The 56565-nt window shown below is 72.8% G+C and carries 49 protein-coding genes, 1 tRNA gene and 1 pseudogene (1 of these 51 only partly in view); 14 read left to right on the top strand and 37 right to left on the bottom strand.

Features of this window, described 5'->3' with window-relative positions; all coding sequences use genetic code 11:
• Positions 1-113: 113 nt before the first annotated feature.
• From ACZ4VL_RS12775 to ACZ4VL_RS12805, 7 genes are all read right to left on the bottom strand, one after another.
• Positions 114-1415 carry a M50 family metallopeptidase gene (locus tag ACZ4VL_RS12775; protein WP_468199048.1) on the bottom strand — a complete coding sequence of 434 codons (1302 nt, stop codon included), beginning with the start codon at positions 1413-1415 and terminating at the stop codon, positions 114-116.
• The gene (gene dxr, locus ACZ4VL_RS12780) at positions 1412-2665 is read right to left on the bottom strand and encodes a 1-deoxy-D-xylulose-5-phosphate reductoisomerase (protein WP_468199050.1); all 1254 of its coding nucleotides are present in this window, start codon (positions 2663-2665) and stop codon (positions 1412-1414) included. The genes ACZ4VL_RS12775 and dxr overlap by 4 nt, the downstream gene beginning before the upstream one ends.
• A gap of 20 nt (positions 2666-2685) precedes the next feature.
• On the bottom strand, positions 2686-4038 hold the full coding sequence (locus tag ACZ4VL_RS12785; RefSeq protein ID WP_468199053.1) for a hypothetical protein: 1353 nt from the start codon (positions 4036-4038) through the stop codon (positions 2686-2688).
• Positions 4039-4101: 63 nt separating this feature from the next.
• A complete protein-coding gene (locus ACZ4VL_RS12790) occupies positions 4102-6045 on the bottom strand; it encodes an acyl-CoA dehydrogenase family protein (RefSeq protein ID WP_404242023.1) in 1944 nt (647 codons plus the stop codon).
• 200 nt (positions 6046-6245) lie between these two features.
• On the bottom strand, positions 6246-7691 hold the full coding sequence (locus ACZ4VL_RS12795; RefSeq protein WP_361095380.1) for an aldehyde dehydrogenase family protein: 1446 nt from the start codon (positions 7689-7691) through the stop codon (positions 6246-6248).
• Between the two features lie 173 nt (positions 7692-7864).
• A complete protein-coding gene (locus ACZ4VL_RS12800) occupies positions 7865-9445 on the bottom strand; it encodes a PucR family transcriptional regulator (protein ID WP_468199056.1) in 1581 nt (526 codons plus the stop codon).
• 121 nt (positions 9446-9566) lie between these two features.
• On the bottom strand, positions 9567-11837 hold the full coding sequence (locus ACZ4VL_RS12805; protein WP_468199059.1) for an ATP-binding protein: 2271 nt from the start codon (positions 11835-11837) through the stop codon (positions 9567-9569).
• 246 nt (positions 11838-12083) lie between these two features.
• Here ACZ4VL_RS12805 and gabT point away from each other — a divergent pair, with 246 nt between their 5' ends.
• On the top strand, positions 12084-13418 hold the full coding sequence (gene gabT / locus ACZ4VL_RS12810) for a 4-aminobutyrate--2-oxoglutarate transaminase (protein ID WP_361095371.1): 1335 nt from the start codon (positions 12084-12086) through the stop codon (positions 13416-13418).
• 394 nt (positions 13419-13812) lie between these two features.
• Entirely contained in the window at positions 13813-14358 is a 546-nt protein-coding gene (locus tag ACZ4VL_RS12815) for a phosphatase PAP2 family protein (RefSeq protein WP_468199062.1), read from the top strand.
• 63 nt (positions 14359-14421) lie between these two features.
• Here the strand turns inward: ACZ4VL_RS12815 and ACZ4VL_RS12820 are convergent, their stop codons facing one another.
• The 7 genes from ACZ4VL_RS12820 to ACZ4VL_RS12850 all read right to left on the bottom strand — a co-directional run bounded on the left by ACZ4VL_RS12820 (position 14422) and on the right by ACZ4VL_RS12850 (position 22263).
• The gene (locus ACZ4VL_RS12820; protein ID WP_468199064.1) at positions 14422-14922 is read right to left on the bottom strand and encodes a hypothetical protein; all 501 of its coding nucleotides are present in this window, start codon (positions 14920-14922) and stop codon (positions 14422-14424) included.
• Between the two features lie 150 nt (positions 14923-15072).
• Positions 15073-16491: an NAD(P)/FAD-dependent oxidoreductase gene (locus ACZ4VL_RS12825; protein WP_468199066.1), complete on the bottom strand. Its 1419-nt coding sequence runs from the start codon at positions 16489-16491 to the stop codon at positions 15073-15075.
• A 21-nt stretch (positions 16492-16512) separates the two neighbouring features.
• Positions 16513-17307, bottom strand: a complete 795-nt coding sequence (locus ACZ4VL_RS12830; protein ID WP_468199068.1) for an ABC transporter permease — start codon at positions 17305-17307, stop codon at positions 16513-16515.
• Positions 17307-18236, bottom strand: a complete 930-nt coding sequence (locus ACZ4VL_RS12835; RefSeq protein ID WP_468199070.1) for an ABC transporter permease — start codon at positions 18234-18236, stop codon at positions 17307-17309. Before ACZ4VL_RS12835 ends, ACZ4VL_RS12830 begins: the two co-directional genes overlap by 1 nt.
• Complete coding sequence (locus ACZ4VL_RS12840; RefSeq protein ID WP_468199073.1) at positions 18233-19384, bottom strand: ABC transporter ATP-binding protein; 1152 nt, start codon at positions 19382-19384, stop codon at positions 18233-18235. The genes ACZ4VL_RS12835 and ACZ4VL_RS12840 overlap by 4 nt, the downstream gene beginning before the upstream one ends.
• A gap of 67 nt (positions 19385-19451) precedes the next feature.
• A complete protein-coding gene (locus ACZ4VL_RS12845; protein WP_468199075.1) occupies positions 19452-20699 on the bottom strand; it encodes a polyamine ABC transporter substrate-binding protein in 1248 nt (415 codons plus the stop codon).
• Between the two features lie 52 nt (positions 20700-20751).
• Entirely contained in the window at positions 20752-22263 is a 1512-nt protein-coding gene (locus tag ACZ4VL_RS12850) for a gamma-aminobutyraldehyde dehydrogenase (RefSeq protein WP_468199077.1), read from the bottom strand.
• A 181-nt stretch (positions 22264-22444) separates the two neighbouring features.
• Here ACZ4VL_RS12850 and ACZ4VL_RS12855 point away from each other — a divergent pair, with 181 nt between their 5' ends.
• From ACZ4VL_RS12855 to ACZ4VL_RS12865, 3 genes are all read left to right on the top strand, one after another.
• Positions 22445-23005 carry an NADAR family protein gene (locus ACZ4VL_RS12855; protein ID WP_468199080.1) on the top strand — a complete coding sequence of 187 codons (561 nt, stop codon included), beginning with the start codon at positions 22445-22447 and terminating at the stop codon, positions 23003-23005.
• Positions 23006-23086: 81 nt separating this feature from the next.
• Positions 23087-23164: transfer RNA gene (locus ACZ4VL_RS12860), tRNA-Lys, on the top strand.
• A gap of 343 nt (positions 23165-23507) precedes the next feature.
• Positions 23508-25115 (top strand): TROVE domain-containing protein, encoded by a 1608-nt coding sequence (locus ACZ4VL_RS12865; protein ID WP_468199082.1) that lies wholly within the window; start codon positions 23508-23510, stop codon positions 25113-25115.
• A gap of 37 nt (positions 25116-25152) precedes the next feature.
• On the opposite strand, the gene ACZ4VL_RS12870 is transcribed toward ACZ4VL_RS12865, so the two are convergent.
• A complete protein-coding gene (locus ACZ4VL_RS12870) occupies positions 25153-25884 on the bottom strand; it encodes a DUF4190 domain-containing protein (protein ID WP_468199084.1) in 732 nt (243 codons plus the stop codon).
• 109 nt (positions 25885-25993) lie between these two features.
• On the opposite strand from ACZ4VL_RS12870, the gene ACZ4VL_RS12875 reads away from it, so the two are divergent.
• Together ACZ4VL_RS12875 and ACZ4VL_RS12880 are read left to right on the top strand one after the other, a co-directional pair.
• Complete coding sequence (locus ACZ4VL_RS12875) at positions 25994-27019, top strand: adenosine deaminase (protein ID WP_468199086.1); 1026 nt, start codon at positions 25994-25996, stop codon at positions 27017-27019.
• Positions 27020-27040: 21 nt separating this feature from the next.
• Positions 27041-27730: a glycerophosphodiester phosphodiesterase gene (locus ACZ4VL_RS12880; RefSeq protein ID WP_468199088.1), complete on the top strand. Its 690-nt coding sequence runs from the start codon at positions 27041-27043 to the stop codon at positions 27728-27730.
• Between the two features lie 6 nt (positions 27731-27736).
• Here the strand turns inward: ACZ4VL_RS12880 and ACZ4VL_RS12885 are convergent, their stop codons facing one another.
• The 3 genes from ACZ4VL_RS12885 to ACZ4VL_RS12895 all read right to left on the bottom strand — a co-directional run bounded on the left by ACZ4VL_RS12885 (position 27737) and on the right by ACZ4VL_RS12895 (position 31024).
• On the bottom strand, positions 27737-28207 hold the full coding sequence (locus ACZ4VL_RS12885) for a hypothetical protein (RefSeq protein WP_468199090.1): 471 nt from the start codon (positions 28205-28207) through the stop codon (positions 27737-27739).
• A 71-nt stretch (positions 28208-28278) separates the two neighbouring features.
• Positions 28279-29457, bottom strand: a complete 1179-nt coding sequence (locus tag ACZ4VL_RS12890; protein WP_468199092.1) for a polyamine ABC transporter substrate-binding protein — start codon at positions 29455-29457, stop codon at positions 28279-28281.
• Positions 29458-29584: 127 nt separating this feature from the next.
• Positions 29585-31024: a gamma-aminobutyraldehyde dehydrogenase gene (locus ACZ4VL_RS12895; RefSeq protein ID WP_468199094.1), complete on the bottom strand. Its 1440-nt coding sequence runs from the start codon at positions 31022-31024 to the stop codon at positions 29585-29587.
• 185 nt (positions 31025-31209) lie between these two features.
• Here ACZ4VL_RS12895 and ACZ4VL_RS12900 point away from each other — a divergent pair, with 185 nt between their 5' ends.
• The 6 genes from ACZ4VL_RS12900 to ACZ4VL_RS12925 all read left to right on the top strand — a co-directional run bounded on the left by ACZ4VL_RS12900 (position 31210) and on the right by ACZ4VL_RS12925 (position 37065).
• Positions 31210-31698 carry an Lrp/AsnC family transcriptional regulator gene (locus ACZ4VL_RS12900; protein ID WP_468199222.1) on the top strand — a complete coding sequence of 163 codons (489 nt, stop codon included), beginning with the start codon at positions 31210-31212 and terminating at the stop codon, positions 31696-31698.
• Between the two features lie 2 nt (positions 31699-31700).
• Complete coding sequence (locus tag ACZ4VL_RS12905) at positions 31701-33062, top strand: aspartate aminotransferase family protein (protein ID WP_468199096.1); 1362 nt, start codon at positions 31701-31703, stop codon at positions 33060-33062.
• A gap of 159 nt (positions 33063-33221) precedes the next feature.
• Entirely contained in the window at positions 33222-33977 is a 756-nt protein-coding gene (locus ACZ4VL_RS12910) for an ABC transporter ATP-binding protein (RefSeq protein ID WP_468199098.1), read from the top strand.
• Entirely contained in the window at positions 33959-35035 is a 1077-nt protein-coding gene (locus tag ACZ4VL_RS12915; RefSeq protein WP_468199100.1) for a hypothetical protein, read from the top strand. Before ACZ4VL_RS12910 ends, ACZ4VL_RS12915 begins: the two co-directional genes overlap by 19 nt.
• 116 nt (positions 35036-35151) lie before the next feature.
• Positions 35152-36069, top strand: coding sequence for a DMT family protein (locus tag ACZ4VL_RS12920; RefSeq protein ID WP_468199102.1), 918 nt, complete (start codon positions 35152-35154; stop codon positions 36067-36069).
• Between the two features lie 69 nt (positions 36070-36138).
• On the top strand, positions 36139-37065 hold the full coding sequence (locus ACZ4VL_RS12925) for a DMT family transporter (RefSeq protein ID WP_468199104.1): 927 nt from the start codon (positions 36139-36141) through the stop codon (positions 37063-37065).
• On the opposite strand, the gene ACZ4VL_RS12930 is transcribed toward ACZ4VL_RS12925, so the two are convergent.
• The 9 genes from ACZ4VL_RS12930 to rpsB all read right to left on the bottom strand — a co-directional run bounded on the left by ACZ4VL_RS12930 (position 37028) and on the right by rpsB (position 46955).
• Positions 37028-38101, bottom strand: a complete 1074-nt coding sequence (locus tag ACZ4VL_RS12930; RefSeq protein WP_468199106.1) for an ABC transporter ATP-binding protein — start codon at positions 38099-38101, stop codon at positions 37028-37030. The two genes, ACZ4VL_RS12925 and ACZ4VL_RS12930, sit on opposite strands and share 38 nt — an antisense overlap.
• Positions 38101-39717: an ABC transporter permease gene (locus ACZ4VL_RS12935; protein WP_468199108.1), complete on the bottom strand. Its 1617-nt coding sequence runs from the start codon at positions 39715-39717 to the stop codon at positions 38101-38103. Before ACZ4VL_RS12935 ends, ACZ4VL_RS12930 begins: the two co-directional genes overlap by 1 nt.
• A 44-nt stretch (positions 39718-39761) precedes the next feature.
• Entirely contained in the window at positions 39762-40865 is a 1104-nt protein-coding gene (locus ACZ4VL_RS12940) for a thiamine ABC transporter substrate-binding protein (protein ID WP_468199110.1), read from the bottom strand.
• A 254-nt stretch (positions 40866-41119) separates the two neighbouring features.
• Positions 41120-42235, bottom strand: a complete 1116-nt coding sequence (rlmN, locus tag ACZ4VL_RS12945) for a dual-specificity RNA methyltransferase RlmN (protein WP_468199112.1) — start codon at positions 42233-42235, stop codon at positions 41120-41122.
• 222 nt (positions 42236-42457) lie between these two features.
• Positions 42458-43531 (bottom strand): phosphatidate cytidylyltransferase, encoded by a 1074-nt coding sequence (locus tag ACZ4VL_RS12950; RefSeq protein WP_468199114.1) that lies wholly within the window; start codon positions 43529-43531, stop codon positions 42458-42460.
• Positions 43531-44088, bottom strand: coding sequence for a ribosome recycling factor (gene frr / locus ACZ4VL_RS12955; RefSeq protein ID WP_468199116.1), 558 nt, complete (start codon positions 44086-44088; stop codon positions 43531-43533). The genes ACZ4VL_RS12950 and frr overlap by 1 nt, the downstream gene beginning before the upstream one ends.
• Before the next feature lie 85 nt (positions 44089-44173).
• Positions 44174-44953: a UMP kinase gene (gene pyrH, locus ACZ4VL_RS12960; protein ID WP_179175889.1), complete on the bottom strand. Its 780-nt coding sequence runs from the start codon at positions 44951-44953 to the stop codon at positions 44174-44176.
• A 163-nt stretch (positions 44954-45116) separates the two neighbouring features.
• On the bottom strand, positions 45117-45953 hold the full coding sequence (gene tsf, locus ACZ4VL_RS12965; RefSeq protein ID WP_361095286.1) for a translation elongation factor Ts: 837 nt from the start codon (positions 45951-45953) through the stop codon (positions 45117-45119).
• 135 nt (positions 45954-46088) lie between these two features.
• Positions 46089-46955: a 30S ribosomal protein S2 gene (gene rpsB, locus ACZ4VL_RS12970; RefSeq protein WP_468199119.1), complete on the bottom strand. Its 867-nt coding sequence runs from the start codon at positions 46953-46955 to the stop codon at positions 46089-46091.
• 249 nt (positions 46956-47204) lie between these two features.
• Between rpsB and ACZ4VL_RS12975 the strand changes: the two are divergent.
• Positions 47205-47588: pseudogene (locus ACZ4VL_RS12975) on the top strand (peptidoglycan DD-metalloendopeptidase family protein); the annotation flags it as partial.
• A 187-nt stretch (positions 47589-47775) separates the two neighbouring features.
• On the opposite strand, the gene ACZ4VL_RS12980 reads toward ACZ4VL_RS12975, so the two are convergent.
• From ACZ4VL_RS12980 to lepB (ACZ4VL_RS13025), 10 genes are all read right to left on the bottom strand, one after another.
• Positions 47776-48333 carry a TetR/AcrR family transcriptional regulator gene (locus ACZ4VL_RS12980; RefSeq protein WP_468199225.1) on the bottom strand — a complete coding sequence of 186 codons (558 nt, stop codon included), beginning with the start codon at positions 48331-48333 and terminating at the stop codon, positions 47776-47778.
• Between the two features lie 52 nt (positions 48334-48385).
• The gene (whiG, locus tag ACZ4VL_RS12985; protein ID WP_361095282.1) at positions 48386-49222 is read right to left on the bottom strand and encodes an RNA polymerase sigma factor WhiG; all 837 of its coding nucleotides are present in this window, start codon (positions 49220-49222) and stop codon (positions 48386-48388) included.
• A gap of 266 nt (positions 49223-49488) precedes the next feature.
• Entirely contained in the window at positions 49489-50643 is a 1155-nt protein-coding gene (gene dprA / locus ACZ4VL_RS12990; RefSeq protein WP_468199228.1) for a DNA-processing protein DprA, read from the bottom strand.
• A gap of 83 nt (positions 50644-50726) precedes the next feature.
• Positions 50727-52367, bottom strand: coding sequence for a YifB family Mg chelatase-like AAA ATPase (locus ACZ4VL_RS12995; RefSeq protein WP_468199122.1), 1641 nt, complete (start codon positions 52365-52367; stop codon positions 50727-50729).
• Positions 52367-52738: a YraN family protein gene (locus ACZ4VL_RS13000; RefSeq protein ID WP_468199124.1), complete on the bottom strand. Its 372-nt coding sequence runs from the start codon at positions 52736-52738 to the stop codon at positions 52367-52369. The genes ACZ4VL_RS12995 and ACZ4VL_RS13000 overlap by 1 nt, the downstream gene beginning before the upstream one ends.
• Positions 52739-52845: 107 nt before the next feature.
• Complete coding sequence (locus ACZ4VL_RS13005; protein WP_179178094.1) at positions 52846-53154, bottom strand: DUF2469 domain-containing protein; 309 nt, start codon at positions 53152-53154, stop codon at positions 52846-52848.
• A 55-nt stretch (positions 53155-53209) separates the two neighbouring features.
• Positions 53210-53713, bottom strand: coding sequence for an NUDIX hydrolase (locus tag ACZ4VL_RS13010; RefSeq protein ID WP_468199126.1), 504 nt, complete (start codon positions 53711-53713; stop codon positions 53210-53212).
• Complete coding sequence (lepB, locus tag ACZ4VL_RS13015; protein ID WP_468199128.1) at positions 53703-54515, bottom strand: signal peptidase I; 813 nt, start codon at positions 54513-54515, stop codon at positions 53703-53705. The genes ACZ4VL_RS13010 and lepB (ACZ4VL_RS13015) overlap by 11 nt, the downstream gene beginning before the upstream one ends.
• Positions 54516-54557: 42 nt before the next feature.
• Positions 54558-55448, bottom strand: a complete 891-nt coding sequence (lepB, locus tag ACZ4VL_RS13020) for a signal peptidase I (protein ID WP_468199130.1) — start codon at positions 55446-55448, stop codon at positions 54558-54560.
• A 112-nt stretch (positions 55449-55560) separates the two neighbouring features.
• Positions 55561-56565: the 3' portion of a signal peptidase I gene (gene lepB, locus ACZ4VL_RS13025; protein ID WP_468199133.1), read on the bottom strand. 138 nt of this gene lie beyond the right edge of the window; the window shows 1005 of its 1143 coding nt (coding positions 139-1143); its start codon lies off the right edge, out of view — the gene reads right to left on this strand; the stop codon is at positions 55561-55563.

The following is a 56565-nucleotide window of genomic DNA, read 5'->3' on the forward strand; positions in this document are numbered from 1 at the left end:
CCCCCCCCCCCCCCCCCCCCCCCCCCCCCCCCCCCCCCCCCCCCCCCCCCCCCCCCCCCCCCCCCCCCCCCCCCCCCCCCCCCCCCCCCCCACCCGGCGCACATGCGGTCGAATCAGGTGATCTTGATCGGGTTCACCACGTCGGCCACGAGGACGAGCAGCGTGAAGCAGACGAAGACGCCGGCCACCACGTACGCGGCGGGCATCAGCCTGGCCACGTCGAACGGGCCGGGGTCGGGCCGCCGGAACACCTTGGCCACGGTGCGCCGCACCGACTCCCACAGGGCGCCCGCGATGTGCCCGCCGTCGAGCGGCAGCAGCGGGAGCATGTTGAACAGGAACAGGGAGAGGTTGAAGTAGCCGACGAGCTGGAGGAAGAACACCAGCCGGTCCGTGGCGGGGATGTCGAGGGTGGCGATCTCGCCGCTGATCCGGGCCGCGCCCACGATGCCCATCGGGGAGTCGGGTTCGCGCTCGGCGCCGTCGAAGGCGGCGTTCCACAGCCCCGGGATCTTGGCGGGCAGCTTGAGCAGCCCCTCCAGGCTCCGGTCGACCTCCTCGCCCATGTGGCTGACGGACTGGCCGAAGGTCAGGGGCGTGGTCTCGTTCTTCGGGCTGAAGCCGAGCCAGCCGGCCGTGACGTACTCGCCCTTGACGTAGCCGCCGTGGCCGTCGGTCCTGGCGACCCGGTTCTCGATCAGCGTGACGGGCAGGGTCAGGCGCTGCCCGTCCCGCTCGACGGTGACGGTGGCGGGGCCGACGGTGTCGCGGATGCGCTTCTGCAGGACGGACCAGTCGGAGACGGCGCGGCCGTTGAAGGCGACGATCCGGTCGTCCGCCCGCAGGCCGGCGGCCTTGGCGGGGGCGACGGGGTCGCCGTCCTTGCAGACCTCGCGCTTCTCGCTCTGCTGGATGACGCACGGCGAGACGCTGGCGATCTTCGTGGTGGTCTGGTTGACGCCGAAGGTCGTCCAGACGCCGAAGAAGACCGCGAGTGCCAGCACCAGGTTCATGAACGGGCCGGCGAACATCACGATGACGCGCTTCCACGGCTTGCGCGTGTAGAACAGCCGCGTCTCGTCGCCCGCCTGGAGCTCCTCGTACGCCGCCGAGCGGGCGTCCTCGATCATCGAGCGGAACGGGGACGTCGACCGGGCGGTGATCTTGCCGTCGTCGCCGGGCGGGAACATCCCGATCATGCGGATGTAGCCGCCCATCGGGATGGCCTTGATCCCGTACTCCGTCTCGCCCTTGTGCCGGGACCAGATGGTCGGGCCGAAGCCGACCATGTACTGGGGCACGCGGATGCCGAAGAGTTTGGCCGTGGAGAGGTGGCCCAGCTCGTGCCAGGCGATCGAGACGAGCAGCCCGAATACGAAGATGAGTATGCCGAGCACCGTCATGAGTGCTGTCATGCGCGCGCCTCCACGGCGGCTCGTGCCGCCATCTCCCGTGCCCGGGCCCTGGCCCAGGTCTCCGCTTCGAGGACGTCCTCCACGGTCAGGGAAGTTCCCGTGTCCGGCGTCCCGTGCTCATCGACCACGGCAGAGACCGTATCCATGATTGCTGTGAACGGCAGCCGACCGGCCAGGAACGCGTCCACGCACTCCTCGTTCGCCGCATTGAACACGGCGGGGGCGGTGGAGCCGAGCGTGCCCACGTGCCGGGCCAGGTCCACGGCCGGGAAGGCCTCGGTGTCGAGCGGGAAGAACTCCCACGTCGACGCCTTCGTCCAGTCGAAGGCGGGGGCGGCGTCCGGGACCCGCTGCGGCCAGCCGATGCCGATGGCGATCGGGCCGCGCATGTCCGGCGGGGTGGCCTGGGCGAGGGTGGAGCCGTCGGAGAACTCCACCATCGAGTGGACGTACGACTGGGGGTGGACGACGACCTCGATGCGGTCGAACGGGATGTCGTAGAGCAGGTGCGCCTCGATGACCTCCAGCCCCTTGTTGACCAGGGTCGCCGAGTTGACCGTGATGACCGGGCCCATGGCCCAGGTGGGGTGCGCGAGCGCGTCCTCGACGGTGACGGACTCCAGCTCGGCGCGGGTCCGGCCGCGGAACGGGCCGCCCGAGGCGGTGACGACGAGCTTGCGGACGTCGGCCCGGGTGCCGGCGGCGAGGGCCTGGAAGAGGGCGGCGTGCTCGGAGTCGACCGGGATGATCTGCCCGGGCTGCGCGAGCTCCTTGACCAGCGGACCGCCGACGATCAGCGACTCCTTGTTGGCCAGGGCGAGGGTCCGACCCGCCCGGAGCGCGGCGAGGGTCGGGGCGAGGCCGATGGAGCCGGTGATGCCGTTGAGGACGGTGTGGCACGCGGAGCCGGCCAGGTCGGTCGCGGCGTCCGGCCCGGCCAGGATCTCGGGCAGCGGCTCGGAGGCTCCGTAGGCGGCGCTCAGCGCCTCTTTCAGGGCCGGTACGGCGTCCTCGCGGGCCACGGCCACGGTGTCGACCCGCAGCTGCCGGGCCTGCTCGGCCAGCAGCCCCGGGCGCCCGCCGGCGGCGGAGAGCGCCGTCACCCGGAACCGGTCCGGGTTGCGCAGGGCCAGGTCGATGGCCTGGGTGCCGATCGACCCGGTGGAGCCGAGGACGACGACGTCCCGGCGGCCGGCCGCGGCGTCGAAGAGGAGGTGCGGATCGGCGAGGGGGGCTGGACTGTCGCTCATTCCCCCATTGTGGCGGCAACTCAGGAGCGCTCGGACACGGAGTCCCCACGGGCGTCCCCGCCCGGGTCCCCGCGCAGTACGTCGGCGAGCAGTTCGGGCAGGGTGCCGACGCAGTCGGGCAGGGCGAGGGCGGCGGCCCACCAGGCGCCGGCGTCGGTGCCGAGGGCGGCGTCGCACAACCGGTCGGCCTCGGCGCGGGCGGCGAGGACGGCCCCGGGCCGGTCGTGCCGGTCGGGGTGGTCGGTGTCGCCGAGCCAGTGGTCCTCGTCCAGGGCCCAGGCGGCGGGTGCCTTGTGGCGGACGACGTCGGTGCCGGTCAGCACGCCGCGGTCCAGGCAGGCGCGGACCCAGCGGACGTCCTCGCGCAGGTCGCCCATGGCGTTGGGCACCCCGAGGCTGGCGAGGGCCAGCTCGCGGTCGACGCCGTCGGCGGCCGGCCGTGCGGAGCCGGGGGCGAGGGCGTCGACGGCCTGCGCGAGGCCGGGTATCCCGCCCCCGGGGTACGGGCGGGGTGCGGCCCCGGCGGTCACCGCGGCGGCCAGCTCGGGCAGGGTGCCGCGGAATCCGGGGGCGTGGCGGCGGAGTTCGGCCCACAGCCGCGGGTCGTCCCCGAGCGCCGGGCGCAGCACCCGGGTCAGGGCGGAGCGCATTCCGGCCCGCTCGGCGAGGTTCCAGCCCAGGCTTCCGGCGGCGTGCTGCTGTCCGAGGAGCAGGGTGCGGTGGGCGGGTGCCACGGCGGCCGCGAGTTCGTCGAAGGTGAGGGTGCCGGCGCGGACGGCACGGACCGCGGGCCGGTGCCAGCCGGGTCCGTACGCGTCCTGCGCGCGGGTGTCGAGGAGGGCGAGGCAGGCCTGCCGGTCGAGCCCGCCGACCAGCAGCAGCGCCTCTGCGGATCCGGGCGGCAGTGGGGAGCGGGCGTGCTCGCGCAGCAGCAGGGCGGGGTCGAGCTCGTGTTCCAGGGCGAGGACGTCGAGCGGGATCCGCGGTCGGCGGCGGCCGTGCCGGCGCAGCAGGTCGATCACCTCGGCGCCGGTCAGCGGGGGCTGCGGCGCCCGTCCGAGCTCGGCGCCGAGGGTGGCGAGCAGGGCGGGCGGGGGGCCGGGGCGGGCGGCGTACCGGGCGGGGCCGGGCAGCCCGGGCAGCGGCCGGCCGAGCACGTGCGGGTTGCGGGCGACGGTGGCGCGGTCCTCGGCGCTGCCGTCCCGCAGCAGCAGGGTGACGACGGGTGCCGGGAGGTACTCGTCCCGGCACAGGTAGCGGCGGGTGGGGGCGTCGAGCCGCCCGAGGACCTCGGCGGCGACGGCGTCCGGTGCGTGGCGCAGCAGCAGCGCCACGCACCAGGCGAGCCGCCGGCTCTCCCTGTCCGCGTTCACATGCATCCGATTCCCCGTCGCCGGCCGTGTACGCCTCGACCGGCGCCCGGCGATGATCGCAGGTCAGCGGAAGGGACGGTGCACGTTTTCCCGGGTAGACGGGCCGGGGGTGGCGTCGGCGATCCACGCGCCGTCGCCGGAGGGGTCGAGGACGCCCTCTTCCAGCCAGGTGTAGCTGCCGGCGAGGACCCCGGCGACGACCTTGCGGTCCAGGTCGTCGGTGTTGCTCCAGAGCCGCCCGAAGAGCTCCTCGACGCGGATGCGGGACTGCCGGCAGAAGGCGTCGGCCAGCTGGTAGGCCTCGCGGCCGTGGTCGCCGGTGGCGCGCAGGTGCTCGGCGCGGACGCAGGCCGCGCTCATCGCGAAGAGCTCGGCGCCGATGTCGACGATCCGGCCGAGGAAGCCCTGTTTGGTCTCCATCCGGCCCTGCCAGCGGGACATGGCGTAGAACGTCGACCGGGCGAGCTTGCGGGCGCTGCGCTCCACGTGGCGCAGGTGGGCGGAGAGGTCGGGGTGGCCGGCGGGGTGGAACTCCCGGTAGCTGCCGGGGACCTGGCCGGGGCCGGTGGCGAGTTTGGGCAGCCAGCGGGCGTAGAACCCGGCGGCGCGGGCTCCGGCCCTGGCCTTGTCGCCGAGGTCCTTGTCGGGGTCGATGAGGTCGCCGGCGACCGACAGGTGGGCGTCGACGGCCTCGCGGGCGATCAGCAGGTGCATGATCTCCGTGGAGCCCTCGAAGATCCGGTTGATGCGCAGGTCGCGCAGCATCTGTTCGGCGGGGACGGCGCGCTCGCCGCGGGCGGCGAGGGACTCGGCCGTCTCGAAGCCGCGTCCGCCGCGGATCTGGACGAGCTCGTCGGCCATGAGCCAGGCCATCTCGGAGCCGTAGAGCTTGGCGAGGGCCGCCTCGATGCGGATGTCGTTGCGGTCCTCGTCGGCCATCTGGGAGGCGAGGTCGACGACGGATTCCAGCGCGAAGGTGGTGGCGGCGATGAAGGAGATCTTGGCGCCGACGGCTTCGTGGCGGGCGACCGGGCGGCCCCACTGCTCGCGGACTCCGGACCACTCGCGGGCGATCTTCAGGCACCACTTGCCGGCGCCGACGCACATGGCGGGCAGGGACAGCCGGCCGGTGTTGAGGGTGGTCAGCGCGATCTTCAGGCCGGCTCCCTCGGCGCCGATGCGCTGTGAGGCGGGGACGCGGACCCGGTGGAAGCGGGTGACGCCGTTCTCCAGGCCGCGCAGGCCCATGAAGGCGTTGCGGTGCTCGACGGTGATGCCGGGCGAGTCCGCCTCGACGACGAAGGCGGTGATCCCGCCGCGGTGGTTCTCCGAGGCGGGCACCCGGGCCATCACGACGAGGAGGTCCGCGACGACGCCGTTGGTGGTCCACAGCTTCACGCCGTCGAGGACGTACGCGTCGTCGCCGTCCGGGACGGCGGTGGTGGCCAGCCGGGCCGGGTCGGAGCCGACGTCCGGTTCGGTGAGCAGGAAGGCGCTGATGGCGGTGGTGGCGCAGCGCGGGAGGAAAGTTTCCTTCTGCTCCTGGGTGCCGAACATCTTCAGCGGCTGCGGGACGCCGATCGACTGGTGGGCGGAGAGCAGCGCGCCGATGGCGGGGCTGACCGAGCCGACGAGGGCCAGCGCCTTGTTGTAGTACACCTGGGTCAGGCCGAGGCCCCCGTACTTGGGGTCGATCTTCATGCCGAGGGCGCCGAGCTCCTTGAGCCCGCGCACGGTCTCGTCGGGGATCCGCGCCTCCCGCTCGATGCGGGGGCCGTCGACGGCGGTCTCGCAGAACTCCCTGAGCCGGGCGAGGAAGGCCTCGCCGCGCCGGACGTCCTCGTCGGAGGGCTGCGGGTGCGGGTGGATCAGGTCGAGGCGGAACCTGCCGAGGAAGAGTTCCTTGGCGAAGCTCGGTTTGTGCCAGTCCTGTTCCCTGGCCGCCTCCGCGACCTGCCGTGCGTCGCGCTCGGTCACCTTGGGCTGTGCGGGTTGTGTTGCGGACATGAGGGGGCTCACCTCGCCGCCGATTGGGGACGCTTCTGACTACCAGCGAGTGCTACCTGGGAGTCGTACCCCTTTCATCCGCCCGGGAAAAGCTTGGGTGGGCCGGGCGGGGGAACGCCGGGTGGGGGGCGGGGGCAAAAGGGGACGGCCGGAGCCCCCGCACAGTGGGCTCCGGCCGTCAGCCAGGTGGACGTACGAAATCAGATGTTCAGGCCGGTCAGGACCAGGACTCGCTCGTACGTGTAGTCGTCCATCGCGTAGCGGACGCCCTCGCGGCCGACACCCGACTGCTTGACGCCGCCGTAGGGCATCTGGTCGGCGCGGTAGGACGGCGCGTCACCGATGATCACGCCGCCGACCTCGAGCTCGCGGTGGGCGCGGAACGCGGTCTGGACGTCGTGGGTGAACACGCCGGTCTGCAGGCCGAACTTGGAGTCGTTGACCTTGGCGAAGGCCTCGTCCGTGTTCTCGACCCGGTGCAGGGTGAGGACCGGCCCGAAGACCTCCTCGCAGGCGAGGGTGACGCCGTCGGGCAGGTCGGCGAGGACGGTCGGCTCGTACGAGGCGCCCTCGCGCTTGCCGCCGGTGAGCAGCTTGGCGCCGGCGGAGACGGCCTCGTCGACCCAGGACTCGACGCGCTTGGCGGCGTCCTCGGAGACCAGCGGGCCGACGTCGGTGGCGTCGTCCGCGGGGTCGCCGGTGACCTGCGCCTGGACCTTCGCGACGACCTTCTCGACGAGGCGGTCGTAGACGGAGGCGTCGGCGATCACGCGCTGCACGGAGATGCAGGACTGGCCGGCCTGGTAGTTGGAGAAGGTCGCGATGCGGGTGGCGGCCCAGTCCAGGTCGGTCTCGGAGGACCAGTCGTCGAGGACGACGGCGGCGGCGTTGCCGCCGAGCTCCAGGGTGCAGTGCTTGTGCGGCACCGACTGCTGGATGGCGTAGCCGACCTTGTCGGAGCCGGTGAAGGAGATGACGGGCAGGCGGTCGTCCTGGACCAGGGCCGGCATCTTGTCGTTGGCGACCGGCAGGACCGACCAGGAGCCGGCCGGGAGGTCGGTCTCGGCGAGCAGTTCACCGAGGATGAGGCCGGAGAGCGGGGTGGCCGGGGCCGGCTTCAGGATGATCGGCGCGCCGACGGCGATGGCGGGGGCCACCTTGTGGGCGCACAGGTTCAGCGGGAAGTTGAACGGCGCGATGCCGAGGACCGGGCCCTTGACGAAGCGGCGGGTCAGGGCCAGGCGGCCGACGCCGCCGGCGTCGGTGTCCAGGCGCTGGGCCTCTCCGCCGTTGAAGCGGCGGGCTTCCTCGGCGGCGAAGCGGAACACGGACACGGCGCGGCCGACCTCGCCGCGGGCCCACTTGATGGGCTTGCCGTTCTCGGCGGAGATCACCTGGGCGATCTCCTCGGTGCGCTCGACGAGTCGCTTGGACACGTGGTCCAGGGCGGCGGCGCGGACGTGGGCGGGGGTCGCGGAGAACTCCGCCGTCACGGCGTGGGCCGCGGCCACGGCCTCTTCGACCTGGGCGTCGGTCGGCACGCTGACGGTGCCGACGAGACGGCCGTCCCACGGGTTGTGGACGTCGAAGCTGTCCTCGCCGGTGGCCGGGCGACCGGCGAGCCAGAAGGCGTGGGTGGAGGTCATGCGGGTCCCGGCCCTTCGGAAGTGCGGTACGGCGCGGCGCGCCGCCTGTCCCTCTCACGGTAGGGCGGCGCGCCCGCTCTGTGGCTTGTCCGTGGTGGAGAACCTCCGCGCCCGGCTTCGCCGGTTTGGCAGTGTTTTCCGCCGGAGCCCGCGCGTGGGGCCCCGTGCTGCGGCTACGACACCGGCGCGGACGCCTTGAGGGCGAGCCACAGTTCCATGCGGACGTCCGGGTCGTCCAGGGAGCGGCCCAGGATCTCCTCCACCCGCCGCATCCGGTAGCGCAGGGTGTGCCGGTGCACGCCGAGGTCGGCCGCCGCCGCGTCCCACTGGCCGTGCCGCGACAGCCAGGCCTTGAGGGAGGCCTCCAGGTCGCCGCGGCCCTTCTCGTCGTGCTCGCGCAGCGCCCGCAGCGTGCCGTCCGCGAAGGCCCGTACGGCCTCGTCGGCGAGCAGCGGGAGCACCGATCCGGCGGCCAGGTCCTCGTGCTCCACCATCGGGCGGCCGCGGCGCCGGGCCACGGCCAGCGCCTGGTCGGCCTGCTTGTGCGCCGCCGCCACGCCCGACGGGTCGGCGGGGCCGGACATCCCGATCACCAGTTCGTCCGGTTCCGGCCCGGTGGCCTCGCGGCCGCGCCGCGATTCGAGGGCCTCGGCGTGGTCCGCGCAGGCCTGGACCGCCGCTCCGCCGTCGGCGGCCAGCACCAGCAGCCGGCCCGCCTCGGGCACCACGAGCAGCGCCTCCCCGGCGCGGGCGGCGGCCGACTCCATGGTGTCGGTCAGCTGGGCGAAGCCCTGGGGCTGTGCGGTCCCCGGCAGCGCCGGCTCGGCCACGACCAACCGGAACGGTGCGTCCAGCAGGCTGCCGTAGAGGTCGCCGGCCACGGTCCGCGCGTGCTCGGCCTCCCCGGCCAGCAGCATCCGCAGCACCGCCGCCCCCAGCCGGGACTCGGCGTCGTGCAGCGACCGCGAGCGCTCGGTGGTCAGGGTGAGCAGGGCCACCGCGGAGTGGACGGCGTACCGCTCGGCGGTGCCGAGGGGCGCCCCGGTGCCCACGGCGAGGGCCCCGCGGGCCCGCCGGCCGGTGCCCAGCGACTGGAGCTCGACGCGGTCCTCGGCGCCGCCGACCACGGCGCTGGCCGGGGCCGGGCGCTCGCGCAGCCGCTCCACGTCCGGGGTGAGCCGGGCGGCCCGGCGTGCGGCCCACTCCGGGGCGGCGGCGACGACGGCGCCGGAGGTGTCGTAGAGGGCGGCCCAGCCGTGCACGTGCGCGGCCAGCCGGGCCAGCAGCTCGGCGGGCCCGTCGGCGGCGAGGGCGGCCCGGGTCAGCTCGCGCTGCGCCTCGAAGCCGGCGGTGACGGCCCGGTACTGGTCGGCGGCGAGGGCCGCGGAGACGGCCTTGCTGATGGCGAGGAACGGGGTTCGGCGGGGCACCTCCAGCAGCGGGAGGTCCTCCGCGCGGGCGGCGTCGACGAGCGCCTGCGGGATCTCCTCGTAGTTCACGCCGACGGCGAAGCCGATGCCGACGACGCCGGCCGCGGCGAGCCGGCGGACGTAGCGGCGCATCTCCTGCGGATCGTCGGCGTCCAGCTTCATCGCGGTGATGAGGAGGAGTTCCCCGCCTTCCATGTAGGGGACGGGGTCGGCGAGCTCGCTGACGTGGGCCCAGCGCACCGGGGTGTCCAGGCGGCCCTCCCCGGCCCGGACGCTGAGCTTGAGCGCCGAGTGCTGGACGAGTGAGGCGAGGGTGAGCGGCATCGGGTACCAGGGGCCTTAGACGGGGAGCGGGGGGAGCGGGGGAACGATCCGGTGATACCGGTGATTTTCGCCGTGCCGTACGAACGACTCTCCTCGATTCTGCCACCCCGTACGGGTTCGCTCAGCCGGTCCCGGCGAGCCGGACCAGCAGCGGGGCCGCCCGCTCCCCCTGCACCGAGGTCAGCGACAGCACCGCGTGCCCCGGCGGGACGGCGTGCGCGAGGTCGGAGGCCGACCAGCGTTCGCGCTCCACCTGCCGTACGGTCACCGCGTCCGTGGTGACGGCCTTGCCGGTGACGAGCTTGCGGAAGGCGTGCACGGCCCGGGTGAGGGGCTGGTCGGCGAAGACGGTCCGGTGGGTGACGTCGCGGGTCTCCACCCACTCGGTGCCCCACGCCTCCGCGAAGCGCTTGCCGTCCCAGGTGGTGACGCCGGAGAAGGCCATCCGGCAGCCGACCGCGCCGAGCAGCGGGGTGCGCAGCGCCTCGGGCACGTCGTCCAGGGTGCGCAGGGCGAGCAGGACGCCCGCGTGGGCCGAGCGCAGCCGCTGCAGGCCGCGGACGGTCTGCGGGGTGAGGGTGTGCGAGGCGTCGTCGAAGGCGAGGAAGGCGAACAGGGACCGGTCCGTGCGGGCGGCGGCGGAGGCGTTGAACTGTGCGAGGAGCAGCCGGGCCAGGATCCGGGAGGCGTCGGCGTGCCCGCGCTCGGGCAGGTCGATGCGGACCCGCAGCGGGTGTTCCAGGGTGCGCAGGGAGAAGGGTCGCCCCTGGCCGGTGGTGTCGAAGAAGCCGGCGAACGCGGGCCGGTCCAGCAGGGCCACCCGGTCGGCGAGGGCCGGTCCGGGGTCGCCGTGGGTGCCGTGCTGCCGGTCGCGGGCGGCGAGCTCGCGGAGCATGACGTGCTGCCCGGCGGCGTCGAGGTCGGCGCGCAGCCCGTCGAGGGCGCCGGGCACCCGGTCGAGGAGCTCGCGCAGTTCCGGCACGGCGGGGAAGCGGCCGTACGCGGTCCGGAACGGGCCGAGGAGCTGGGCCAGGGCGGTCGCGGCGCGCCGCACCTCGAGGCCGGGAACGTCGCCGACGAAGGCCTCGGCGAGCAGGGTCGCGGCCTCGTCGGGGTCGGTGGTGCCGCCGTAGAGGTCGAGGTCGTAGACGGAGTCGGGATCGCCGACGCGGACCACGACGTCGAAGCCGTCGTCGGGGCCGAGGCGGGTGCCGGCCGAGGCGACGGCGATGACGGCGGCCTGTCCGGCGAGGGCCTGGAGGGCGAGGGATTCGACGACGGGCCGGACGAGGCGGTCGGTCTTGCCCGCGCCGGAGGGGCCGACGGCGAGCAGCGAGGTGCCGAGCACGGAGGGGTCGAGGGCGAGGCGGGTGCCGCGGCGGCCGTACGGGTTGCGCTCGCCGGGGTCGACGGTGCCGAGCAGCACCTGCCGGGCCAGCAGGTCGTGCCGGGCGGCCCGGGCGGGCAGGTCGCGGGCGCCGGAGGGGTGGAGGCAGGCGGCGGCGCCCTTGTCCCGCACGGCTCCGGCGAAGGCCACGGCCCGCGAGGGATCGGCGCGCACGGAGTCCCAGGCGCGCCGGATGCGGGTGAAGTCCACGTCGTTCATCCGGCCCGAGGCGACCTCGTCGGCGAGCCGGTCGGCGAGGTCCGGGAGCCCGGCCTGCCGCAGCTGGGGCCAGCCGGCCGGGTCCTCCGGGCCGCCCGGCTCGGGCCGCTCGGGGGCGGTGTGCACGGTGGTGACGGCCTGGACGGGGCGGCTGCCGAGGACGCGGCGGGCCAGCTCGGGCCAGCGGCCGAGGCGGCCGAAGCCGACGGCGAGGGTGAGGCCGACGAGGCCGTACCAGATGTAGGCGGCGACGACGGACGGCATCGTCCCGGCCCAGGAGTCGGGCGTGAACATGTAGAGCGGCCAGAGCCAGAAGCCGCCCAGGTAGCCGTTCCACAGCAGGGACCACAACAGCAGCCCGGCGAGCAGGGCGATCAGGGCCCCGCTGACGAGCTGGCGGGTCGGGGTGCGCTCCGGCTCCTCGGCGGGGCGGGGCCGGTGCCCGTACGACCACGTGCCCGGCCCGTCGGGGACGCGGGGGGTGCGGAGCCAGTCGGCGAGGGAGGGCCCGGCGCCGGGGGCGCGGCCCGGCTTGGGCGGCAACCCGGGCGCGGACTGCGCGGGCACCGCCGCGGGCTGCGCCGCGGAGGGTGCCGCGAGTGGTGCGGCGGGCGGTGCAGAGGCCGCGGCGGGCGGTGCAGAGGTCGCGGCGGGCGGTGCGGTCGGCGGAGCCGCGGGGGCGGGCGGCACGGCGGGGACCGGCGGCGGGCCGGCGGGCCGCGGGACCTGTCCGCCGTGCGGCGGCCGCCTCTCGCCGGTGCCGTGCGGCGTGCCCTCGGTGTCCATGAAACCCTGCCCCCCTGCCCGTGCCTGCGCTGCGTCGCTCAATGTAGTTGGCCGGCGGCGGATCCGGGCCGGTACCGGCCGGTGTCGCCGCGCGACCGCGGGGCGTGCGCCGCGCCCTTCCTATGGCCGCCGCGGACAAGGACACGCGCAGACCACTCCCGAACGGAGCATGCCTTACCCCCTCCCCCGGGCCTAGCCTGCGGACAAAGACACAAGTGCGTCCGAAAACACCCCCAGGAGCCCTCCATGACTGCTGTCCCGCAGGAGCGCAAGCTCGTCACCGCGATCCCCGGTCCCAAGTCGCAGGAGCTGCAGGCCCGCCGCCTGGAGACGGTCGCCGGCGGCGTGGGCTCCGTACTGCCCGTCTTCACCGCGCGCCTGGACGGCGGCATCCTGGAGGACGTCGACGGCAACCGTCTGATCGACTTCGGCTCCGGCATCGCCGTGACCTCGGTCGGCGGCTCCGCCGAGGCCGTCGTGCGCCGCGCCACCGCGCAGCTCGCCGACTTCACCCACACCTGCTTCATGGTCACCCCGTACGAGGGCTACGTGGAGGTCTGCGAGGCGCTCGCCGAGCTGACCCCGGGCGACCACGCCAAGAAGTCGGCCCTGTTCAACTCCGGCGCCGAGGCCGTCGAGAACGCCGTCAAGATCGCCCGTGCGTACACCAAGCGCCAGGCCGTCGTCGTCTTCGACCACGGCTACCACGGCCGCACCAACCTCACCATGGCGCTGACGGCGAAGAACATGCCGTACAAGAACGGCTTCGGCCCGTTCGCCCCCGAGGTCTACCGCGTCCCGGTCGCCTACGGCTACCGCTGGCCCACCGGTGCCGAGAACTGCGGCCCCGAGGCCGCCGCCCAGGCGATCGACCAGATCACCAAGCAGATCGGCGCCGAGAACGTCGCCGCGATCATCATCGAGCCGGTGCTCGGCGAGGGCGGCTTCATCGAGCCGGCCAAGGGCTTCCTGCCGGCGATCGTGAAGTTCGCCAACGACAACGGCATCGTCTTCGTCGCGGACGAGATCCAGTCCGGCTTCTGCCGCACCGGCCAGTGGTTCGCGTGTGAGGACGAGGGCATCGTCCCGGACCTGATCACCACCGCCAAGGGCATCGCCGGCGGTCTGCCGCTGGCCGCCGTCACCGGCCGCGCCGAGATCATGGACGCCCCGCACGCGGGCGGCCTGGGCGGCACCTACGGCGGCAACCCTGTGGCCTGCGCCGGTGCGCTGGGCTCCATCGAGACCATGAAGGAACTCGACCTCAACGCCAAGGCGAAGAAGATCGAGTCCATCATGAAGTCGCGCCTGACCGCGATGCAGGAGAAGCACGAGATCATCGGCGACATCCGCGGCCGCGGCGCCATGATCGCCATCGAGCTGGTCAAGGACCCGGAGTCCAAGACCCCGAACCCGGAGGCCGCCGCCGCGCTGGCCAAGGCCTGCCACGCCGAGGGCGTGATCGTCCTCACCTGCGGCACCTACGGCAACGTGCTCCGCTTCCTGCCGCCGATCGTCATCGGCGAGGACCTCCTGAACGAGGGCCTGGACATCATCGAGGCCGCGTTCGCGGGCATCTGATCGGGCATCTGAGCGGACTTCCGAACACGCGTCCCAGCGGGTACCGCCGGTAACGGTCGGGCGCTGTGAAGAAGATGTGGGGGGCCGATGGCAGGACCGCGTTCCTGCTGTCGGTCCCCTTTCCGCTGCCGTACGGTTTCTGCAGATGAGTGAGACACCCCGCTCCCGGGAAACCGGGGGCGATCCCGGTATCGGGCATCCCCAGCGCCGTACTGGGCCTGCGTTCGCGCGCACTCCTCACCGATCGGACGGCCGTACGCCCCAAACCCCCCGGGGCGCACGGCAACCCGATCCGGCCGGCCGTCCCGGAACCATCCCCCCTGTTCCGGGACGGCCGGCCACCCTCCTCCTTCTCCTCCTGTGCCTGCCGGCCCTCGCCCTCGCGACCTGGCAGGTGCTGGTCTCGGGCCCGCTGCTCGCACCGGACGAGGCCCTCAGCCGGGCCGTGGTCCGGGGCCTGCCCGACTCCGTCACCGAGCGCCTCTCCGACCTCGGCAACGTCCAGGTCGCCGTACCGGTCCTGGCGCTGGCGATGGCGTACGCGGTCCGGCGCGGCAACCGCACCGGCGCGCTGGCGGCCGGCCTGGCCATGGCCCTGGTCCCGGCCCTGGTGGTCCCGCTGAAACTGTGGACCGCCCGCCCGGGCCCGCTGGAGCCGTGGGCCGCCGGCTACTTCCCCTCGGGCCACACCGCCACCGCGGCCGTCGCCTACCTCGGGGCGGCGCTGCTGCTGCGCCCGTACGTCCACGGCCCGTGGCCCGCGGCCGCGGCCCTCGTACTGACGGGCGCGACGGCCGTCGGCCTGGTCCTGCGCGGCTGGCACTGGCCCCTGGACGTGCTGGCCAGCCTGCTCCTGTGCGCCCCGCTCCTGCTCGGCGTCGCCCGTGCGGTCCGCCGCGGAGCGCGGGGCGGCGGGCCCGGCCGGCCGGCAGGGCCCTGAGCCGGGAGTCCGCCGGGCACCGGGGGTCCGCCGGGCATCGGGGGTCCGCCGGGCACGGGGGCGTCACGGACTGCGGTCCGGCTCCCGGGCCGCCGACTCCCCCGCCGCCCGCCGCCCCGCCGCCGCCAGCTCGGCCGCGGCCTCGTGCATCGCGAGTTCCAGCACCGCCGGGTCGGTGAGCGTGCCCCGGCCGTCCGGGACCACCAGCCAGCGGACGCCCGGCGCTGCCCGGCCGGGATGCGGGACGACGATCCAGGTCCCGCGCCCCGCGCCCCGTACGCCGGTGCCGATCCAGCCGGAGGCCGTGCCCGGCGGCACGAAGAAGCCCAACCGGGTACCGCCCGGGCCGGCCAGCACCGGGCCGGGCCGGCCGCGCAGCCGGCGCAGCACGGCGAGGGTCGGCCGCCCCAGCCGCCCGGGCAGGATCAGCACGTCCCACCGCCGGCCCGCCGGCAGCAGGGCGGTCCCCCGGGGGCTGCGCTCCCAGTCCCACCGGAAGGCGTCCGGATCCGGGGCCGCCGCCGCGAGCCAGTCCACCACGGTCTTGATCTCCGAGCCCTGCATCGCCCGGCCTCCGTTCCCTGTAGGTGAGGGGTCCTCACCGGGAGAGAGCGGGGCCGGGGGCGACGATGACGCGGGTTCGGTTCGTCCGAGGAGGTGAACCGGCTCACGCACCGAAGACGCGGATGCGCCGGTGCGCGCCCCCCGGGGCCGTCAGCTGTCGAAGCCGAGGCCGAACTTGTCCAGCGTCCTCAGCCACAGGTTGCGGCGGCCGCCGCGGGCGTCGGCCCGGGCCAGGGACCACTTGGTCAGGGTGATGCCGGTCCAGGCGAACGGCTCGGGCGGGAACGGCATCGGCTTGGACCTGACCATCTCCAGTGCGGTCCGCTCGGTGCGCAGGCCGTCCAACAGGTCGAGCATCACGTCCGCGCCGAAGCGGGTGGCGCCGACGCCGAGCCCGGTGTAGCCGGCGGCGTACGCGACCCGGCCGGAGTGGGCGGTGCCGAAGAAGGCGGAGAAGCGGGAGCAGGTGTCGATGGCCCCGCCCCAGGCGTGGCTGAAGTTCACGCCCTCCAGTTGCGGGAACGCGGTGAAGAAGTGCTGCGCCAGCTTCAGGTACGTCTCGGGGCGGTGGTCGTACTCGGAGTCGAGCCGGCCCTTGTAGGGGTAGACGGCGTCGTAGCCGCCCCACAGGATCCGGTTCTCCGGGGTGATGCGGAAGTAGTGGAACTGGTTGGCGCTGTCGCCCATGCCCTGGCGGCGCTGCCAGCCGATGGCCTTCAGCTGGTCGGCGGTCAGCGGCTCGGTCATCAGCGCGTAGTCGTAGACCGGGACGGTGAACGGGCGGATCCGCTTGACCAGGGAGGGGAAGATGTTGGTGCCGAGGGCCACCCGCCGGGCGAAGATCCGCCCGTACGGGGTGCGTACGGCCATCCCCGGGCCCGAGGAGGCCAGCGACAGGCCGCGGGTGTTCTCGTAGATGCGCACGCCGAGGCCGAGGCAGGCCCGCTTCAGGCCCCAGGCGAGCTTGGCGGGGTTGAGCATGGCCACGCCGTCGGTGTCCCACAGGCCGGCGAGGAAGGTCGGCGAGTCGACCTCGGCGCGCACCTCGTCGCGGTCCAGCCAGCGCGAGCCGGCCGCCAGGCCGAGCTTCTGCGCCTCCTCGTGGAGTGCGCGCAGCTCCTCGACCTGGTGGGGCTCGGTGGCCACGTCGATCTCGCCGGTGCGCTCGAAGTCGCAGTCGATGCCGTAGCGGGCGACCGCCGCCTCGATCTCGTCGAGGTTGCGGGCGCCCAGCTCCTCCAGCCGGGCGAGTTCGCCGGGCCACCGGGCCAGGCCGTTGGCCAGGCCGTGCGTGAGGGAGGCGGCGCAGAAGCCGCCGTTGCGGCCGGAGGCGGCCCAGCCCGCCTCCTTGGACTCGATCAGGACGACGTCCCGGGCGGGGTCGCGCTCCTTGGCGATCAGCGCGGTCCACAGGCCGCTGTACCCGCCGCCGATGACCAGCAGGTCGCAGGCCTCGTCGGAGGTCAGCGCCGGCTGTGCGGCGGGCTTGCCGGGGTCGTCCAGCCAGTACGAGACCGGCAGTGCTTCGGAAAGGGATTTCGCAACGCTTCGCATGGCGACTGGGGCCATGTCTTCCAACTCCCTACAGAGTTACTTGGGCTGTGCCTTCTTGCGGCGGTTGCCGACCGTCTGGGCGGCGAGGACCACCAGCACCGCGATGACGAACATCGCCGTGCCGATGACGTTGATCTGCACGGGCGTACCGCGTTGGGCCGATCCCCACACGAACATGGGGAAGGTGACGGTGTTGCCCGAGTTGAAATTGGTGATGATGAAGTCGTCGAAGGAGAGCGCGAAGGCCAGCAGTGCGCCGGCCGCGATGCCGGGCGCCGCGATCGGCAGGGTGACCCGTACGAAGGTCTGCACCGGGCCCGCGTAGAGGTCGCGGGCGGCCTCCTCCAGCCGCGGGTCCATCGACAGCACGCGCGCCTTGACGGCGGCGACGACGAAGCTGAGGCAGAACATGATGTGGGCGATGAGGATCGTCCAGAAGCCCAGCTGGATGCCCATGTTGAGGAACAGCGCGAGCAGCGAGGCGGCCATCACGATCTCGGGCATGGCCATCGGCATGAAGATCAGCGAGTTGACCGCGCCGCGCGCCCGGAACCGGTACCTGACCAGGGCGAACGCGATGGCGGTGCCCAGCAGGGTGGCGGCGAGGGTGGACCACAGGGCGATCTGGAGCGACAGGGACAGGGAGCCGCAGAGGTCGGCGACCCCGCACGGGTCCTTCCAGGCGTCGAGGGAGAACTCCTGCCAGGCGTAGTTGAACCGCCCGGCGGGGTTGTTGAAGGAGAACAGCGTCACGACGAGGTTCGGCAGCACCATGTAGGCGAGCGTGCCGAGACCGGCGATGACGACGAAGTTGCGGCGGAGCCACTGCATCAGACCAGGTCCTCCGTCCCCGCCCGGCGGATGTAGATGGTGACCATGACCAGCACGATGGCCATGAGGATGAACGAGAGCGCGGCCGCCGTCGGGTAGTCGAGGATGCGCAGGTACTGCGACTGGATGACGTTGCCGATCATGCGGGTGTCCGTGGAGCCGAGGAGCTCGGCGTTGACGTAGTCGCCGCTCGCCGGGATGAAGGTGAGCAGGGTCCCGGAGACCACGCCCGGCATGGACAGCGGGAAGGTGACCTTCCGGAAGGTGGTGGCGGGGCGGGCGTAGAGGTCCCCGGCCGCCTCGTGGAGGCGCGGGTCGATGCGCTCCAGGGAGGTGTACAGCGGAAGGATCATGAAGGGGAGGAAGTTGTACGTGAGGCCGCAGACCACCGCGAGCGGCGTGGCCAGCACCCGGTCGCCCTCGGTGAGGCCGAGCCAGCTGGTGACGTCCAGGAAGCCGATCGCGTTCAGGAAGGAGACGACCGGGCCGCCGTCGGACAGGATCGTCTTCCAGGCCAGGGTGCGGATCAGGAAGCTGGTGAAGAACGGCGCGATGACCAGCACCAGCAGCAGGTTGCGCCAGCGGCCCGCCCGGAAGGCGATCAGGTAGGCCAGCGGGTAGCCGAGCAGCAGGCACAGCACGGTCGCGGTGCCGGCGTACAGCAGGGAGCGCAGGAACTGCGGGAGGTACTCGGTGAAGGCGTCCCAGTAGGTCCCGAAGTGCCAGGTGACCTGGAAGCCCTCTTCGAGGGAGCCGGTCTGCACCGAGGTGGAGGCCTGGTAGATCATCGGCAGCACGAAGAAGACGAGCAGCCAGAGGATGCCGGGCAGCAGCAGCCAGTACGGGACCAGCCGCTTGCGCAGGGAGGGCTTGTGGACCGGGGGCTCGGCGGGGGCGGGAGCCTCGGGTGGGGCCGCGGTGGCGGTCATGCGCCCTCCTCGACCGTCTCGATGCCCGCGTCGATGTCCTGAGCGGCGTCCAGGCCGAAGGTGTGCTCGGGGTTCCAGTGGAGGACCACCTCGGTGCCCGGGGTCAGGCGGGGGTCGCGCTCGATGTTCTGTACGTAGACCTCCAGCTCGGGGCAGACCGGGCTGTCGATCACGAACTGGGTGGAGACGCCGATGAAGGAGGAGTCGGCGATCCGGCCGACGACCTTGTTGCGGCCGGCCGCGACGGTGTGCTCCTCGTCCGCGGGGACCAGGGAGATCTTCTCCGGGCGCACGCCCACCAGCAGCTTCCCGCCGGCCTTGGGGGTGGTCGAGCAGCGGGCGGCGGGCAGCTTGAGCTTGGTCCCGGCGGAGCTGACGACGACGTCGGAGCCGCCGGTCTCGACGACCTCGGCCTCGATGAGGTTGGAGGTGCCGAGGAAGTTCGCGACGAAGGTGGTGCGCGGGTTCTCGTAGAGCTCGGCGGGCGCGCCGAGCTGCTCCACCCGGCCGCCGTTCATCACGGCGACGGTGTCGGCCATGGTCATGGCTTCCTCCTGGTCGTGCGTGACGTGCACGAAGGTGATGCCGACCTCGGTCTGGATCCGCTTGAGCTCCAGCTGCATCTGGCGGCGCAGCTTGAGGTCGAGGGCGCCGAGGGGCTCGTCGAGCAGGAGCACCTGGGGGTGGTTGATCAAGGCGCGGGCGACGGCGACGCGCTGCTGCTGGCCGCCGGAGAGCTGGTGGGGCTTGCGCTGGGCGAACTGGCCGAGCTCGACCAGCTCCAGCATCTCCTCGACCTGCTTCTTGACGGACTTGATGCCGCGGCGGCGCAGGCCGAAGGCCACGTTCTCGTAGATGCTCAGGTGCGGGAAGAGCGCGTAGCTCTGGAAGACCGTGTTCACGGGGCGCTTGTACGGGGGCAGCTGGGTGACGTCGCGCTCGCCCAGGTGGACCGTGCCGGTGGAGGGCTCCTCCAGGCCGGCGATCATGCGCAGGGTCGTGGTCTTTCCGCAGCCGGAGGCGCCGAGCAGGGCGAAGAAGGAGCCCTGGGGGATGGTGAGGTCCAGCGGGTGCACGGCGGTGAACGTGCCGTAGTGCTTGCTGATCCCGGCGAGGCGGACGTCGCCGCCCGCGGTCTTGTCAGTCATGGGTCGCGGCCTTCGGTGGTGGTGTTCTTCGGAAGAGTGCGGGGGGCGGTGCCGGTGCGGGCGCTCGTCAGGCTCCGATGAGCTTGGCGAACTTTTCCTCGTACTCGGTCTCTTCCTCGCTGGTGAGCATGCGGAAGGCATGGGCCCTGGCGGTCATCTCCTCGTCCGGAATGATCAAGGGGTTGTCCGCGAGCGCAGGATCGATTTTCGCAAGGTCTTGCTTGACGCCCGCGACGGGGCACACGTAGCTGATGAAGGCCGCGAGCTGGGCGGCGATCGGGGGCTCGTAGTAGAAGTCGATGAGCTTCTCCGCGTTGGCCTTGTGGCGGGCGTGGGCCGGGACGAGGAGGTTGTCGCTGGAGGTGATGTAGCCGACGGTGGGGACCGCGTACTGGATGTCCGGGTTGCCGGCCTGCAACTGGATGATGTCGCCGGCCCAGGCCAGGCAGGCCGCGAGGTCGCCCTTGTCGAGGTCGGCGGTGTAGTCGTTGCCGGTGAAGCGGCGGATCTGCTTGGAGTCCACGCCCTTCTGGAGCCGGGCGATGGCCGCGTCGTAGTCCGGGGTGGTGAAGGTCGCCGGGTCCTTGCCCTGGTCGAGGAGGGTCATCCCGACGGTGTCGCGCATCTCGGTGAGGAAGCCGACCCGGCCCTTGAGGGTGGGGTCGTCCAGCATCTGCGTGACGGAGTCGACCTTCTTCCCGCCGGTCGCCTTGGTGTTGTAGGCGATCACGGTGTTGATGCCGGTCCACGGGTAGCTGTGGGCGCGGCCGGGGTCCCAGTCGGGGCTGCGGTACTGCGGGATCAGGTTGGCGAAGGCGTGCGGCAGGTGGGAGGGGTCCAGCTTCTGCGCCCAGCCCAGGCGGATGATGCGGGCCGCGAGCCAGTCGGTGACGACGATCAGGTCGCGGCCGGTGTCCTGGCCGGCCGCCAGCTGCGGGCGGATCTTGCCGAAGAACTCGACGTTGTCGTTGATGTCCTCGGTGTAGTTGACCCGGATGCCGGTCCGCTTGGTGAACTCCACCAGCGTCGGGTGGGTCTTCTCGTCGTCGCTGACGTCCATGTACTCGGTCCAGTTGGAGAAGTTGATCACCTTCTCCGTGTCCGAGTGGTCGTCGGAGGCCGCCGTCGCCCCGTCGCGCCTGGCCGGCGGGATGCCGCAGGCGCTCAGGGAGGCCAGGCCGCCGAGGGCGAGCGCGCCGGCGCCTGAGGCGCGCAGCAGCGAGCGGCGGGTGAGGGCGCCGCGGCCGCCGGTGAGGCTCCGCCGCATCGCGGCGACCTGCGCCGCGGAGAGGCGTTCGGGCTCGAACTGCTCCATGGGCTGTGCCCTTTCGGGATGGGTGGGCCGCTGGTCGGACGGCCGGCTGCTGCTATCGGTCCCCGAAGATCGTGCGGTGCCAGTCCTTCGCGGCGACCGCCGTGTTGTCGTACATCACGTGCTTGACCTGCGTGTACTCCTCGAAGGAGTACGAGCTCATGTCCTTTCCGAAGCCGCTCGCCCCGTATCCCCCATGGGGCATCTCACTGATGATCGGAATGTGGTCGTTGATCCACACGCAGCCCGCCCTGAGCTCGCGGGTGGCGCGGTTGGCCCGGTAGACGTCGCGGCTCCAGGCGGATGCGGCGAGTCCGTACGGGGTGTCGTTGGCCAGCGCGATGCCCTCGTCGTCGGTGTCGAAGGGCAGCACGACGAGGACCGGCCCGAAGACCTCCGACTGGACGATCTCGCTGTCCTGCGGGGCGCCGGTGATCAGGGTGGGCCGGTAGTACGCGCCGTCGGCGAGGGCGCCGCCGGGGACGCCGCCGCCGGTGGCGACGGTGGCGTAGCCGCGGGCGCGCTCGACGAAGCCGGCGACGCGGTCGCGCTGGGCGTGGGAGACGAGCGGCCCGAGGTCGGTCGCCGCGTCGAGGGGGTCGCCGAGGCGGACGCCCTCCATCAGCTCGGCGACGCGGGCGGTGAAGGCCTCGTACAGGGGGCGCTGGACGTAGGCGCGGGTGGCGGCCGTGCAGTCCTGACCGGTGTTGATCAGGGAGGCGGCGACGGCGCCGTGGGCGGCGGCCTCCGGGTCGGCGTCGTCGAAGACGAGGAAGGGGGCCTTGCCGCCGAGCTCCAGGTGGAGCCGCTTGACGGTGGCGGTGGCGATCTCGGCGACGCGCTTGCCGACGGCGGTGGAGCCGGTGAAGGAGGTCATGACGACGTCCGGGTGGCCGACCAGGTGCTCGCCGGCGTCCCGGCCGGCGCCGGTGACGATGTTGATCACGCCGTCGGGGACGCCCGCCTCCGTGGCGGCCTGCGCGAACATCAGGGAGGTCAGCGGCGTCAGCTCGGCGGGCTTCAGGACGATGGTGTTGCCCGCGGCGACGGCCGGGAGGATCTTCCAGGCGGCCATCTGGAGCGGGTAGTTCCAGGGGGCGATGGAGCCGACGACCCCGATGGCCTCCCGGCGTACGTACGAGGTGTGGTCCCCGGAGTACTCGGCGGCCGCCTGCCCCTGGAGGTGGCGGGCGGCGCCCGCGAAGAAGGCGGTGTTGTCGATCGTCCCCGGTACGTCGAACTCGGTGGACAGCTTGATCGGCTTGCCGCACTGGAGCGACTCGGCGTACGCGAGGTCCTCCGCCTGCGCGGCCAGGACGGCCGCCAGCCGGTGCAGGGCGTCCGAGCGCTCCGCGGGGGTGGCCGCGGACCAGGCGGGGAAGGCGCGCCGGGCGGCGGCCACGGCCGCGTCCACGTCGGCGGCGGAGGCCAGCTCGTAGGTGAGCACCTCCTCACCGGTGGCGGGGTTCACCACGGTGTGCGACCGTCCGGAGGTACCGGTCCGCAGGCGGCCGTCGATGTACTGCGCGCCGTCCGCGAAGCGGTCCTTGACCTGGAAGCTACCCATCACGCTCTCACGCCCTCGTGGCTTCAGCTCGGATTGAGTGCCGATCCTGGCAGAGGTGTTACCCGCAGCCAAGTGATTCCGTTGTTGCTCTTTGATTACGCGACGGAATCGGTCGACCATGTGTCGAGGCAGCCCGCAATTCCCGTACGAAGTGTCCGTGGCGACTGCCAGACTCCCGTGCATGGAGATGATCGACACGTTGATCGAGCAGGTCAGCCGCGGTGACCGGGTGAAGTTCCTGCCCTTCTGGGGACACCGGCCGCGGCCCGACGGGACGCTCGGCCCGAGCTGTCTGAGCCAATGGTGGCCCTCTCCGTTCACCGTGGACGGCGTGCGCTACGAGACCGCCGAGCACTGGATGATGGCCGGGAAGGCGCGCCTCTTCGGGGACGCCTACGGGGAGCGCGCCGCCCTCGCGGCGGGGACCCCGGCCGAGGCGAAGAAGGCCGGGCGGCTGGTGCGCGGCTTCGACGACGAGGTGTGGGAGCGGGAGCGGTTCGCCCTGGTGGTGGAGGGCAGCGTGCACAAGTTCCGCTCCACGCCGCAGCTGCGCTCGTACCTGCTGACCACCGGGGACCGGGTCCTGGTCGAGGCGAGCCCGATGGACCGCGTCTGGGGCATCGGCCTGGCCGCCGACGACGCGCGGGCGCTCGACCCGGCGCGCTGGCGCGGGCTGAACCTGCTCGGCTTCGCGCTGATGGAGGCCCGGGAGCGGCTGCGCGCGGAGGCCCAGGAGGCGTAGGCGGCATCGGCACCGCCGGCGGCGTGGTCGGCGGTGCGGGACCCGGAAAATGCGTGGCGGGCCCGGCAGGCCGCGGCCTACGGTGTGATCGTCCAGGTGCGCAGGCGGGACCTACTTCCACTCTTAACGGGCAGGTCGCGGGTTCGAGTCCCGCCACCGGCTTCGGGCCGGTGTAGCTCAGTCGGCAGAGCAGCATGTGGTTTCGCCGCCTCGAACTCTGGACACACCTCACGCACCTCCCGGTGCGCAGGCTGCGGCTCCTTCTTTTGCAGAGAAACCCAGGCCGCCGCCACCTTGATCTCGGGAGGCCGCGTGCGGGACGCCCGGTGCGCAGGCGACGGCTCCTTCGGGACCATGAGGTCGCGGGTTCGAATCCCGCCCGGCCGCGGCCGGTGGAGCAGCCCGGTAGCTCGCATGGCATGCAGCCCGCCGCCGACCTTCCGATCTCGGGCGTCCCGCACGTCACGCCCTCCCCCCGTGCACGGAATTCGGGGGAATTCTCATGGCCCGCTTCAACCGCCGCGCGTCCGCGTCAGCGCCCGCAACCGCATCCGCGACCACCGCGCCGGTGTCACCGCTGCGCTCGACCGGCCGGCGCGCCCGCAACCACCACGGCAGCCCCGGCTTCGTCCGCGACCCGCGCTCCGAGCTGTTCCTGCTCGCCGTCGCCAACTTCGTGACGCAGCGCACCGCTTACGAGGGCGCCCGGGAGCGCGACGACCGCTTCGCGGCCCTGGTCCGCACCCTCGCCGTCGAGGACCCGCAGTGGACCGCCGGCCTGCTGGGCTGGCTGCGCGGCGAGGGCAACATGCGCACCGCCTCGCTCGTCGGCGCCGCCGAGTACGTCAAGGCGCGGCTGGACGCGGGCGCCACCGACGGGCCCTCCAACCGGCAGGTGGTGGACTCCGTGCTGCAGCGCGCGGACGAGCCCGGTGAGCTCCTGGCCTACTGGACGGCCACGTACGGGCGCGCCGTGCCCAAGCCCGTCAAGCGCGGCATCGCGGACGCCGTGCGCCGCCTCTACTCCGGCACCTCGCTGCTGAAGTACGACACCGCGTCCAAGGACTTCCGCTTCGGCGACGTGCTGAACCTCGTGCACGCCGCGCCGGACCCGGCCAAGCCGTGGCAGGGCGAGCTGTTCCGCCACGCCCTCGACCGTCGCCACCACCCGGAAGCGGCGGAGGTACCCGCCGGCAACCGGACCCTGGTGGCCCACCGGGAGCTCATGGCGCTGCCGGTCGAGGAGCGCCGGGCCGTGGTGACCGGCCCGGGCGGCGCCGAGCGGCTCGCGGCGGCGGGCATGACCTGGGAGGCGCTGGCCGGCTGGCTCCAGGGGCCGATGGACGCGGCCGCCTGGGAGGCGGTCATCCCGTCCATGGGCGTGATGGCGCTGCTGCGCAACCTGCGCAACTTCGACGGGGCCGGGGTCCCGGACGAGGTGGCGGCGCAGGTCGCCGCGCGGATCTGCGACCCGGAAGCGGTCGCCCGGTCGCGGCAGTTCCCGTTGCGCTACCTGGCCGCCCACCAGCACGCGCCCTCGCTGCGCTGGGCGTACCCGCTGGAGCAGGCCCTCGGGCACTCGCTGGCGTCCGTGCCCGCGCTGCCGGGGCGCACCCTCGTCCTCGTCGACCGGTCCGGGTCGATGTGGTCGCCGCTGTCCGAGCGCTCGCAGCTCAACCGGGCCGACGCCGCGGCCGTGTTCGGCACGGCGCTGGCGCTGCGCGCCGAGCACGCGGACCTGGTGCAGTTCGGCACGGACAGCAAGCCGGTCCCGTACCGCCGGGGCGAGAGCGTGCTGAAGGTGCTGGAGCGGTTCGAGGACCTCGGCGGCACCTACACCGCGGACGCCGTGCGGCAGCACTACCGGGGTCACGACCGGGTCCTGATCGTCACCGACGAGCAGGCGACCTACCACTACGGCGGCGACCCGACGGCCCTCGTCCCGGCCGAAGTGCCGGTCTACACCTGGAACCTGGCCGGGTACCGGGTGGGGCACGCGCCCTCCGGGGCCGCGAACCGGCACACCTTCGGCGGACTCACCGACGCGGCCTTCCGCATGGTGCCGCTGATCGAGGCGGGCAGGGACGCCGACTGGCCGTGGGCCGGCTGAGGCCGGCCGCACGCCCACCACGCGTGGTGGCGGGACGTCAGACCTTCTCGCGCATCCGCGAGTTGGAGTAGGGGCTGTCGAAACCGCCGCCCCCGGCGTCGCGTTCGAGGATCCCGATGATCCCCAGCGCGAGGACCGCCGCGCCCAGCGCGATGCCTATTGCGCCCGTGATGATGCCCGCCAGGGCCATGCCGCCGTTGGTGGCCTCGCCCCGGCGGGCCTTGCCGCGCCCGAGCGCGCCGAAGACGACCGCCCCGATGCCGATGGCGATGGCCAGCAGGCTGGTGATGCACCCGACGACCGAGAGGATGCCGAGGACGAGCGCGGTGATGCCGAACCCGTTGCGCGGCTGCCCGCCGTAGGGGGCGTACGGGGCGTGGCCCGGGTAGCCGGGATGGCCGGGGTAGCCGTACGCGGACGGGACGTTCGGCGGACCGGGGTAGCCGTACGCGGACGGGACGTTCGGCGGACCGGGGTACGCGTAGCCGCCGGGGGCCGGCTGGGCCGGGTAGGCGTAGGCCGGGGGCACGGCGGCGGGTCCGGGCCCGGCGGGCGCCGGGGCCGGCGCGGGCCCCGGGTACGGGGCGGGTATCGGCGCGGGCGGTACCTCGGCCCCCGCCCCCGCCCCCGGCATCCCGGCGATCGTGATCTGGTCGTGCACGGACGGCGGCCCCGGCACCACCGGTCGCCCCTGCGGCCCGCCGTACTCCCCCGGCGACCGCTCCGGCGGCGCCCACGGGTCCCTGGGCTCAGGACTCTGGTCGGTCATGCGTCGCCCCCTTCTCGTACGGCCATGCTATGCGCTGCGTCCGACAGCCCCGGGGCTGCCTACGATGAAGCCCGATCCGTCCGTACAAGATCATCCCGGAGGCCCTACCGTGCCCGATCTGACCGCCTTCATCGCGGGGCTCCCCAAGGCCGAGCTTCACGTCCACCACGTCGGCTCGGCCTCCCCGCGCATCGTGGCCGAGCTCGCCTCCCGGCACCCCGACTCCAAGGTCCCCACCGACCCGGAGGCGCTCGCCGACTACTTCACCTTCACCGACTTCGCCCACTTCATCGACGTCTACCTCTCCGTCGTGGACCTGGTGCGCACCCCCGACGACGTGCGGACCCTCACCTTCGAGGTCGCCCGGGACATGGCGCGGCAGAACATCCGCTACGCGGAGCTGACCATCACCCCGTACTCCTCGACCCGCCGCGGCATCGACGAGCACGCGTTCATGGCGGCCATCGAGGACGCCCGCAAGGCCGCCGAGGCCGAGCTCGGCGTCATCCTGCGCTGGTGCTTCGACATCCCCGGCGAGGCCGGTCTGGAGGCCGCGGCCGAGACCGCCCGCCTCGCCGTCGACCTGCGTCCGGAGGGCCTGGTCTCCTTCGGTCTCGGCGGCCCCGAGATCGGCGTCCCGCGCCCGCAGTTCAAGCCGTACTTCGACGCCGCCCGGGCCGCGGGCCTGCGCAGCGTGCCGCACGCCGGCGAGACCACCGGACCCGAGACGATCTGGGACGCCATCCGCGAGCTCGGCGCCGAGCGCATCGGCCACGGCACCAGCGCCGTCCAGGACCCGGAGCTGCTGGCCTACCTGGCCGAGCACCGCATCGCGCTGGAGGTCTGCCCGACGTCGAACATCGCCACCCGCGCCGTGGCCGACCTGGACCGGCACCCGGTCAAGGAGATGGTCGAAGCGGGCGTGCTCGTCACCATCAACAGCGACGACCCGCCGATGTTCGGCACCGACCTCAACACCGAGTACGCGGTCGCCGCCCGGCTCCTCGACCTCGACGAGCGCGGGGTCGCGCAGCTGGCGAAGAACGCGGTCGAGGCCTCCTTCCTGGACCCGGCCGGCAAGGAGCGGATCACCGCGGAGATCGACGCCCACACCGAGGCCTGGCTCGCGCGCTGACGCCACCGGACAATGGGCGCCATGCGCGCCCTGACGGCCGTCGCCCACCGCGGCGACCCCTACCGGTTCCCCGAGAACACCGTGCCCTCCGTCCGCTCGGCGTTCGCGCGCGGGGCGGACGCGGTCGAGATCGACGTACGGCTGACCCGCGACGGGGTGCCGGTGCTCCTGCACGACGACACGCTGTGGCGCCTGTGGCGGCACGACGTGCGGCTGGACGCGGTCACGGCCGCCCAGCTGCGGGAGATGACGGCGGGCGGGGTGCCGACCCTGCACGAGGCCCTGGCGGCCTCGGGCACGGGCCGGGTGATGGTCGACCTGCCGGGTGCGACCGCCGAGGCGGTGCGGACGGTGGTCGGGGTGGTCCGCGCGTGCGGGGCGCGCGAGCGCACGTACTACAGCGCGGGCCCGGACACCATGCTGGCCGTCCGCGCCGCGGATCCGGACGCGGAGATCGCGCTGACCTGGACGACGCTGGCGCCACCGCGCCGGGTGCTGATCGACGCGGTGGCGCCGGCCTGGCTCAACTACCGCTTCGGGCTGGTCGACCGGGAGCTGGTGGACGCGCTGCACCGGGACGGCCTGAAGGTCTCCGCATGGACCGCCGACACCCGCCGCTCGATGCGCGGGCTGCTCGCGGCCGGGGTGGACGCGATCACCACCAACCGGATCGACGCCCTGACCGCCGTCCGCGCCCGGTTCGGCCGCTGAGGCCCGTCAGGCGGTGGCGGGCAGCGCCTCCAGGCGTTTGACGAGGCGGCGGAGCACCAGCAGCGGGATCACCCCGAAGACCCCGAAGGAGATGTCGATGAGGCTCCAGCCGAAGGGGATGCCCCGGACGGGCCCGCAGATCAGGGCCAGGGGGATGATGCCGGCGCAGGCGATCATGCCGGCGTCGATGATCCAGATGTTGCGCACGGGGTCGCGCAGGACGCCGTAGAAGAAGACGGCGATCACCAGGTGGGCGAAGGCGAGCCAGTCGGTGCCGTAGAGGAGGAACGGGTACTGCGCGTCGGCCTGGTCCAGACCCTCCCCGACCCGGCTCAGCCAGGCGTGGGACACCAGGGAGTTGGCCCAGCGCAATTCGGTGACCAGGGGGAAGGCCGTGAGCCCGCTGAGGACGAGGCACACGATGAAGAGGATCAGCCAGGCACGGATACGCCGCTGGAGGGCGTTTCTCTCGCTCATGGCAGAACCCTACGCCCAGAGTTGAACACGTTCAGCAGATTTCCTGAACGTGTTCACTTCCGTGGTGATGATCACAGCCCGGCGATGGCGTTCCAGCGGCGGGCGAAGGAGCGGCGCTCCGCGGTGGTGACGGCGCGGGCCACGGCCAGGCGCTTACGCATGTCCTCGTCCGGGAACATCAGCGGGTTCTCGGCCAGCTCCGCCGTCTCCTTGTCCTGCGAGGCGGCCAGCACCTCGCGGGCGGCCGGCACGGGGCAGACGTAGTTGACGAAGGCGGCGAGCTCGGCGGCCACCTCCGGGTCGTAGTAGTAGTCCACGAGGGCCTCGGCGTTGGCCTTGTGCCGGGCCAGGTTGGGTATGAGCATGCTCTCCGACCACAGCTCGCCGCCCTCCTCGGGGACCACGAACTCGATGTCGGGGTTGTCGGCCTTGAGCTGGATGGCGTCGCCGGAGTAGGCCTGGCAGGCCAACACGTCGCCCTTGGCGAGGTCGGAGGTGTAGTCGTTGCCGGTGAAGCGGCGGATGTGCTTCTTGCGCACCAGCTCCTCGACCTGGTCGCACATCCGGTGGAAGTCGGCCTCGGTCCACCGGGTGACGTCCACGCCGTTGCCCTGCATCAGCAGGGCGAAGGACTCGTCGAGGCCGGAGAAGAGGGTGACCCGGCCCGCCAGGTCCGGGTGCCACAGGTCCTTGACGGACCTGACCTCCCGGCCGAGGGCCTTGCGGTTGTAGGCGATGCCGGTGATCCCCGACTGCCAGGGGACGGTGTGCAGGCGGCCCTCGTCGAAGCCCGGCGAGCGCAGCTGCGGGTCGAGGTGCGCGGCCACGTTGGGCTGCGCGGCGCGGTCCATCTTCTGGACCCAGCCCAGCTCGACGTACCGGGTGGCCATCCAGTCGGTGATCACCACCAGGTCGCGGCCGGTGTCCTGGTGGTTCATCAGCGCGGGGCTGATCTTGCCGAAGAACTCGTCGTTGTCGTTGATCTCCTCGCTGTAGGAGACCTCGATGCCGGTCTTCCGCGTGAAGGCCTCCAGGGTGGGGCGGCGCTCCTCGTCCTCCTCGTCGGTGTCGATGTACAGCGGCCAGTTGGAGAAGGTGAGGCTCCGGTCCCGCCCCGAGCGGTCCGGACCTCCCCGCCGGTCCTCGGGGACGTACGCGGACGGCACGCCGCAGCCGGAGAGGGCCGCGAGGAGGCCGGCGGCACCGAGTCCGCGCAGCGCCGTGCGGCGGGAGAAGGCGAGTTCAGGCATGGACAGGAGCCTCGGGGAACGTGACGGGGGCGGGCAATGGACACATTGTCCACTGCCCGCCCCTTGATCGAACTCAGGCGGCCCTTGCGCGCACCCGGCCGGTCCGCGCCCCGCCGCCTCCGGGCGATCAGCCGTCGAGCGAGGTCATCACGTGCTTGATGCGGGTGTAGTCCTCGAAGCCGTACGCGGAGAGGTCCTTGCCGTAGCCGGACTTCTTGAAGCCGCCGTGCGGCATCTCGGCGACCAGCGGGATGTGGGTGTTGATCCACACGCAGCCGAAGTCGAGCTTCTTGGACATGCGCATCGCCCGGCCGTGGTCCTTGGTCCACACCGAGGAGGCGAGGGCGAACTCGACGCCGTTCGCGTACTCCACGGCCTGCGCCTCGTCCGTGAAGGACTGGACGGTGATGACGGGGCCGAAGACCTCGTTCTGGACGATCTCGTCGTCCTGCTTGAGGCCGGAGACGACGGTCGGGGCGTAGAAGTAGCCCGTGTCGCCTACCCGGTGGCCGCCCGCCTCGACCTTGGCGTGCGCCGGGAGGCGGTCGATGAAGCCCGCGACCTGGCTCAGCTGGTTGGGGTTGTTCAGCGGGCCGTAGAGCACGTCCTCGTCGTCCGGCTGGCCGGTCTTGGTGTCCGCGGCGGCCTTGGCGAGCGCGGCCACGAACTCGTCGTGGATGGACTCGTGCACGAGGACGCGGGTGGCGGCGGTGCAGTCCTGGCCGGCGTTGAAGTAGCCGGCGACGGCGATGTCCTCGACGGCCTTGGCGATGTCGGCGTCCTCGAAGACCACGACCGGGGCCTTGCCGCCGAGCTCCAGGTGGACGCGCTTGACGTCCTTCGAGGCGCTCTCGGCGACCTGCATGCCGGCGCGGACGGAGCCGGTGATGGAGGCCATCGCCGGGGTGGAGTGCTCGACCATGGCCTTGCCGGTCTCGCGGTCGCCGCAGACGACGTTGAAGACGCCCTTGGGCAGGATCGAGTCGATGATCTCCGCCATCAGGACGGTGGAGGCGGGGGTGGTGTCCGAGGGCTTGAGCACCACGGTGTTGCCCGCGGCGATGGCGGGGGCGAACTTCCACACGGCCATCATCATCGGGTAGTTCCACGGTGCGACCTGGGCGCAGACGCCGACCGGCTCACGGCGGATGATCGAGGTCATCCCGTCCATGTACTCGCCCGCGGAGCGGCCCTCCAGCAGTCGGGCCGCACCGGCGAAGAAGCGGATCTGGTCCACCATCGGGGGCAGCTCCTCGCTGGCCGTGAGGCCCAGCGGCTTGCCCGTGTTCTCGGACTCGGCGGCGACCAGCTCGTCCGCGCGCGCCTCGAAGGCGTCGGCGATCTTGAGCAGGGCCTTCTGCCGCTCGGAGGGGGTGGTGTCGCGCCAGCCCGGGAAGGCGGCAGCGGCGGCGGCCATGGCCGCGTCCACGTCGGCCTGGCCGGAGAGCGGCGCCGTGGCGTACACCTCGCCCGTGGCGGGGTTGACCACGTCGGTGGTCCGCCCGTCGGCGGCGTCCTTGAACTCCCCGCCGATGTAGTTGCGCAGACGACGCAGTTCGGTGGTCACTACAGCCACACTCCTGATCACATGTCCAATGATTGAGACGCTTCCCCAAGCCTAGCTGCTGGGCGGACGCTTTCGACAGGGCCAGACACGGCCACCTACGAAATCAGTGAGATCCACATCCAAAGACAACGGATTTCATTGAATCCGTCTTGCGGAACAGACGACTCCTCGTGCAGAGTGACGTCGTGGTCAGTCGAAGCGCAGATTCCAGGAACAGGCAGCCGTCCCCTTCGGTCGATGCTGTGTCGCTCGCGATCATCGAGCAACTGCAGGAGGACGGCCGTCGGCCGTACGCGGCGATCGGCAAGGCCGTGGGCCTGTCCGAGGCGGCCGTGCGCCAGCGCGTGCAGAAACTGCTCGACCAGGGCGTCATGCAGATCGTCGCCGTCACCGACCCGCTCACCGTGGGCCTGCGCCGCCAGGCCATGGTCGGCATCAACGTCGAGGGCGACGTCGACCCGGTGGCCGATGCGCTGACCCAGATGGCCGAGTGCGAGTACGTGGTGATGACCGCGGGCTCGTTCGACCTGATGGTGGAGATCGTCTGCGAGGACGACGACCACCTGCTGGAAACGATCAACAAGAAGATCCGCGCGCTCCCCGGCGTGCGATCCACCGAAAGCTTCGTTTACCTGAAGCTGAAGAAGCAGACCTACATGTGGGGAACCCGATAACCGTGACCCAGGACCTGTCCAAGACCGCGTACGACCACCTGTGGATGCACTTCACCCGCATGTCCTCGTACGAGAACACCCCCGTCCCCACCATCGTCCGCGGTGAGGGCACCTACATCTACGACGACAAGGGCAAGCGCTACCTCGACGGTCTCGCCGGACTGTTCGTGGTCAACGCCGGTCACGGCCGCAAGGAGCTCGCCGAGGTCGCGTACAAGCAGGCGCAGGAGCTCGCGTTCTTCCCGGTGTGGTCCTACGCCCACCCGAAGGCCGTCGAACTGGCCGAGCGCCTCGCCGGCTACGCGCCGGGCGACCTGAACAAGGTCTTCTTCACCACCGGCGGCGGCGAGGCCGTCGAGACCGCCTGGAAGCTGGCCAAGCAGTACTACAAGCTCAAGGGCAAGCCGACCAAGTACAAGGTCATCTCGCGTGCGGTCGCCTACCACGGCACCCCGCAGGGCGCCCTGTCCATCACCGGCCTGCCGGCCCTGAAGGCCCCCTTCGAGCCGCTGGTGCCCGGTGCGCACAAGGTGCCGAACACCAACATCTACCGCGCCCCGATCCACGGCGACGACCCGGAGGCCTTCGGCCGCTGGTGCGCCGACCAGATCGAGCAGCAGATCCTCTTCGAGGGCGCCGACACCGTCGCCGCCGTCTTCCTGGAGCCGGTGCAGAACGCCGGCGGCTGCTTCCCGCCGCCGCCCGGGTACTTCCAGCGCGTCCGCGAGATCTGCGACACCTACGACGTGCTGCTCGTCTCCGACGAGACGATCTGCGCCTTCGGCCGCCTCGGCACGATGTTCGCCTGCGACAAGTTCGACTACGTACCGGACATGATCACCTGCGCCAAGGGCATGACCTCGGGCTACTCGCCGATCGGCGCCTGCATCGTGTCGGACCGCGTGGCCGAGCCCTTCTACAAGGGCAACAACACGTTCCTGCACGGCTACACCTTCGGCGGGCACCCGGTGTCCTCCGCGGTGGCCCTCGCCAACCTCGACATCTTCGACAAGGAAGGCCTCAACCAGCACGTGCTGGACAACGAGTCCGCCTTCCTGAAGACGCTGCAGAAGCTGCACGACCTGCCGATCGTCGGCGACGTCCGCGGAAACGGCTACTTCTACGGCATCGAGCTCGTCAAGGACAAGGTCACCAAGGAGTCCTTCACGGACGAGGAGACCGAGCGCGTGCTCTACGGCTTCCTCTCCAAGGCCCTCTTCGAGAACGGTCTGTACTGCCGGGCCGACGACCGCGGCGACCCGGTCGTGCAGCTGGCCCCGCCGCTGATCGCGGACCAGGGCACCTTCGACGAGATCGAGGGGATCCTGCGCTCGGTGCTCACCGAGGCGTGGACCAAGCTGTAAATAGTCCGAACACATGGCCCGGATACCCCGTTCGAGTGGGAACGAGGGGGTCCGGGCCGTGTGCTGTCGGCTTTCGGCACGTCCATCTCCTTACATCTCAGTGCGGGCGCCAGTGACCGAAGCGGCTCCGCTTCGTTCCCCCGGACGGAGGTGTACGCCATGGTGGCTCCACCGGACGACGATGTGCTCTGGGCACGGTCCGTCCACTACTCCCACAACGGTTCACCCGGCATCGTCGGGGTCTCGGTCGGCGTCCGCCTGGGCGAGGTCCTCGCCGTGACCGGCCCGCGCGGCAGCGGCAAGACCACCCTGCTGCGCTGCCTCAACGGTCAGCTCGTCCCCCGCGAGGGCGAGGTCTGGTTCAACAGCGCGCCCGTCCACACCCTGGGCGCCCCCGGCCGCGAACGGCTGCGCCGCGACCGGTTCGGCTGGATCGGCCCCGAACCGGACCTGCTGCCCGAGCTCACCGCCTGGGAGAACGCCGCCCTCCCCCTGCTCGTCGCCGGCGTCTCGCACCGCACCGCGAAGCGGGCCGCCCACGCCTGGCTGGACCGGCTCGACCTGGGCGACTCCGCCCGCAGACGTCCCCGCACCCTGGACCGCGCCGAATCCCAGCGCGTCGCCCTGGCCCGGGCCCTGATCAGCGAGCCCGCCGTGATCTTCGCCGACGAGCCCACCGCGCCACTGCCCCGCGCCGAGGGCGCCCTGCTCCTGCGCACCCTGACCGCCGCCGCCCGCTCCCACGAGATCACCGTGGTGCTGGCCACCCACGACGAGGGCACCGCAGCCGTGGCCGACCGCCGGTTCGCCCTCCTCGACGGCCGCCCCGCCGCCGTGGCCGCCGGCCTGTCCGGCCCTGCCGGCCCGGCCGGCGACACCCCGGAGGAGCAGGCCGCGTGCTCGCTCTCCGCCTAGCCCGCGGCTCCCGGCCACTCGTTCAGCTGCGCCGGATGCTGGTCGCGGCCGCCGGCGCCGGGACGGGCTTCCTGCTGCTGTACGTGCTCACCGAAGCCGTCGCCCGGCCCGCCGGATCGTTCCCGCGCCTGCTGTGGGCGCTGGTGCCGCTCGCCGCCACCGTCCACCTCGCCGTCGCCGTCGCCCGGACCGACCCCGCCACCCGGCCCCGCGCCGGAATGGACGCCGTCGGGCTGGGCCCCGTACGCCTCTCCCTCGTCGCCGCCGTCTCCACCGCCGTCTCCTGCACCCTGGGCAGCGCCCTGGCCCTCGCCGCCTTCCTCCACCTGCGCGGCGACCTCGGCGGACTCCCCTTCGACGGGGCCGGCGCCCGGCTGCTGCACGCCGACCGGCCGCTGCCCGTCGCCGCCGCCCTCACCCTGCTGGCCCTCGTCCCGCTGACCGCCGCGGCCGCCACCGCCCTCGTCCTGCGCCGCACGCACACCCCGCCCTCCCCGCAGGCCGGCCTGCCCTGGGGCGTCGCCCTCACCGCCTGCGGACTCGCCGTCGAGGGGTACGCCGGCCGCACCGGGGCCGTGCTGCCCGCCGGCTGGGTCCTCACCGCCCTCGGCCTCGCACTCGCCGGCCCCGGACTGGCCTACGCCTGCGGCACCCTCGTCCAGGCGGCCCGGCCGGGTGCGCTCCGGCTCCTCGCCGGCCGGGCCCTGCAGGAGGAGGCCCCCCGCATCGGCCGCCCGCTCGGCGTGCTCTGCGCGGTCGGGGCGGCCGCCCTCAGCACCGCCGCCCTGCCCGGCGGGGGCGGACCCGGCGCACCGCTCGGCCCGCTGACCGCCCCGGCCTGCGCCCTCGTGGCCCTGTGCGCGGCCGCGACCCTGCTCACCTCCGCCGTCGAGGTCCGCCAGAGCCGCTCCGCCGCCCGCGCCGCCCTGCTCGACCTCGGCACCCCCGGCACCGTCCTGCGGACGGCCGCCACCGTCCGGGCCGGCGCGCTGCTCACCGTGTGCGTACCCGTCAGCTGGGCCGTGGCCCAGCTGACTTCGCTCGCCCTGACCCGCTGAACGCCGCAACAAGCCGGGCCCGGGAGGCAACTTCCGGGCCCGTTCTCACGTCTGGCAGTCGTACCCGCACAAGCGGTACTTACGGCACAACCTGTCACACGTGAACGGAGCCACCGGTGCTCATAGGCCTGCTGACCGCGATAGCGGCGTCCATCTGCTACGGCACGGGATCCGTCCTGCAAGCCGTCGGATCGCGCCGGGCCGCCCGGGCGAACCCCGCCGCCGCCGGGGTGACCGCACACGGCGGCCCCAACCTGTCGTCCACCGCGAAGGCCGCGATGACCTGGGAGTTCATCGTCGGCACCATCCTGGACTTCGCGGGCTTCGGCCTGGGCGCGCTCGCCGCCCGCCTGCTCCCCCTCTTCCTGTCCCAGACGGTCATCAGCGCCAACCTGGTGATCACGGCGGTGCTGAGCGTGCGGATGCTGGGCCTGCGGCTCACCCGCAAGGAGTGGATCTCCATCGGCGTCGTGTGCGCGGCGCTGGTGCTGCTGGCCACGGCCGCCGGCCACGAGGGCGGCCACCACGCCCCCATGGCCACCCACTGGTGGCTGTTCGCCGTGACCGCGCTGATCATCGTGGGCGGCACCGTGGCCGTACGCCTGCTGGGCGGGCGGGCGGCGATCCTCGCGGGCCTGCTGTCCGGCCTCGCCTTCGGCGCGCTCGGCGTCGGCGTGCGCATCCTGAACGGCATCGACCCCTTCGACCCGGCCGCCCTGCTCGGCGACCCGGCCCTCTACGCCATCGTGCTGGCCGGCGTCGGCGGCATGTACCTGCACACCGTGGCCCTGCAGATCGGCTCGGTGAACGGGGCGACCGCCGCCCTGGTGGTCGGCGAGACCGTGCTGCCCGGGGCGATCGGCGTGCTGTGGCTCGGCGACGCGTCCCGGCCTGGCCTGGCCTGGCTGGCCGTGCTGGGCTTCGTCCTCGCGGTGGCCGGCGCGGTGGCCGTGGCCTGGTACGGCAACCACGACGGGGCCGACGCCCCGGAGCCGGGCCGGGAGCCGGAGCGGGAGCCGGCGCAGCTGCGCTAGTTGTACTCGGCCGCCAGGTTGGTGACGTGACGCCCCGCGGGGTACCGCGCGGCGGCCTACGGTGGGGGGATGGACCACCGCCGCGACCGGGTGGCCACGGCGGCGTTCGCGGCCGGCGCCGTCCTCGCCGGGGCCAACGCCGTCGGGGTCAGGTTCTGCCTGCGGGAGCTCGACCCGCTGTGGAGCGCCGCCCTGCGGTTCGGTGCCGCGGCGCTGGTGCTGGCCTGCGTGATGGCCCTCCTCCGGATGCCCTGGCCGCGGGGGCGGGCCCTGGCCGGGGCGGCCCTGTACGGGCTGCTCAACTTCGGCGTCACGTTCGCCCTCCTGTACCACGCCCTCGTGCACATCCACGCCGGGCTCGTGCAGACGCTCCTCGCGCTCGTCCCGCTGGCCACCCTGCTGCTCGCCGTCGCACAGCGGCAGGAACGGCTGCGCGCCACGGCGGCCGTGGGCACGCTGTGCGCCGGGGCCGGGGTCGCCGTCATCTCCCAGGCCCCGCTCCGCGGCTCGGTACCGCCCCTGGCCCTGCTCGCCACACTCGGGAGCGTGCTGTCGCTGGCCGAGGCCGCGGTACTGGTGCAGCGGCTGCCGGCGGTGCACCCGGTGGCCATGAACGCGGTGGGCATGGGGACCGGTGCGGTCGCCCTGTTCGCCGGGTCGGCCGTCGCGGGCGACCAGTGGGCGGCGCCGGAACGCACCGCGACCTGGTGGGCGCTGGCGTACCTGGTCGTGGCGGGCTCCGTGCTGACCTTCGTGTGCTACCTGCTCGTGATCCAGCACTGGGGCGCGGCCCGGGCGGCGTACGCGTTCGTCATGGCCCCCGTCATCGCGATCCTCGCCTCGGCCCGGCTGGACGGCGAGCCGCTGACCCTCTCGCTGCTGCTGGGCACGCCGATCGTGCTCGCCGGGGTGTACCTCGGCGCGCTGCGCCGGCCCCGCCCGGCTCCCGAAGCCCCGGTCAGGCCTCCGGAAGGACGACCACCTCGCTCGGCGTGAACGCCACCGCGACCCGGTCCCCCACGGCCGGGGCGGCGGCCAGCCCGCACTCGGCCTCCAGGTCCGGACCGGCGCCGGGGCGCAGCCGCAGCGCCACGTGCGTGCCGCGGAAGGTCCGGGACAGCACCTCGCAGCCGAGGCCGGCCGCCGCGAGCACCACGCCCGCAGGGCGGACCAGCACCCGCTGCTCCCCCTCCGGGGAGCCCTCCGGCACCGGGACCTCGCCCCACGCGGTCGCGGCGACGCGGCCCGACACCGTGGCGGGGACGACGTTCTCGAAGCCGAGGAACCGCGCCACGAACTCGGAGGCCGGGCGCTGCCACACCTCCAGCGGGGTCCCGGCCTGCGCGATGCGGCCCTCGCCCATCACGACGACCCGGTCGGCCAGGGCGAAGGCCTCGCCCTGGTCGTGGGTGACGGCCAGCACGGTGGTGCCCAGCCGGGAGAACAGCCCGCGCAGCTCCACCACGAGGCGCTCGCGCAGTCCGCGGTCCAGCTGGCCCAGCGGCTCGTCCAGCATCAGCAGCCGCGGCGACGGGGCCAGCGCCCGGGCCAGCGCGACCCGCTGCTGCTCGCCGCCCGACAGGGAGGACACCGGGCGCTGCCCGGCCCCGGGCAGCCCGACCAGTTCGAGCAGTTCCGCGACCCGGTCCTGAGCGGGGCTGCGGGATCCGCGGCGCAGACCCGGCAGCCGCAGACCGGGCAGGCCCGGACCGGCCGCGGCGTCCTGCATGCGCAGGCCGAACGCCACGTTCTCGCCGACGTCGCGGTGCGGGAACAGCTGGTGGTCCTGGAACATCAGCCCGACCCCCCGCCGGTGCACGGGCACCCGCGCCTGGTCGGCCCCGCCCAGCAGGACCCGGCCGGCCGAGACGGGCTGGAGCCCGGCGACGACCCGCAGCAGCGTGGACTTCCCGCTGCCGCTCGGCCCGAGGACGCACACGATCTCGTGCTCGGCGACCCGGAGGTCCACCCGGTCGACGACGGCACGCTCGCCGAAGCGGACCGAGACCCCGGCCAGTTCGAGCAACGTCATCAGAACTCTCCCGAGGTCTTGTCGGGGCGCAGCCGCTCCAGCACCAGCAGGGCGGCCGCGCACACCAGCATCAGAATCGTGCTCAGGGCCATCGCCTGCCCGTAGTTCAGCTCCCCGGCCCGGCCCAGCAGCCGGGCCACGGCCACCGGCAGCGTCGGCCGGTCGGGCCGCGCGATGAAGACGGTGGCCCCGAACTCCCCGAGGGACACGGCGAAGGCGAACCCGGCGGCGATCAGCAGGGCCCGCCGCACCAGCGGCAGGTCCACCTCCCGCCAGGCCCGCAGCGGGGACGCGCCCAGCACGGCGGCCGCCTCCCTCAGCCGGGTGTCCACGGCCCGCAGCACCGGCAGCATGGTCCGTACGACGAAGGGCACGCCGACCAGCGCCTGCGCCAGCGGCACCAGGATCCAGGAGGTCCGCAGGTCCAGCGGCGGCTCGTCCAGGGTGATCAGGAACCCGAAGCCCACGGTCACCGCGGACACCCCGAGGGGCAGCATCAGCAGGGCGTCGAAACCGCGGACCAAGGGGCCCGCCCGCCGGGTCAGCGCGGCGGCCGCGAGCCCGCCGACCAGGAGGGCGATGGCGGTGGCGGCCAGGGCGTACTGGAGGGAGTTCCAGACGGCCTCCAACGGCGGCACGAGAAACGTTCCGCCGCCCGAGCCCGCGCTCTGCAGCGCCCGGTAGAAGCCCAGCCCGTACCCGCCCGGGGCATCGAAGGACCGCTCCACGAGCACGCCCAGCGGCAGCACGATCAGCAGCGCCACCGTCAGCAGCACCCCGCCCAGCAGGGCGCGCTGCCCGAACCCGCGCGGCCGGTGCGCGGTCCGCGCCGGGTCCACCAGCCGCAGCGCGGTCTCGCGCCGGCGCACGGTCCAGGCGTGCACGGCGAGGATCAGGGCGACGGCGGCGAACTGGACCATCGTCAGGACGGCGGCCGTGGACAGGTCCAGCAGCTGCGCGGTCTGCCGGTAGACCTCCACCTCCAGCGTGGCGTACGAGGGCCCGCCGAGGATCTGCACGACGCCGAACGAGGTGAAGGTGAACAGGAAGACCATGAGGGCGGCCGCGGCCACCGCCGGGACCAGCGCGGGCAGCGTCACCCGCCGCCACGCGGCGAACCGCCCGGCGCCCAGCACCCGGGCGGCCTCCTCCTGGCGGGGGTCGAGCTGCGCCCACAGCCCGCCGACGGTGCGGACGACCACGGCGTAGTTGAAGAAGACGTGCGCGAGGAGGATCGCCCACACGGTGGTGTCCAGCCGGACCCCCCACAGCTCCTCCAGCATCCCGCCCCGCCCGACCAGCGCCAGGAAGGCGGTGCCGACGACCACGGTGGGCAGCACGAAGGGGACGGTGACCACGGCCCGCAGCAGCTGCTTGCCGGGGAACTGCAGCCGGGCGAAGACGTACGCGGCCGGCAGCGCGACCAGCAGGGTCAGCACCGTGGAGGCGAGCGCCTGCCAGGCGGTGAACCAGAGCACCCCGGCGATGTCGGGCCGGGTCAGCACCTCGCCGATGCGGCCGAACTGCCAGCCGGTGTCGGTCCGGATGCCGCGGCCGACGATGGCGGTGACGGGGTAGGCGAAGAACAGTGCGAAGAAGGCCAGCGGTGCGGCCATCAGGGCCAGCCTGACGGCCGCACCGCGCCCTTTCCTGCCCGCGGCTACTTCACGACGAGCGAGGACCATGTCTTGACCCACTGCTCACGGTTCTTGGCGATGGTCTCGGGAGCCACGGTCTCGGGCTTCTCCACGACCACGCCGTGCTTCGTGAACAGCTCCGGCAGCGCGGCGTCCTTGACCACCGGGTTCACGAACATCTGGAGCGGCATGTCCTCCTGGAACTTCTTGCCGATCATGAAGTCGATCAGCGCCTTGCCGCCCTCCTCGTTCTTGGCGCCCTTGAGCAGGCCGGCGAACTCGACCTGGCGGAAGCAGGTGCCGGTGGCCACGCCCGTGGGGGCCTCGGCCGGCTGCGGCTCGCCGTACAGCACCTCGACCGGCGGGCTGGAGGCGTAGGAGACCACCAGCGGGCGGTCGGCCTTGGCCTTCTTACCGCCCGCGGAGCCGGAGAAGCGCTCGTTGTACGCCTGCTCCCAGCCGTCGACGACCTCAACGCCGTTGGCCTTGAGCTTGCTCCAGTAGTCCTTCCAGCCGTCCTCGCCGTACTTGCCGACGGTGGCCAGCAGGAAGCCCAGGCCCGGGGAGGAGGTGGCCGCGTTCTCGGTGACCAGCAGGTTCTTGTACTCGGGCTTGAGCAGGTCGTCCAGGGTCTGCGGCGGGGCGATCCCCTTGTCGGCGAAGTAGGCCTTGTCGTAGTTGACGCAGATGTCGCCGGAGTCCACCGGGGTGACCCGGTGCTGCTTGTCGAGGACGTACTCGGGCTTGACCCCGGCCAGGCCCTTGGCCTCGTACGGGGTGAAGATGCCGTTGTCGAGGGCGCGCGAGAGGAGCGTGTTGTCGACGCCGAAGAACACGTCGCCGCGCGGGGAGCCCTTGGTGAGGATCTCCTGGTTGAGGGCGGCGCCCGCGTCCCCGGACTTGAGGACCTTGACGGTGTAGCCGCTCTGCTGCTCGAACTCCTTCAGGACCGTCTCGGTCACGTTGAAGGAGTCGTGGGCGACGAGCGTGACCGTCTTGGACTTGGGCGCCCCGCTGGCGGTGCCCTCGGCCTCGCCCTTGCCGCCGTCGCCGCCGCACGCGCTGAGCGTGGTGACGCCCAGGGCGGCCGCGAGCGCGACGCCCGCGATCTTCTTGGTGGTGCTCACTGGTGAATTCCTCCTGGGATGACCAGGAGAAGACGCGGCCCTGCCCCGGCGCTCTGTCGGAGCGGGCGCCGGGGCAGGGCGCAACAGCTTGAGTGGTGACCGAACTTCCTACCCCGAATGACCGGGGCGAGGTTCAGAGGGTCTGCGGCTGACGGTGCCGCACTCTCAGCGCTGTGGCGCTCCCCTGTCGGAATATGCAATTGGTTCGGCCACAGGGTACCCCGCGGCCGAAACGGCTCCGACGGAAGCGGAAGCTACCGCTCCGCAGCGGCCAGCTGGCCGCACGCACCGTCGATCTCCTGGCCGCGGGTGTCACGCACGGTCACGGGCACCCCGTGCCGGGCGATGGCCTCGACGAAGGCCCGCTCGTCCTCGGGACGCGAGGCGGTCCACTTCGAGCCCGGCGTCGGGTTCAGCGGGATCAGGTTGACGTGGACGCGCTTGCCCTTGAGGAGCTTGCCCAGGAGGTCGCCGCGCCAGGCCTGGTCGTTGATGTCGCGGATCAGTGCGTACTCGATGGAGACCCGGCGGCCGGACTTCTCCGCGTACTCCCAGGCCGCGTCGAGGACCTCGCGGACCTTCCAGCGGGTGTTCACCGGCACGAGGGTGTCGCGCAGCTCGTCGTCCGGGGCGTGCAGCGAGACGGCGAGACGGCACTTGAAGCCCTCGTCGGCGAACCGCAGCATCGCCGGGACCAGGCCGACGGTGGAGACGGTGATGCCGCGCTGCGACAGGCCGAGGCCGTCGGGCTCGGGGTCGGTCAGCCGGCGGATGGCCCCGACGACCCGGTTGTAGTTGGCCAGCGGCTCGCCCATGCCCATGAAGACGATGTTCGACAGCCGGGCGGGGCCGCCGGGGACCTCGCCGTCGCGCAGGGCGCGCATGCCGTCGACGATCTGGTGCACGATCTCCGCGGTGGACAGGTTGCGGTCCAGGCCCGCCTGGCCGGTGGCGCAGAACGGGCAGTTCATGCCGCAGCCGGCCTGGGAGGAGATGCACATGGTGACCCGGTCGGGGTAGCGCATCAGCACGGACTCGACGAGGGTGCCGTCGTGCAGGCGCCACAGGGTCTTGCGGGTGGTGTCGTCGTCGCAGGAGATGTGCCGGACGACGTTCATCAGGTCGGGCAGCAGCTCCTCGCGGAGCTTCTCGCGGGAGGACGCCGGGATGTCGGTCCACTCCGCGGGGTCGTGGGCGTAGCGCGCGAAGTAGTGCTGCGAGAGCTGCTTGGCCCGGAACGGCTTCTCGCCGATCGCGGCGACCGCCTCGCGACGCTCGGCCGGCGACAGGTCGGCGAGGTGCCGGGGCGGCTTCTTCGCCCCCCTGGGCGCGACGAAGGTGAGCTCTCCCGGAGCGGGGCGGGGTGCCATGATCGGTCCTTCCTCAGGCGACGAGGTCCGACGGGCTCCGCACGTGGCGGAGCCGATGGCGATGGCGCGGTCCGCGCCCGGAGACCTCACGAGATGCATCCCCGCGATCACGGGGAAAGGGCGCACCACGGAAATGGTGCGCCCTTCAGGATAACCCGGTCGGCCCAGCCGGTGCCGACGGTCCGTTCGCGGCCGTCCGCCCCGGCGGTCGGGCCCCGGCGGTCAGCCGGTGCCGACGAACAGGGCCAGCAGCAGCCAGACCACGGGAGCGGTCGGCAGCAGGGAGTCCAGCCGGTCCATGATCCCGCCGTGGCCCGGGAGCAGGGTGCCCATGTCCTTGATGCCCAGGTCCCGCTTGATCATCGACTCGCCCAGGTCACCCAGCGTGGCGCTGACCGCGACCGCCAGACCGAGGATCAGGCCCTGCCACCAGGCACCGCCCTCGATCAGGAACTCCATGCACAGCGCACCGGCCCCCATCGAGAAGGCCACCGCGCCGAAGAGCCCCTCGCGGGTCTTGCCGGGGCTGATGCGCGGCGCGAGCTTGGTCTTGCCGAAGCGCCAGCCGACCGCGTAGGCGCCGGTGTCGCTGACCACGGTCAGCGCCAGGAAGGTGACCACCCGCTGCGGGCCGTCGTCCGCCGTGAGCAGCATCGCGACGAAGGTCGCCAGGAACGGCACGTAGAACGCCGCGAAGACACCCGCCGTGACGTCCTTCAGGTAGTCCTCGGGCGGTTCGGTCATCCGCCAGACCAGGACGGCCAGCGCCGTCAGGGCCATGGCCACCCAGGCACCCTCGGCACCGCGCACGTACCCGGCGATGACCATGGCGGCGCCGCCGATCGCCAGCGGGACGAGCGGCGCCTTGATGCCCTTCTTCTCCTGGAGCCGGGAGGTGAGCTCCCACAGGCCGACGACGACCGCGACGACGATGACGCCGACGAAGACCGCCTTCACGATGAAGAGCGAAGCGAAGATCACCGCACCGAGGCCGACGCCGACCCCTATGGCGGCCCGCAGGTCTCGCCCGGCCTTCTTCTTCTGCGGCGGGGGCGAGGAGTCCTGCGGTGCCTGGGAAGGCGGGGGCGGGGGGCTGGGCATGGGCTCCTGCGGCGGCATCTCGGCGCGGAACGGGGGGCCGCCGGCGGCAGCCCCCCGATCGCGTGCTTCCCGGTCGTCGAAGTCACGGCCGGCGGCATCGGGCACGATGGGCATGGGCCGAGTGTGCGGTCCCACCAGCGCATCGTATGCGGGACCCGCCGGAACCGGCTCCGTGGCCCAGGGAGAGTCGTTCATCAGACCTCGAGCAGCTCGGCTTCCTTGTGCTTGAGCAGCTCGTCCACCTGCGCCACGTACTTCGCGGTGGTGTCGTCGAGCTCCTTCTCGGCGCGGCGCACCTCGTCCTCGCCCGTCTCCTTGTCCTTGACGAGCTTGTCGAGGGCGTCCTTGGCCTTGCGGCGGACGGAGCGGATAGAGACCTTGGAGTCCTCGGCCTTGCCGCGGGCGACCTTGATGTACTCCTTGCGGCGCTCCTCGGTGAGCTCCGGGAACACCACACGGATGATGTTGCCGTCGTTGCTCGGGTTGACGCCCAGGTCGGAGTCGCGGATGGCCTGCTCGATGTTGCGCAGGGCGCTCTTGTCGAACGGGGTCACCACGGCCATGCGGGGCTCGGGCACCGAGAAGGACGCGAGCTGGTTGATGGGGGTGATGGCGCCGTAGTAGTCCGCCATGATCTTGTTGAACATCGCCGGGTGCGCACGGCCCGTGCGGATCGCGGCGAAGTCCTCCTTGGCGACGACGACGGCCTTCTCCATCTTCTCCTCGGCCTCGAGGAGGATTTCTTCGATCACCACGTGCTCCTGCATGTCTTGAATGGATGGTTCAGGCGAGCGGTGCGGGCCGGGCCCCGCGGGGACCGGTCCGGCTGCGGACCGCTCAGGCCCGGGTTCCCTGGTCGCTGACGAGCGTCCCGATCTTCTCACCCTTGACGGCGCGGGCGATATTGCCCTCGGCGAGCAGTTCGAACACCAGGATCGGCAGCTTGTTGTCGCGGCACAGCGTGATGGCGGTGGCGTCGGCGACCTTGAGGTCGCGGGACAGTACCTCGCCGTACTCCAGCGCGTCGAACTTCACCGCGTCGGGGTTCTTCTTGGGGTCGGAGTCGTAGACCCCGTCGACGCCGTTCTTGCCCATGAGCAGGGCCTCGGCGTCGATCTCCAGGGCACGCTGGGCGGCCGTGGTGTCGGTGGAGAAGTACGGCATGCCCATACCGGCGCCGAAGATCACGACGCGGCCCTTCTCCAGGTGCCGTACGGCCCGCAGCGGAATGTACGGCTCGGCGACCTGGCCCATGGTGATCGCCGTCTGCACGCGGGAGTCGATGCCTTCCTTCTCCAGGAAGTCCTGGAGGGCGAGACAGTTCATGACGGTGCCGAGCATGCCCATGTAGTCGGACCGGGCGCGGTCCATGCCGCGCTGCTGGAGTTCGGCGCCTCGGAAGAAGTTGCCGCCGCCGATCACGACGGCGATCTCCGCGCCGTCCCGGACCACCGCGCCGATCTCGCGCGCGATGGCATGGACGACGTCGGGGTCGACGCCCAGTCCGCCGCCACCGGAGAAGGCTTCGCCGGACAGCTTCAGCATGAAGCGGCGGCCCTTCTTGCCGTGGTCGCTCTTGTCGTCGGAAGCGTTGTGGGGGTCCACGCCCTGATTCATGGAGATCTCCTCGTGCACATACGAAGAAGGCCATTGCCGGTGGGTCCTCGCGGTTCCCTCTACGGCAATGGCCTCCTCGTCAGATCTGCGGTCGTTCCGCGCGTACGCGGACGACTGCCTCAGACCCTACCGGGGTCCGGTGTCCGTCGTTGTACGGACGGACTCAGATGCCGACCTTGATGCGCGCGAAGCGCTTCAGGGTGACACCGGCCTCGTCCAGGACCTTCTGGACGGACTTCTTGTTGTCCAGGGCGTACGGCTGGCCCAGGAGGGTGGCCTCCTTGAAGAAGCCGTTGACGCGACCCTCGACGATCTTGGCGATGGCAGCCTCGGGCTTGCCCTCCGCGCGGGTGACCTCTTCGGCGATGCGGCGCTCGGACTCGACCTTCTCGGCCGGGACGTCCTCGGCGGACAGCCACTGCGGGGCGAACGCGGCGATGTGCTGCGCGACACCGCGGGCGACGTCGGCGTTCTCCTTGTCCAGCTCGACCAGGACACCGATCTGGAACGGCAGGTCGGGCATGGTGCGGTGCATGTAGGAGGTCACGTAACCGCCGGTGAACTGCGCGAAGCGGTCCAGGACGATCTTCTCGCCGAGGTTGGCGTTGGCCTCGTCGACGAAAGCGGTGACGGTCTTGCCGGGCTCGATCTCGGACGCGAGCAGCGCCTCGATGTCGGCCGGGGAGGTGGCGGCGACGTGCGCGGCCAGCTGGTTGGCGACGGCCAGGAACTTCTCGCCCTTGGCGACGAAGTCGGTCTCGCACTTCAGCTCGACGATGACACCGGAGGTGTTGTCGTCGGCGATCAGGGTGACCACGGCACCGTTCTCGGCAGAACGGCCCTCGCGCTTGGCGACGCCCTTCTGACCCTTGATACGGAGGGCTTCCTGGGCCTTCTCCACGTCACCGTCGGCCTCGACGAGCGCGTTCTTGCAGTCCAGCATGCCGGCGCCGGTGAGCTCGCGGAGCTTCTTGACGTCAGCGGCGGTGTAGTTCGCCATGAGTCTGTGATTCTCTCTCGAAGTCGTAGATCTACGGGTGAACGGCGGAGGCGCCGCGCTCGTGGCGCGGCTCCCCCGCCGTCATCGTCCGTCCTGCGAGTGCCCGGCGCGTGAACGCCGGGCGCCCTCAGCGGGTCAGGCCTGCTCGCCCTCGGCGGCCGGGGCCGCCTCGGCGGCCGGGGCGGCGTCGGCGGCGGGGGCGGCCTCGGCCGCGTCGGCCTTCTTCTCGCCCTCGAGCAGGTCGCGCTCCCACTCGGCGAGCGGCTCGCCGGCGGCCTTGTCGCCCGGCTTCGAGTCACCGGTCGCAGCGCCGGAACGGGCGATGAGGCCCTCGGCGACGGCGTCGGCGATCACGCGGGTGAGCAGGGTGACGGAGCGGATCGCGTCGTCGTTGCCCGGGATCTTGTAGTCGACCTCGTCGGGGTCGCAGTTGGTGTCGAGGATCGCGACGACCGGGATGTTCAGCTTGCGAGCCTCGCCGACGGCGATGTGCTCCTTCTTGGTGTCGACGATCCAGACGGCGCTCGGCACCTTCTGCATCTCGCGGATACCACCGAGGGTCTTCTCCAGCTTGGCCTTCTCGCGGGAGAGGACCAGGAGCTCCTTCTTGGTGAGACCCGAGGCGGCGACGTCCTCGAAGTCGATCGCCTCAAGCTCCTTCAGGCGCTGCAGGCGCTTGTAGACGGTCGAGAAGTTGGTGAGCATGCCACCCAGCCAGCGCTGGTTGACGTACGGCATGCCGACGCGCGTCGCCTGCTCGGCGATGGCCTCCTGGGCCTGCTTCTTCGTACCGACGAACATGATGGAGCCGCCGTGCGCGACGGTCTCCTTGACGAACTCGTAGGCGCGGTCGATGTACGACAGCGACTGGAGCAGGTCGATGATGTAGATGCCGTTGCGCTCGGTGAAGATGAAGCGCTTCATCTTCGGGTTCCAGCGACGGGTCTGGTGACCGAAGTGGACGCCGCTCTCCAGCAGCTCCCGCATCGTTACGACGGCCATGGCCATCTCCTTGTTTTCTCGGTTTGGTCCTGACGCCCCACCGCGTCCTGCCCCCGGAAAAAGGGACCGAGAGACGCTGCCACCCGGCCTGTCCGGCCGGTGCTGGGGCGTGCGAAGTCGACCCGGTGACCCGGATCGCCGTAAGAAGTGTACGGGACCGGGCGGTATGCCAGGTGACGCCGCTGTCCACAGCGGGCCGCCCGTCCACAGGCTCCGTCGTCCCCGGCGGGGGTGCGGGACGCTGCGGGCATGACGACACTGCTGCTCGCGCTGCTGCTGGCGGTGGCCCGCACGGGCGCGCCGCCGGCGGCGGGCGCCCTGCCCGCCGCCACGGTCCTGCACGTCTCGCGGCCGCTGCCCGCGCCGCTCGCGGTGGTCCGCTGGTGGGATCCGCCGCCGACCCCGTACGCGGCGGGGCACCGCGGGGTGGACCTCGCCGCCCCGGCCGGGGCGCAGGTGCGGGCCGTGGGGCCCGGGCGGGTCCACTTCGCGGGCCCGGTGGCCGGGCGCGGGGTCCTGTCCCTGACCCTGCCCGGCGGACTGCGCACCACCTACGAGCCGGTCCGCCCGCTCGTCGCCGAGGGGGAGCCGGTCGCCGCGGGCCAGGTCGTGGCGGTGCTGACGGACGGGAGCCACTGCGCCGGCCCCTGCCTGCACTGGGGCCTGCTGGCGGGCGACACGTACCTCAACCCGCTGTCGCTGCTGGCGCGCCCCGCGCCGCGGCTGCTGCCGGCGGCGGACCCGCCCGACGGCCCGCCGGGGCGGCCGGCCCACCCGGGGACCCCCGGGCCGGGGCGACGGCAGGGGAGTGCGCCGCGGGTCAGCCGCGCACGCCCCGCAGGGCCATCGCGACGGCCGTCTCCGTCACGACGGCGGGGTCCTCGGCGGCGCCGAGCTCGATCCGCCGCACCGCCGCGTCGACCACGCCCTGGAGCAGCATGGCCGCCAGCCTGGGCTGCTCCTGCCCCAGGGCCGAGAGGGCCTCCACGATCATCGCGACGAGGTCGCCGTGCGCCGCGCGGATCTTCTCGCGCGCGCCCGCGTCCAACTCGCTCGCCGAGATCGCGACCACGGCCCGGTGCCGGCGGTCGCCGACCAGGCCCAGCTGGCTGCGTACGTACGCCTCGATCTTCGCCTCGGGGGTCGGCGCCTGCTCCATGGCGGCCTCGATCTCGGCGGCCCACACGGGGAAGTCGACCGCGCACAGCTCCTCGACGACGGCGGCGCGGGACCGGAAGTACTCGTACACGGAGGACCGGGCGAGCCCGGTGCGCTGCGCCAGGGCGGGGAAGGTCAGCGCCTCCGTCCCGCCCTCGGACAGCAGGGAGCGTGCCGCGTCCAGCAGGGCGCGACGCTGCATCGACCGGTGCTCGGCCACGGAGGCCGCTCGAATCCTGGGCACCCGCCCACTGTACGGAGGTCGGGGTGGCTCAGCGGCCCACATCCGCAAGCTTGGCGCGCAGTTGCAGCACGGACTTGGTGTGGATCTGGCTGACCCGGCTCTCGGTCACCCCGAGCACGTTGCCGATCTCGGCAAGCGTGAGGCCCTCGTAGTAGTACAGGGTGACCACGGTCTTCTCGCGCTCGGGCAGCGTGTTGATGGCGCGGGCCAGCAGCCTGCGCAGCTCGCGGTCCTCGGCCACCTCCACCGGGTCGTCGGCGGCGGTGTCCTCCAGGGTGTCCATCAACGAGAGGCGGTCGCCGCCCTCCCCGCCGACGTGCAGCAACTCCTCCAGGGCGACCACGTTCGCCAACGACAACTGGCTGAAGACGGTGTGGAGTTCCTCCACCGCGATGCCCATCTCGCCCGCGACCTCCTGCTCGGTCGGGGTGCGGCGCAGCTGGGCCTCCAGCGTGGCGTAGGCCCGTTCGACCGCCCGCGCCTTCTGCCGTACGGAGCGGGGGATCCAGTCCAGTGCCCGCAGCTCGTCGATCATCGCGCCCCGGATCCGGGTGATCGCGTACGTCTCGAACTTGATGGAGCGGTCGAGGTCGAACTTCTCGATCGCGTCGATCAGCCCGAAGACCCCCGAGGAGACGAAGTCGGCCTGCTCCACGTTGGGCGGGAGGCCCACGCTGACCCGGCCGGCGACGTACTTCACCAGGGGCGAGTAGTGCAGGATCAGCTGCTCGCGCAGACGTTCGTCACCCGTCTCCTTGTACGAGCGCCACAGCGCGTCCAGGGACGAGGGCGCGGTGGCGCGCACGCTGCCGCGGGCAGCGGGGGGCGCGGCGGCGCGGTCGGACCCTGAGATGTGCTGGGGCATGCTTCGCCTTTGCCGGAGCGGGATTCCTTGGGAGCGTAGCGTGACGGGATTGTCGCGGTGCGCGAAGAGTACGGGATCGTATAAGGCCCCAGGCGCGTCCCGGCCCGCACGGGCCTCCCGGCCCGCACGGGTGACCCGGGACCGGCGCCTGGCGCTCGGTCCCGGCTGCTGCCGACGGAAGGACCGCGTCTTTCATCGGCTTCACTCTTTCACCGGAACGCCCCAGGTCAGCGAACGCCTCGCCGGGTGCCACCGGTTCGTGTGGCTCATCGGCGTGTCTGCGGCGTCAACCGCCAGGCGTCGCCCAGCCGTTCGACGAACCCCAGGGAGTGAAGTTCGTACAGTCTGCCGATGACTTCATCGGTTCCGGTGGCCGCGGCGAGGGCGAGCTCCTCCACCCGGGCGGGGCGGCCGGCGGGAAGCGCTTCGAGCACCCGGGCCGTCTCCGGGTGCAGCAGGTCCCGGGGCAGGACGGGCCCGCGCCGTTCGGGGGCGAGCTCCCCGATCCCGCCGACGAGTTCGACGACCTCGGCGGCGTCGGTGACGAGCACCGCCTCGCCCCGCAGCAGCTCGTGCACCCCGGCCGAGAGGCCGCTGGTGGCGGGGCCGGGGACGCCCATGGTGAACCGCCCCAGCTCCCGGGCCCGGCGCGCGGTGACCAGGGAGCCGCTGCGGTGGGCGGCCTCGACCACCACGGTGCCCCGGGTGAGGGCCGCGATGACCCGGTTGCGCAGCACGAACCGGGCGGGCGTGGGGTGGCTGCCGGGCGGCAGCTCCCCCAGCACCAACCCCTGGCCGGCGATGGCCCCGAGCAGCCCCGCGTGTCCGCGCGGGTAGGCGACGTCCACCCCGCAGGCGAGCACCGCGGCCGTGGCCCCGCCGCTGCCGAGGGCCCCGCGGTGGGCCGCGCCGTCGATCCCGTACGCGGCTCCGGACACCACCACCCAGCCCCGCTCGGCGAGCCCGGCGGCCAGGGCGTGGGCCATGTGCGCGCCGTACGGGGTGCAGGCGCGGGCGCCGACCATGGCGACCGAGCGCAGCGCCCAGGTCCGCAGGTCGGGGGTGCCCCGCACCCACAGGCCGACGGGCCGGGCGTCGCCGAGGTCGTCGAGCTGGGTCGGCCACTGCGCCGTCCCGGGGCAGACGAACCGGCAGCCCGCCGCGGCGGCGGCCGCCAGGTCCCGGCGGGGGTCGGCGACCGCGGCCCGGGCGCGGTATCCGGCGAGCCGCCGGGACCCGACGCCGCCGAGGGCCGCCGGCTCCGGGTCCGGGCCCGTCAGCAGCCGCATCAGGCCGACGGCGCCGTGCTCGCGCAGCCAGCGCCCACCGTGTTCGTCCCCGGGCTCCAGCACCCGGGTCAGCGCGGCGCGGGCCGCCACCTCGGACCCGGGGTCCTCCCACGCGTCCCGTGCCTCCCGCATGTCCCGTACGTCCGCAGTCGACGCACCGTCCGGCTCCGCCCCCGGGGCCTCGTCCCGCCCCGGCGCGGGACCGCCCGCCGCGGTCACGGCCCGGATCCCGCCGCCAGGACGGCCCCGCGGCCGATCCCGGTCCGCAGCTCCAGCGCGACGGCCACGTCCAGCGCGTCGGGCCGGTCGTTGCCCCGCAGGTCGGCCACCGTCCAGGCGACCCGCAGCACCCGGTCCAGCCCGCGGGCCGTGAGCAGGCCGCGCTCCAGGTCCCGTTCGGCCTGCGCCAGCGCCCCGGGCGTCGCCGGCCAGCGGGTCCGCAGCTGGTGCCCGGGGATCTCGGCGTTGAGCCGCCACGGGGTGCCGGCCAACCGGGCCGTGGCGCGGTCCCGGGCCTGCCGGACCCGGGCGGCGACCGCCGCCGTGGCCTCCCCGCGGCCGCCGCCACCGAGCAGCTCGGCGCGGCTGACCGGCTCGACCCCGACGCGCAGGTCCACCCGGTCCAGCAGCGGCCCGGACAGCCGCGCCTGGTAGCGCCGCACGGCCGAGGCCGGGCATTCGCAGCCGGCGCCCTGGAGCCCGTGCCGCCCGCACGGGCAGGGGTTCGCCGCGAGCACCATGAGGAACCTGGCCGGCAGCTGCACCACCCCGGCTGCCCGGGCGATGACCACCCGCCCCGATTCCAGCGGTTGGCGCAGCGCGTCCAGCGCCTTGGTGCCGAACTCCGCGGCTTCGTCAAGAAAAAGAACGCCCCGGTGGGCCAGCGAGACCGCCCCGGGCCGCGGGACGCCCGCCCCGCCGCCGACCAGCGACTGCATGGTCGCCGAGTGGTGCGGCGCGCAGTACGGGGGCCTGCTGACCAGCGGGTCGCCGGGCGGCAGGATCCCCGCGACGGAGTGGACGGCGGTGACTTCCAGGGAGTCCTGCCGGGTGAGCGGCGGCAGGATCCACGGGAGCCGCTCGGCCAGCATCGTCTTGCCGGCCCCAGGGGGCCCGCTGAGGAAGAGGTGGTGGCCCCCGGAGGCGGCCACCTCCAGGGCGCGGCGCGCCGTGTGCTGCCCGGCCACGTCGGCCAGATCGGGGAAGTCGGGGGTCTGCCCCGCCGCTCCCCCGCCCGGCACGACCCCGGTGCCCAGCCCGGCTCCCGGGACCAGCAGGCCGGCCGGCCCCGGCCCGGGCCCCGGCGGCTCGATCCCCTCCGGCGGTTCGTCCTCGGCGGCCGCCCCGCCGGTGAGGACCGCGATCAGGCCGCGCAGGCTGCGTACGCCGAGCACCGAGACGTCCGGGACCAGCCGCGCCTCGGGGGCGCAGCCGTGCGGCACGACCACGCTGCGGTACCCGGCCTCCGCCGCGGCGAGGACCGCCGGCAGCACGCCCGGCACCGGGCGGACCCGGCCGTCCAGGCCCAGCTCCCCGACGAGCACCAGGTCGGCGATGACCGCGGGATCGACCACCTCGGCGGCGCCCAGCACCGCCGCCGCCACGGCCAGGTCGAAGCCGGCGCCCGACTTCGGCACCGAGGCGGGGCTGAGCCCGACCGTGAGCTTCTTCTGCGGCCAGGCGGCGCCCGAGTTCACGACGGCGGCCCGCACCCGGTCCCGGCTCTCGACGAGGGTCTTGTCGGGCAGGCCCACCAGCGTGAACGCCGCGACCCCCGGCTCCAGGTCGGCCTGGACCTCCACCACCACGCCCTCGACGCCCACCAGGGCGACCGAGCAGGCCCGTGCGAAGCCCATCACGCCACCCCCCGGACGTGCTCCACCACCGGCGCGCCGCGCCGCGGCAGCACGACCCCCACCAGGTCGATGCGCACCCCGCCCGGGGGCGGCCCGCCGTGGTCGGCGAGCCAGCGCCCGGCGAGCCGGCGCAGCCGCTCGGCCTTGCCCGGCCGGACCGCGGCCATGGGATGCTCGAAGCGCCCCACGCGGCGCGTCTTGACCTCGCACACGACGAGGGCGTCACCGTCCCGCGCGACGATGTCGATCTCCCCGCCGCGGCACCGCCAGTTCCGCGCGATGACCGTCATGCCGGCCTCGGCCAGCCGCCGCGCCGCCAGATCCTCCCCGTACCGCCCCAGCGCCTGTCGCGCCACGTCCTTCGCGTCCATCGGGCACCACCTCCGGCCCCGACGATCCCGCGGACCGGCCCACCCTGTGGATCTTGGTGGACGGTGGGGGCGTTGTGGACGACGCGCTCACCCGCAGGAGTGAAGGATCAGCTGCCCGGGAGTTCGAGGTCGGTCTTGTTGAGCTCCTCGATGTTCACGTCCTTGAAGGTCAGCACCCTGACCTGCTTGACGAAGCGGGCCGGCCGGTACATGTCCCACACCCAGGCATCGGCCATCGTGACCTCGAAGAACACCTCTCCCTGGACCGAGTGCACCTGCATCTCGTAGTCGTTCGTGAGGTAGAAGCGGCGTTCCGTCTCGATCACGTACTTGAACAGCCCGACGACGTCGCGGTACTCCCGATAGAGCTTCAGCTCCATCTCGGTCTCGTACTTCTCGAGGTCCTCGGCGCTCATGGCATGTTCCCCTTCAGCCGTGCGTCTCCCTATTGTGCGGCAGGCCGGCGCGGCCCTAGACGATTTCCGGCGCCAGCTGCACCGGCGTGGCCGGGGGGCCGTCGTCCAGCAGCACCCTCAGCAGCTCCGCCAGCCTGGTCGGGTACACCGTCTCGCGGGCACCCAGGAGCTCCTCCGGCCGCCACCACCTGGCTCCGGAGACACTGCGCCGTTCCAGCTCGGTGAGCCCGCGCGGCTCGGTCCGGGTCTGCGTGGTCCGGGCCAGGTAGTACCACTCGTCCTGCTCCCAGCGCCGCCCGGCGAACGGGAAGGAGCAGTACCGGTGCCACAGCACCGGCCCCAGTTCCACCTCGGTGATCCCGGTCTCCTCGGCGAGTTCCCGCAGCGCGGCCTGCTCCCGGCTCTCGCCGCCCTCCAGCCCGCCGCCCGGCGTGAACCACCAGTCGACCGCCGGGTCGTCCGGCTCGAAGCCGTGCAGCAGCAGGATCCGGTCCGCGGGGTCCAACAGGATCACCCGGGACACCTTGCGGGGGCCGTCCGCGGCCCGGTCACCGGACACCGGCGGGCTCCTGCCTGCGTCCGCGCCCGAGGACCCGTACGAGCGGCCCGTACGCGGCTCCCAGCACCACCAGGGCGGCCCCGGCGGCGATGGCGGCGACCTGGAGCCGCAGCGGCCCGGGCTCCGAGGTCCCGCCGGGCAGGTCGGCGTACGCCGCAGGCCGGCCGACCATGGACATGGAGGGCCAGGCGAGGGCGTCGACGCGGCCGCGGACGGTCGAGCGGGCCACGGTCCCCTGGCCGGCCTCCTGGAGGTGGGCCCGGGAGTCGAGCGAGTTGGAACGCTTGTCGCCGAGCAGGAAGAGGTTGCCCTCGGGCACGGTCACCTCGAACGGGGTGCCGGCCGGGGAGCCCGCCCCGGGAGCCGTGCCGTCCAGCATCACCGGCCGGCTGCGGTCGAGGTAGGGCTCGTCGAGCTCCTTGCCGTTCACGGTGAGCCGGCCGCCCTCCCCGCAGCACTTCACGGTGTCGCCGCCGATGCCGACGACCCGCTTGACCATGGGGGAGTCGCTCCACATGGAATCAGTGAAGACGACGACGTCCCCGCGGCGCACTTCGTCGCCGTCGATCCGCTGCGCGAGCACCCGGTCACCGGGTTTCACGGTCGGCATCATCGAGTCCGTCGGCACCGTGTACGGCTGGTAGAGCAGCGCGGCCCACACGAACCCCCCGAGGAAGAGCACGAAGCCGACGGCCACGGCGATCCCGGACAACACGTTGCCGACACCGCCGCGGCCGTCCTTGCCACTGCGTATTCCCTGCGTACTGCTTGTCTGTGTAGTGCCTTTCGGCGTTCCGCCCATAGCAGCGCCCCCACATCCGGGATCGACGACCTGGGCGGCACCCTACCTGCCGGTAGTCCCGCTGGTCAGCCTCCGCCGGCGCCACACCACCACGGGCACGGCTCCGACGAGCCCCAGCGCGGCCGGGCCGGCGCCGATCGCCTTGGCCGCGGCCTGGTCCCCGAGGCCCGGCTGGTCGAAGGTGTCCGGAACCGGCAGGGTCGCCCAGCGGGTGACCGGCCACGCGACGACCACGGCCCGTCCGACGACCTTGTCGACCGGCACGAAGCCCTGGGTGGAGTCCTGCATGTGGTAGCGGGAGTCCTGCGAGTTCTGGCGGTGGTCGCCCATCACCCAGATCTTGCCCTTGGGCACGGTCAGCGGGCCGAACGGGGCGTCGTCGCACGGGGTGTTCCCGGGGAAGATGTACGGCTCGTCCAGCGGCTTGCCGTTGACGACGACCGGTCCGCCCTTCTTGCACTCGACCGTGTCCCCGCCGGTGGCGATGACCCGCTTGATCAGGTCCTTCTCGTCCGCGGACGGCATCAGGCCGATCTTGCTGAGGATCGTCTGCAGGAAGTTGGGCTCCGGGGTGGGCTCCCCGGCCAGCCAGTTCGCCGGGTCGTGGAAGACCACGACCTCGCCGCGCTCGGGCTCCGAGCCGAACCACGGGGTGAGCTTGTCCACGAGCACCCGGTCGCCGCGCTGCAGGGTGTTCTGCATCGAGTCGGACGGGATCGAGAACGCCTGCACCAGGAAGGTCTTGATCAGCAGGGCGAGCAGCAGTGCGATGCCGACGAGGAGCGGGAGCTCCTTCCAGAACGAGCGCTGCGGGCGCTCCTCGGCACCGTCCTCGCCGTCCTCGGCCTCGCGGGCCTCGCGCTCGGCATCGCGCTTGATGCCGTCCGGCCGCTCCTCGCCCTCGTCGCGTCCGGACCGCGCGCCTACCGCCACGTCCCCCACATCCACTCCTCACTCGGAATTGCCGCCCGCGCCGGATACGGCACGGGTCCTCCCCTCCCTTAACGAGCGGGAGTTCCCAAGGGCGCGGGAGACCGAGGACACACTATGCGACGGGTGGGCGTCCGCGGTGCCCGCGGCGGCCGCGTCGCCCGCTGCGTTGCTGATCGGGCACCGTGTTGAAGGTCGCGGGCTGTTCCAGCTTTCGCCAGTGGTCGAACGGCCACGCGATGACCACGGCCTCCCCCACCACGCCCTTCTCGTCGATGGTGCCCTGGAAGTCCTCGTCGAGGTGGAAGCGGGAATCGGCCGAATTCGCACGGTGGTCGCCCATGACGAACAGCCGTCCGGGCGGCACCTGCACCTCGAAGCGGATCTCCGAGGGCGCGTTCCCGGGGTTCACGTACGGCTCGTCGAGCGGCGCGCCGTTGACGGTGACGCGGCCCTTGGCGTCGCAGCACACGACGGTGTCCCCGCCGACGCCGATGACCCGCTTGATCAGGTCCTGTTCGTCGGCCGACGGCAGCAGGCCGATGAAGGTCAGGCCCTGCTTGATCTGCTTGACGCCGACGGGGTCCTTGGGCGGGCGCGCCGCCTCGCCCTTGAGCCAGCCCCCCGGGTCCTTGAACACGACGACGTCGCCGCGCTCGATCGGCGAGCCGAACCACGGGGTCAGCTTGTCGACGAGGACCCGGTCGCCGATCCGGATGGTCTGCTCCATGGACCCGGACGGGATGAAGAACGCCTGCACCAGGAAGGTCTTCAGGAGAAGCGCGATGCACAGCGCCGCGATCACCAGCAGCGGCACCTCGCCCGCCCGGCGGGTGCGCCGGCGCCTGCGGATCCTGCGCGCCAGCCGCCGCCGCTCGGCCCGGCCACCGCCCTCCGGCCCGCCGGCCGGGGCGCGGGAGCCCTTGCGGGCCCGCGTCTTCGGCTCCGGCTCCGCTTCCGGAGCACGGCCACGGCCACGGCGCGGCCGCTCGGCACGACGCTGCTCGGCGCGGCCGCCGCCGCGCGCCCCTTCAGCGCGTGCTCCCTCACCGCGCGCCCGCTCGGCGCGCTCCCACTCGTCGCGCTGCTGCTCGGCCCGCTCCCACTCGGCGCGCTCCTG

The sequence above is a fragment of the Streptomyces sp. NPDC029014 genome (assembly GCF_055564695.1).

What these genes read in the sequence shown, in the direction of transcription:
- ACZ4VL_RS12775 (WP_468199048.1), bottom strand. Translation starts at nt 1,415, where the DNA reads ATGACAGCACTCATGACGGTGCTCGGCATACTCATCTTCGTATTCGGG.
- dxr (WP_468199050.1), bottom strand. Translation starts at nt 2,665, where the DNA reads ATGAGCGACAGTCCAGCCCCCCTCGCCGATCCGCACCTCCTCTTCGAC.
- ACZ4VL_RS12790 (WP_404242023.1), bottom strand. Translation starts at nt 6,045, where the DNA reads ATGTCCGCAACACAACCCGCACAGCCCAAGGTGACCGAGCGCGACGCA.
- ACZ4VL_RS12795 (WP_361095380.1), bottom strand. Translation starts at nt 7,691, where the DNA reads ATGACCTCCACCCACGCCTTCTGGCTCGCCGGTCGCCCGGCCACCGGC.
- ACZ4VL_RS12800 (WP_468199056.1), bottom strand. Translation starts at nt 9,445, where the DNA reads ATGCCGCTCACCCTCGCCTCACTCGTCCAGCACTCGGCGCTCAAGCTC.
- ACZ4VL_RS12805 (WP_468199059.1), bottom strand. Translation starts at nt 11,837, where the DNA reads ATGGACACCGAGGGCACGCCGCACGGCACCGGCGAGAGGCGGCCGCCG.
- gabT (WP_361095371.1), top strand. Translation starts at nt 12,084, where the DNA reads ATGACTGCTGTCCCGCAGGAGCGCAAGCTCGTCACCGCGATCCCCGGT.
- ACZ4VL_RS12820 (WP_468199064.1), bottom strand. Translation starts at nt 14,922, where the DNA reads ATGCAGGGCTCGGAGATCAAGACCGTGGTGGACTGGCTCGCGGCGGCG.
- ACZ4VL_RS12825 (WP_468199066.1), bottom strand. Translation starts at nt 16,491, where the DNA reads ATGGCCCCAGTCGCCATGCGAAGCGTTGCGAAATCCCTTTCCGAAGCA.
- ACZ4VL_RS12830 (WP_468199068.1), bottom strand. Translation starts at nt 17,307, where the DNA reads ATGCAGTGGCTCCGCCGCAACTTCGTCGTCATCGCCGGTCTCGGCACG.
- ACZ4VL_RS12835 (WP_468199070.1), bottom strand. Translation starts at nt 18,236, where the DNA reads ATGACCGCCACCGCGGCCCCACCCGAGGCTCCCGCCCCCGCCGAGCCC.
- ACZ4VL_RS12840 (WP_468199073.1), bottom strand. Translation starts at nt 19,384, where the DNA reads ATGACTGACAAGACCGCGGGCGGCGACGTCCGCCTCGCCGGGATCAGC.
- ACZ4VL_RS12845 (WP_468199075.1), bottom strand. Translation starts at nt 20,699, where the DNA reads ATGGAGCAGTTCGAGCCCGAACGCCTCTCCGCGGCGCAGGTCGCCGCG.
- ACZ4VL_RS12850 (WP_468199077.1), bottom strand. Translation starts at nt 22,263, where the DNA reads ATGGGTAGCTTCCAGGTCAAGGACCGCTTCGCGGACGGCGCGCAGTAC.
- ACZ4VL_RS12855 (WP_468199080.1), top strand. Translation starts at nt 22,445, where the DNA reads ATGGAGATGATCGACACGTTGATCGAGCAGGTCAGCCGCGGTGACCGG.
- ACZ4VL_RS12865 (WP_468199082.1), top strand. Translation starts at nt 23,508, where the DNA reads ATGGCCCGCTTCAACCGCCGCGCGTCCGCGTCAGCGCCCGCAACCGCA.
- ACZ4VL_RS12870 (WP_468199084.1), bottom strand. Translation starts at nt 25,884, where the DNA reads ATGACCGACCAGAGTCCTGAGCCCAGGGACCCGTGGGCGCCGCCGGAG.
- ACZ4VL_RS12880 (WP_468199088.1), top strand. Translation starts at nt 27,041, where the DNA reads ATGCGCGCCCTGACGGCCGTCGCCCACCGCGGCGACCCCTACCGGTTC.
- ACZ4VL_RS12885 (WP_468199090.1), bottom strand. Translation starts at nt 28,207, where the DNA reads ATGAGCGAGAGAAACGCCCTCCAGCGGCGTATCCGTGCCTGGCTGATC.
- ACZ4VL_RS12890 (WP_468199092.1), bottom strand. Translation starts at nt 29,457, where the DNA reads ATGCCTGAACTCGCCTTCTCCCGCCGCACGGCGCTGCGCGGACTCGGT.
- ACZ4VL_RS12910 (WP_468199098.1), top strand. Translation starts at nt 33,222, where the DNA reads ATGGTGGCTCCACCGGACGACGATGTGCTCTGGGCACGGTCCGTCCAC.
- ACZ4VL_RS12925 (WP_468199104.1), top strand. Translation starts at nt 36,139, where the DNA reads ATGGACCACCGCCGCGACCGGGTGGCCACGGCGGCGTTCGCGGCCGGC.
- ACZ4VL_RS12930 (WP_468199106.1), bottom strand. Translation starts at nt 38,101, where the DNA reads ATGACGTTGCTCGAACTGGCCGGGGTCTCGGTCCGCTTCGGCGAGCGT.
- ACZ4VL_RS12935 (WP_468199108.1), bottom strand. Translation starts at nt 39,717, where the DNA reads ATGGCCGCACCGCTGGCCTTCTTCGCACTGTTCTTCGCCTACCCCGTC.
- rlmN (WP_468199112.1), bottom strand. Translation starts at nt 42,235, where the DNA reads ATGGCACCCCGCCCCGCTCCGGGAGAGCTCACCTTCGTCGCGCCCAGG.
- ACZ4VL_RS12950 (WP_468199114.1), bottom strand. Translation starts at nt 43,531, where the DNA reads ATGAACGACTCTCCCTGGGCCACGGAGCCGGTTCCGGCGGGTCCCGCA.
- pyrH (WP_179175889.1), bottom strand. Translation starts at nt 44,953, where the DNA reads ATGAATCAGGGCGTGGACCCCCACAACGCTTCCGACGACAAGAGCGAC.
- tsf (WP_361095286.1), bottom strand. Translation starts at nt 45,953, where the DNA reads ATGGCGAACTACACCGCCGCTGACGTCAAGAAGCTCCGCGAGCTCACC.
- rpsB (WP_468199119.1), bottom strand. Translation starts at nt 46,955, where the DNA reads ATGGCCGTCGTAACGATGCGGGAGCTGCTGGAGAGCGGCGTCCACTTC.
- whiG (WP_361095282.1), bottom strand. Translation starts at nt 49,222, where the DNA reads ATGCCCCAGCACATCTCAGGGTCCGACCGCGCCGCCGCGCCCCCCGCT.
- dprA (WP_468199228.1), bottom strand. Translation starts at nt 50,643, where the DNA reads ATGCGGGAGGCACGGGACGCGTGGGAGGACCCCGGGTCCGAGGTGGCG.
- ACZ4VL_RS12995 (WP_468199122.1), bottom strand. Translation starts at nt 52,367, where the DNA reads ATGGGCTTCGCACGGGCCTGCTCGGTCGCCCTGGTGGGCGTCGAGGGC.
- ACZ4VL_RS13000 (WP_468199124.1), bottom strand. Translation starts at nt 52,738, where the DNA reads ATGGACGCGAAGGACGTGGCGCGACAGGCGCTGGGGCGGTACGGGGAG.
- ACZ4VL_RS13005 (WP_179178094.1), bottom strand. Translation starts at nt 53,154, where the DNA reads ATGAGCGCCGAGGACCTCGAGAAGTACGAGACCGAGATGGAGCTGAAG.
- lepB (WP_468199128.1), bottom strand. Translation starts at nt 54,515, where the DNA reads ATGGGCGGAACGCCGAAAGGCACTACACAGACAAGCAGTACGCAGGGA.